Raw genomic sequence first — 56,199 nt, forward strand, 5'->3', positions numbered from 1 at the left:
CCGAGATCACCGAGTTCCTGCACGAGCGGTGGGCCGGGGGCGGCGAGCCGGACGCCTGGGTGGAGACGGCGCAGGGGCCCGCCGCGGGCGGCCGCCCCGGCTATGTCCACCAGCGCGTCGCCGCCCTGCGCCGGCGCGGCCGCGGCAGCTGTGTCGTCGCGCCGATCGTGCTGCACGGGCGCGCGTGGGGTGAGCTCTACGTCGCCCGCCCCGCCGGCGCCCTCGTCTTCGAGCGGGCGGACGCCGACTTCGCCACCGTTCTGGCCGCCGTCGTGGCCGCCGGGATCGCCCAGGCGGAGCGGCTGGAGGAGGTGCGGCGGCTCGCCTACACCGACGCCCTCACCGGCCTCGCCAACCGCCGCGCCGTCGACGGGAAGCTGGACGAGGCCGTGGAGGCGCACCGGGTGGACGGCACGGTTGTCAGCCTCGTCGTCTGCGACCTCAACGGCCTCAAGCGTGTCAACGACACCCGCGGCCATGCCGTCGGCGACCGCCTCCTCGAACGCTTCGGCTCCGTCCTCTCCCTGTGCGGGGCGATGCTGCCGGGGGCGCTGGCCGCGCGGCTCGGCGGTGACGAGTTCTGTCTGCTGGCGGTCGGGCCGTCCGCCGACGAGGCCGTCAAGGCGGCCGACGAACTGTGCCGCCGAGCCGCGGAGTTGGAGCTCGGCGACGGGGTGGCCTGCGGGGTGGCCTCCACGGGGGACCCGATCGGGCCGGTGCGGTCCGCCCGCCGGCTGTTCCGGCTGGCGGACGCCGCCCAGTACCGCGCGAAGGCGCTCCGCGCTGACCGGCCGGTGGTGGCGGGCCGGGAGGGTCCCGACGATCCGGTGATGCGGCTGGTCGACACCCCTTCGCTCCAGGATCCAGGGGAACGGCGGCAGTTCCGGGGCCGGGGCTGACCTTCCCGGCGGGCTCGAACCTGTAAGGGGCGTAACGCCGACCCAGTAGTGACATCTTCGTCTTCACTGCGTACGCTCCTGAATATGGATATGCACACTGTGGTGGTGGGGACGTCCGGGGTGACCGCGTCCGACGTGCTCGCCGTGGCGCGCGACGGGGCCCGGATCGAGCTGTCGGGGGAGGCGGTCGCGGCGCTCGCCGCGGCCCGCGAGATCGTGGACGCGCTGGCGGCCAAGCCCGAGCCGGTCTACGGCGTCAGCACCGGCTTCGGTGCTCTGGCGACCCGGCACATCAGCCCGGAGCTGCGGGCCCAGCTGCAGCGCAACATCGTCCGCTCGCACGCGGCGGGCCTCGGGCCGCGCGTGGAGCGCGAGGTCGTACGGGCCCTGATGTTCCTGCGGCTCAAGACCGTCTGCTCGGGGCACACCGGTGTCCGGCCCGAGGTCGCGCAGACCATGGCCGACGTGCTCAACGCCGGGATCACCCCGGTCGTCTACGAGTTCGGCTCCCTCGGCTGCTCCGGCGACCTCGCGCCCCTGTCGCACTGTGCCCTGACGCTCATGGGGGAGGGGGACGCGGAGGGCCCGGACGGAACGGTCCGTCCCGCGGGCGAGCTGCTCGCCGCGCACGGCATCGCCCCCGTCGAGCTCCGTGAGAAGGAGGGCCTCGCCCTGCTCAACGGCACCGACGGCATGCTCGGCATGCTGATCATGGCCCTCGCCGACCTGGACCGGCTCTACAAGTCGGCCGACATCACCGCCGCCCTCAGCCTGGAGGCGCTGCTGGGCACCGACAAGGTGCTCGCCCCCGAGCTGCACGCCATCCGCCCGCACCCCGGGCAGGGCGCCTCGGCCGCCAACATGCTTGCCGTGCTGAAGGGTTCGGAGCTCACCGGGCACCACCAGGACGACGCGCCGCGCGTCCAGGACGCCTACTCGGTGCGCTGCGCCCCGCAGGTCGCCGGTGCCGGCCGGGACACCATGGCGCACGCCCGCACGGTCGCCGAGCGCGAGCTGGCCTCCGCCGTGGACAACCCGGTCGTGCTGCCGGACGGGCGCGTGGAGTCCAACGGCAACTTCCACGGCGCCCCGGTCGCGTACGTCCTCGACTTCCTCGCCATCGCAGCCGCGGACCTGGCCTCCATCGCCGAGCGCCGCACCGACCGGCTGCTCGACAAGAACCGCAGCCACGGCCTGCCGCCGTTCCTGGCCGACGACGCGGGCGTCGACTCGGGCCTCATGATCGCCCAGTACACGCAGGCCGCGCTGGTGAGCGAGCTGAAGCGGCTGGCCGTACCGGCGTCCGCCGACTCGATCCCCTCCTCCGCCATGCAGGAGGACCACGTCTCCATGGGCTGGTCGGCCGCCCGCAAGCTGCGCACGGCCGTCGACAACCTCGCGCGCGTGGTCGCCGTCGAGATGTACGCCGCCACGCGTGCGATCGAGCTGCGCGAGGGCCTGACCCCGGCCCCCGCCTCGCAGGCGGCCATCACGGCCGCGCGGGCGGCGGGCGTCCAGGGTCCCGGCCCCGACCGTTTCCTCGCCCCCGACCTCGCCGCCGCGGACGCGTTCGTGCGGGACGGGCGGCTGGTCGCCGCGGTGGAGGGCGTCACCGGCCCGCTGCAGTAGCCGTACGGGAGAGGGGCCCTGCCGGGTGTGCGGCAGGGCCCCTCGACGTCGTGCCCGCTCAGAAGCCGAGGCGTTCGCGGCGTACCGAATACACCACGAAGCCGGCGCCGACCCCGAGGAAGAGGGTGCCGCCGACGACGTAGGGCGTGGTGTCGAAGCTTCCGGTGTCGGCGAGTTGGGTGTCCGCGACGGAGCTGTCCGCGGTCGTCGACGCCACCCGTGCCTGGGTGGTGACCTCGGAGGCCGGGGTCGTCGAGGGTGTTGTTCTCGCCGGCTGGTCCCCGCTCGCGTTGGCGGAGGGAACGAACCACAGGGCGCACAGGAGGGTCCCCGCGGCGGTGGCGGTCAGCAGCGGACGGCGAACGGATGACACGGAATATCGATCCCCTTGTGGCGCTGGCGAATTGGCCGTGTGGAGCGATGTTAGTGAAAGGCGCGGGTCACAGGAAAGTCACGGGAGGCATGGGCCTTACGCTCCGGGCATGAGCACTGAAGAGACATCACGTTTTGTCCGCCTCCGGGTGGAACTCGTCATCGAGGTCGACGACCCCGACGCGGTGACCAAGGCGGCGCTGCGGCGTCTCGCCGAGGAGAACGACGTGCCGGCCGACGAGCGGGCGCACGCCGAAGACGCTGTGACGGAAGACACCGCGGAAGCCCTCGCGTTTCTGGTGGACCCGTTCGACCTGGTCAGCGCTGTGCCCGGGGTCGAGCTCGCACAGGCCTCGTGGTCGAGCGAGGCCGTCGACTACGACCCCGATTCGCCGGATTGGGACCTGGACGAGGATGATGCTGACGACGACGAGGACGAGGGGGCCGCAATCGGCTCCTAGCGGCTCGGGGCATGCGAAACCCCGGGCGGCAACCACCGCCCGGGGTTTCGTCGTCCTCAGCGGCGCACTGACCGATTTCCGCACCACCCGCCCCGTCCGACGTGGCGTGCCCCACATCTTTGGGCCAGGTGGAACGGGACGAACCGGTCGTAGCGTTGAAGTTCTTCAACGGGGACTGGTCGGGTTTTCCGGGGAATCGGCAACGATGGAGAAGCGTGTGATGACGAACAGTAAGCGGCGCAACGGCCTGACGGTCGCGTCCGCACTGCTCGGCGGGGTTCTGGCCCTTACGGCATGTTCCGGTGGCGGTGGCGGCGGTGACGCCTCGGGCACCAAGGGCAAGGACACCTCGCAGGCCAAGGCCGACGAGGCGGCGGCCAAGAAGTCCTCCGAGGCCGATATCAAGATCACCCCCAAGGACGGCTCGGACAACGCCTCCATCAACAACTCCGCCGCCGTCACCGTCAGCAAGGGAACGCTCACAGGCGTGACGATGACGACCGCCGACGGCACCGCGGTGGCCGGCCAGCTGTCCGCGGACAAGCTCAGCTGGAAGCCCAGCACCCAGCTGCAGCGCTCGACCACCTACAAGGTCGCCGCCGAGGCCAAGGACTCCGCCGGCCTCGTCGCGCACGAGAATGCCTCGTTCACCACGGTCTCCCCGAACAACAGCTTCATAGGCAACTTCACGCCGGAGCAGGGCTCGACCGTCGGCGTGGGCATGCCGGTGTCGATCAACTTCGACAAGGCCATCACCAACAAGGCCGCGGTCCAGAAGGGCATCACGGTCTCCTCCAGCAGCGGCCAGGAGGTCGTCGGGCACTGGTTCGGCGCCAACCGCCTCGACTTCCGCCCCGAGGACTACTGGAAGGAGAACTCCACCGTCACGCTGAAGCTCGCGCTCGACGGCGTCGAGGGCGCCTCCGGTGTCACGGGCGTGCAGCAGAAGACGGTCACCTTCCACATCGGCCGCAACCAGGTCTCCTACGTCGACGCCAAGACCAAGCAGATGAAGGTCACGCAGGACGGCAAGACGATCAAGACGATCCCGATCTCGGCCGGTTCGCCGGAAAACAAGACCTACAACGGCACCATGGTCATGTCCGAGAAGTTCAAGGAGACGCGCATGAACGGCGCGACCGTGGGCTTCACCGACGACGACGGCAAGGGCGAGTACGACATCAAGGACGTGCCGCACGCCATCCGGCTGACCAACTCCGGCACGTTCCTGCACGGCAACTACTGGGGCGCGAAGTCCATCTTCGGCTCCGTGAACACCAGCCACGGCTGCGTGGGCCTGTCGGACACCAAGGGCGCCGACGACAAGGGCACACCGGCCTACTGGATGTACAACAACTCGATCGTCGGCGACGTCGTGGTGATCTCCAACACCGGCGACAAGACGGTCCAGCCGGACAACGGCCTCAACGGCTGGAACCTCAGCTGGGCTGCGTGGAAGGCCGGTTCGGCCGTCTGACCCACCGTCGGCTCACAGCTCTCCGATGCCGCCCTCAGGGGCGGCATCGGTGTTTCCGGGGCTTTTCAGGGGGCGGCCACAGCCTTCTCATGCATCTCTTATGCCGGCCTTATCCAAGCATCACGCGCCGTCCCTACCTTGCGGCCATGTTCTTCACCTACCTGAGGCGCGAACTGCGCCGCCGCAGAAAGGCGGCCCTCGTCGTCGCCTCCGGCCTCGCGTTGGGCATCGCGCTGGTCATCGTGGTCAACTCCGTGTCCAACGGCATGGGGAAGGCGCAGGACAAGGTCCTCCAGTCGCTCTACGGACTGGGCACGGACATGACGGTCACCAAGGCCGCGACGCCGTCCGCCTCCAGCTCGCAGCGGCCGCGCTTCCAGTTCGACGCGCGGGGCAACGACGACGACTCGAAGCAGAGCAGCGACCGGGTCATGGTGCAGGGCTTCACCACCCTGTCGTCCACCACCGTCTCCAAGGTCGGTGGCCAGAAGGGGGTCTCGACCGCCGTCGGCGGGCTGAGCCTCAACGTGGTCAAGATCGACGGCCAGTTCACCCGCGGCCAGTTCCAGCAGAACCAGAACGGCGCCGGCGGCGCGCGCGGCGGCGGCCGGCCGCAGGGCGAGGTGAAGGGCGGCGGCGCCAACTTCGACGTCAACTCCTACTCGGTCTACGGCACCGACGTCACGCAGACCGGACTCGGCCCGCTGACCTCGTCGAAGATCACCAGCGGCCGTACCTTCAAGGCGACCGAGACCGACGCCAAGGTGCTGGTCGCCGACTCGGCGTACGCCAAGGAGAAGAAGTACAAGGTCGGTTCGAGCGTCACCGTCAACAAGGTCAAGTACAAGATCATCGGCATCGCGACGGCCGACAGCGGTGACTCCGCGGCCAATCTGTACATGCCGCTGAAGCAGGCCCAGACGCTGGCCGGCCAGAAGAACAAGGTCACCACGATCTACGTCAAGGCGACCGACTCCCAGCAGATCTCCGCGGTCAAGTCGACCATCCAGAAGAACGTCTCGGGTACGACGGTCACCACCTCCGCCGACCTCGCCGACACCGTCTCCGGCTCCCTGTCGACGGCGTCCTCCCTCGCCACCAACGTCGGCAAGTGGCTGTCCATCGCGGTGCTGGTGGCCGCCTTCCTGGTCGCCGGACTGCTCACCTCCTCCGCCGTCTCGCGCCGGGTGCGCGAGTTCGGCACGCTCAAGGCGCTGGGCTGGAAGTCGGGCCGGGTGACCCGGCAGGTCGTCGGTGAAGCCATGGTCAACGGTCTGGTGGGCGGCGCCCTCGGCATCGCGCTCGGCCTCGCCGGCGCCTACGTCGTCACCGCCATCAGCCCCACGCTCCAGGCCCAGTTGGGCGGCAGCGGCGGGGGCACCGGTGGTCCCGGCGGTGGGGGCGGCTTCGGCGGGGGCGGCTTCGGCGGGGGCGGCCGCGGGGCCGCCAAGACCCTGGAGGTCGCGCTCACCGCGCCGGTGAGCCTCACGACCATCGCCCTGGCGGTCGCCCTCGCGGTGGCCGGCGGTCTGATCGCGGGGGCCTTCGGCGGCTGGCGGGCATCGCGGCTGCGCCCCGCGGACGCGCTGAGGCGCGTCGAGTAGCAACCCGCCCGGCCCCACCCACGAACCCTCCCAGGAGCCACCATGTACGAACTAAGAGGCGTCACCAAGCGCTACACCCGGGGCAAGGACACCGTCACCGCCCTGGACGCCGTAGACCTGGCCATCGCGGACGGGGACCGTCTCGTCATCCAGGGCCCCACCGGCGGCGGCAAGTCCACCCTGCTCCAGATGCTCGGCGGCCTGGACCGGCCCACGGCCGGTGAAGTCGTCCTGGACGGGACCGACTTGGCGAAGCTGTCCGAGGCCCGCCTCACCAAGGTCCGCAGCGAGAACATCGGCTTCGTCTTCCAGAGCTTCAACCTCATTCCCACCCTCACCGCCCAGGAGAACGTGGAGACCGCCCTCGTACCCCTGGGCGTGAAGACGAAGGACCGCCGCGAACGGGCGGCCGAGGCGCTCAGGTCGGTCGGCCTCGGCGAACGCCTCGGCCATCTGCCCGGCGAGATGTCGGGAGGCCAGCAGCAGCGCGTCGCCATCGCCCGCGCGCTGGTGAAGGAGCCGAAGGTACTGCTCGCCGACGAACCCACCGGCAATCTCGACGAGTCGATGCGCGACGAGATCATGGAAGTGCTGGAGCGCATGTGGAAGGAGCTCGGGCTGACCTTCATCATGGTCACCCACGACTCCGCCATCGCGAAGAAGGCCCCGCGTCTGGCGACGATCCGCAAGGGCAGGATCACCGTCAAGGAGAACGCGGGAGCGTAGCTCTTACCTTCCTCTCATCTCTTGAGGTGCCTGATCACCCCCCGGCATACTGCGTGATCCGGGGGGTGTACGCGCAAGCGTGCGAGACCACCCCCGGCCGGGTGACAGGGGAATGCGCCCGGTACTTCATCTCCAGGGGGAGACTTGCGCAGACAACTGAAAAGAGCATGCGCGTCCGCCGTCGCCGCGGCGGCCGCGGTGGCCCTCGCGGCGGGAACGACCAGCCCGGCGCAGGCCAAGTCCCGTCAGGCGGCCGTCCCTTCGAGGGCCGCCTCGCTCACCGCGAAGCACCGCATCACGCTGATCACGGGTGACCGCGTCGCCGTCGACGCCAAGGGCCGCGTGGTCGGCCTGGAGCCCGCGAAGGGCCGCGAGCACATACCAGTCCAGATACGCAGGGCCGACGGCCACACCCTGGTCGTCCCCTCCGACGTCGCCCGCCTGATCGCGACCGGCAAGGTCGACCAGCGGCTGTTCGACGTCACCGAGCTGAACCGGGCCACCACCCGCACCTCCCAGAAGCACGGCCTGAAGGTCATCGTCGGCTACCAGGGCGCCGCTTCCGCCGCCAAGACCGGCGTCCGGGACGCGGGCAGGCTCCGTGAGCGCCTCACGTCCCTCAACGCCGACGCCGTGCAGACGCCGAAGCAGGACACCGCCGAGCTGTGGCACGCGGTCACCGACGGCGACAGGACGGCCTCCGGCATCGCGCACGTCTGGCTGGACGGGGTCCGCAGGGCCAGCCTCGACAAGTCCGTACCCCAGATCGGCGCACCGAAGGCGTGGGCCGCCGGCTACACCGGCAAGGGCGTCAGGATCGCGGTCCTGGACACCGGCATCGACGCGACCCACCCGGACCTCAAGGGCCAGGTCGTCGCCGAGAAGAACTTCTCCACCGCCGCCGACGCCACCGACCACTACGGGCACGGCACGCACGTCGCGTCCATCGCGGCGGGCACGGGCGCCAAGTCCCACGGCAAGTACAAGGGCGTGGCCCCGGACGCCAAGCTGCTCAACGGCAAGGTGCTCGACGACAGCGGCTCCGGCGACGACTCCCAGATCCTGGCCGGCATGGAGTGGGCGGCCGAGCAGGGCGCCGACGTCGTCAACCTCAGCCTCGGCGGCGGCGACACCCCCGGCATCGACCCGCTCGAGGCCGAGGTGAACAAGCTCTCCGAGCAGAAGGGCATCCTGTTCGCCATCGCCGCGGGCAACGACGGCGACTTCGGCGAGCAGACCATCGGCTCCCCGGGCAGCGCGGCCGACGCACTCACCGTCGGCGCGGTCGACGACCACGACAAGCTGGCGTCGTTCTCCAGCCGCGGCCCCGGCCTCGACGGCCAGATCAAGCCCGACGTGACCGCGCCCGGCGTGGACATCACCGCGGCCGCCGCCCCCGGCAGCGTCATCGACAAGGAGGTCGGCGAGAACCCGCCCGGCTACCTCACCATCTCCGGTACGTCGATGGCGACCCCGCACGTGGCGGGCGCCGCGGCCCTGCTCAAGCAGCAGCACCCGGACTGGAGGTCCGCCGAGCTCAAGGGCGCGCTGACCGGATCGGCGAAGGGTGGCAAGTACACGCCGTTCCAGCAGGGTTCGGGCCGTATCGCCGTCGACCGGGCCATCAAGCAGTCGGTGATCGCCGACCCGGTGTCGGTGAGCTTCGGCACCGCCCAGTGGCCGCACACCGACGACAAGCCGGTCACCAGGCAGCTGACGTACCGCAACCTCGGCACCAAGGACGTCACGCTGAACCTGGCCGCGAGCGCCACCGACCCCAAGGGGCATGCGGCCCCGGCGGGCTTCTTCAAGCTCGGTGCGGCCAAGGTGACGGTCCCGGCCGGGGGCAAGGCCTCGGTCGGCCTGACCGTGAACACCAAGCTGGGCGGCACGCTGGAGGGCGCGTACGCCGCGTACGTGACGGCGACGGGCGGCGGCCAGAGCGTGCGGACGGCCGCGGCCGTGCAGCGCGAGGTCGAGTCCTACGACGTCAAGCTGAAGTTCGTGGGCCGTGACGGCAGTCCGGCGAAGTACTACTCGGCGACCCTGGCCGGCGTCTCTGGCCTCGGCCAGGGCAAGTCCTACGCGCCCTACGACGCCTCCGGAACCGTCACCGCGCGGGTGCCCAAGGGTGGTTACGTCCTCGACACCAGCGTCTTCGTGGACCCGGAGGACGCCACCAAGGGCATCGACTGGCTGGCGCAGCCCAAGCTGAGCGTCACCAGGAACACGACGATCACGCTGGACGCCCGTACCGCGAAGCCGGTCGACATCACCGTGCCCAACACGGCCGCCAAGTCGGCCTTCGCGTCACCGGGTTACGACGTGACCACCGCCGACTCCGGCTACGGCTTCGGCTGGCTCCTGGACTCCTACGCCAACTTCCGCTCCAGGGGCCTCGGCCCGCAGGTCACCGACGGTTCGCTGACCCAGCAGTGGGACGGCCACTGGACCAGCGGCGCGCACGAGCAGTACGACGTCACCAGCGGCTCCGCCGTCAAGCAGCTCGCCACCGGCTACACCAAGCACTGGAAGGCCTCGGAGCTGGCCACCGTGAACGTCGGCCTCGGCGCCTCGGCGAGCGGCAAGAAGGGCGCGATCGACGCCGTCGGCTGGCTGCCCTTCAGCAGCAGCGCCTCCTCGATCGGCATGGCGGAGACGCTGCCCGGCACCCGCAAGCTGCATCTGTCGACCGTGAACGGCGTGCGGTGGGAGATGGAGTTCGAGCAGTACGGCGGCACCGACGCGGACGGCTTCCCGGTCACCGAGGCGGCGTACACGATCGGCGCGGCGCAGACCTTCAAGGGCGGCAGGACCTACGCCAAGAGGTTCAACACGGCCGTCTTCGGACCGCACTTGAACTCCGGCTTCGGTCTGTACCGCGACGGGAACAGCATCTACGGCGTGATCCCGCTGTACTCCGACGGCAGCACCCACGCGGGCTCCTCGGTCTTCACCGGGGTGCACACAACGCTGTACCGGGGCGGTGCCAAGGTCGGCTCCAACGACGACCCGCTGTTCGGCGAGAAGGCCTTCAAGGTCCCCGCCGGCGAGGCGGACTACCGGCTCACCACCTCGGTCGCGCGCAGCGCCAAGGTCGCGGCGGCCACCACCCGCATCGACGCGAGCTGGACGTTCCGCTCCAAGAAGCCGTCCGGCGTGGCCAAGCTCGCGGCCTCCACGGTCCGCTTCGGGGCGGCCACGGACCTCGGCAGCAAGGTCGAGGCCGGCAAGACGATGAGCATCCCGGTGATCGTCGAGGGATCGGCCAAGGGCGGCAACCTCAGGTCGCTGTCGGTGACCGTGTCCTACGACCACGGCAAGACCTGGAAGAAGGCCGACGTCGTGCACGGCACGATCAAGGTGAAGAACCCGGCGAAGGGGAAGGCCATCTCCTTCCACGCCAAGATCACCGACAAGAAGGGCAACAGGTCGACGCTCTCGATCTACGACGCGTACTTCGGCAAGTGAGCCGTCCGTACGCCGAGTGAGCCCACAGCGAACCGCCCGCCGGAAGCGCAGCCTCCGGCGGGCGGTCCGTGTTTCTGTGAACGCATGACTCAAGAGACCGTCGAATACATCCGGTACCGCATCCCGGAAGACCGCTCGGCGGAGTTCCTCGCCGCCTACACCCGTGCCGCGACCCAACTGGCGGCGGCACCCCAGTGCGTCGACTACGAACTGGCGCGCTGCGAGGAGGACTTCGGGCACTACATCCTGCGCATCACCTGGACCTCGACCGAGGACCACCTCGAGGGGTTCCGCAACTCGGACCTTTTCCCCGGCTTCCTCGCCGAGATCCGGCCGTACGTCGAGAACATCGAGGAGATGCGCCACTACAAGCCGACGAGCGTGCGCGGCGGGGGATCGTCCCTGCCGAGCCTGTACGACTGGGCGGGCGGCGAGGAGGCCTTCACCCGGCTGACCTCGGTCTTCTACGACAAGGTCCTCAAGGACGACCTCCTGGCGCCGCTCTTCGCCGACATGGGCCCCGACCACCCCGAGCACGTGGCGCTCTGGCTCGCCGAGGTCTTCGGCGGCCCGGCCGCCTACTCCCTCACCCAGGGCGGCCACGGCCACATGGTCGCCAAGCACTTCGGCAGGCACATCACCGAGCCCCAGCGCCGCCGCTGGGTCAACCTCGTCCAGGACGCGGCGGACGAGGCGGGCCTCCCGACCGACGCGGAGTTCCGCTCGGCGTTCGTGGCCTACATCGAGTGGGGGACGCGGCTCGCCGTGTACTTCTCGGGCCCCGACGCGAAGCCGCCGGCGGAGCAGCCGGTGCCGAGGTGGGGATGGGGGTCGATGCCGCCGTACCAGGGGTGAGTCGTCGGCCGGCTAGGCGGACCGTCCCGCCCGCGTCGCGTCCGCTCCCCAGCTCGCGAGCAGGCGCAGCGCCTCGGCCGACGGGGTCCCGGGCTCGGCGTGGTACGTGGTCAGCGCCAGCCCGTCGTCGTCCGCCAGCCGGAACGACTCGAAGCTCAAGGTCAGCTCGCCCACCAGCGGATGCCGCAGCCGCTTGACGCCGTAGCTCTTCTCCTTGACGTCGTGCGTGGCCCACAGCCGCCTGAACTCCTCGCTCTTCACCGAGAGTTCGCCGACCAGCGCGGACAGCCGCGGATCGTCCGGGTAGCAGCCCGCCTCCATCCGCAGGAAGCTGACGATGTCGTACGCCTTCTGCTCCCACTCCACGTAGAGATCGCGGTACTCAGGCCTCAGGAACACCAGCCGGGCCCAGTTCCGCTCCTGCGCCGGCAGCTCCGACCAGTCGCCGAAGACGGCCGCCGCCATTCCGTTCCAGGCCAGGATGTCGGAGCGCCGGCCGGAGATGTACGCAGGCACCGAGCCGTCCATCGTGTCCAGCAGCTGCCGCAGCGCACCGCGCACCTGCTGGGCGCGGGCGGCCGGCTTCTTCTTGTGCTGCTTCGGCTTCGCGAGGTGCGTGAGGTGGCTGTGCTCGGCGTCGGTCAGCCGGAGCGCCCGCGCGATGGAGTCGAGCACCTCCGCCGAGACGTTCCGCCCGTTGCCCTGCTCCAGGCGCGTGTAGTACGCCACCGAGACGCCCGCCAGCTGCGCCAGCTCCTCGCGCCTCAGCCCCGGCACCCGCCGGTGCCGCCCGAAGTCCGGCAGCCCCACGTCCTCCGGCTTCAGCCGGGCACGCCGGGTGCGCAGGAACTCACTGAGCTCGGCACGCCGGTCCAGAGCCCTGGAGGGCTCCTGTACGGGTTCGGGCTGTTCGTCCATACGTCGAGTATTCACCGTCGTACGCACACCATCCTGTCCCCGTCAGTGGTAGGCACGGCGGACGTACGCAAAGCCGTGGTCTGGGTGAACCCTCCGTGATCCGGCAGTCTCGACGGCATGACCACTGTTGCTGCGTACGCCGCACCCGCCGCGAAGGCTCCCCTGGAGCGCACCACCATCGAGCGACGGCCGGTCGGCGAGTTCGACGTCCTGATCGACATCAAGTTCGCCGGTATCTGCCACTCGGACATCCACCAGGCCCGCGAGGGCTGGGGCGAGGCGATCTTCCCGATGGTCCCCGGCCACGAGATCGCGGGCATCGTCTCCGAGGTCGGCCCCGGTGTGACCAAGTTCGCCGTCGGCGACCGCGTGGGCGTCGGCTGCATGGTCGACTCCTGCCGCGAGTGCGAGAACTGCCTGGCCGGCCTGGAGCAGTACTGCCTCAACGGCAACGTCGGCACGTACAACGCCGTCGGCAAGGACGGTGAGACCACCTACGGCGGCTACTCGCAGAAGGTCGTCGTCGACGAGAACTTCGTCGTCCGCGTCCCCGACGGCCTCTCCCTCGACGTGGCCGCGCCCCTGCTGTGCGCCGGCATCACCACGTACTCCCCGCTGCGCCACTGGAACGCCGGCCCCGGCAAGAAGGTCGCGATCCTCGGCATGGGCGGCCTCGGGCACATGGGCGTCAAGATCGCGCACGCGCTGGGTGCCGAGGTCACGGTGCTCTCGCAGTCCCTGCGCAAGAAGGACGAGGGCCTGCGGCTGGGCGCCGACCACTACTACGCGACCAGCGACGAGCAGACCTTCAAGGACCTCAGGGGCAGTTTCGACCTGATCCTCTCCACGGTCTCGGCCCCGCTGGACCTGGGCGCCTTCCTGTCGCTGCTGAAGACGGACGGCGCCTTCGTGAACGTCGGCGCCCCCGAGGAGCCCGTCAAGCTCAACCTCTTCTCGGTGATCAGCGGCCGCAAGACCCTCGCCGGCTCCGGCATCGGCGGTATCCGGGAGACCCAGGAGATGCTGGACTTCTGCGCCGAGCACGGCTTCGGCGCAGAGATCGAGCTGATCCGCGCCGACCAGATCAACGAGGCGTACGAGCGGGTGCTCGCCAGCGACGTCCGCTTCCGGTTCGTGATCGACACGGCGACGATCTGACCGGCGCGGCGGATCGACGCAGGTGACCGAGGGCCCCGGCACGAGCTGCCGGGGCCCTCGGCGTGCCGCAGTATGTTGGGGCCGAGGAGGCCCACGAGATGACCGTGCAGCTGAACCACACGATCGTTGCCGCGCACGACAAGCAGACGTCGGCCAGGTTCCTCGCCGACATCCTCGGGCTGGAGGTGAGCCCGCAGTACGGCCCCTTCGTCCCCGTTCAGATACCGAACGGCGTGACCCTCGACTACCTGGACGCCGACGGCGAGATCACCCCCCAGCACTACGCGTTCCTGGTGTCCGAGGACGAATTCGACACGATCTTCGCCCGCATCCAGGACACCGGCCTGACCTTCTGGGCAGACCCCTTCCACCACCGCCCCGGCGAGATCAACCGCAACGACGGCGGGCGGGGCGCGTACTTCCAGGACCCCGGTGGCCACAGCCTGGAGATCATCACCAGGCCGTACGGAAGCGGGAGTTGATCTTCGCACTCGACCGCCCGGCACGCTCCGAAGATTCTTTCCCCGTCCTGTCACACGCCTTGGCCGCCAGGGGTCATAGCAGCGAAGGCACACGACGGCGAAAGATCTTTGGAGCTGTGCATCATGACGTCACCCATCACGTCCCCCATCCTGGTCACCGGCGGCACGGGCACCCTGGGCCGCCACGTGGTCCCACTCCTTCGGGCGGCCGGCCGCGAGGTGCGTGTGCTGAGCCGGTCCGGGCGCGCTGCGGCGGACGGCCGCGAACACGTCACCGGTGATCTGCTGACGGGCGAGGGCATCGACGCCGCCGTCGCCGGCGCGGAGACCGTCCTGCATCTCGCGGGCGGCCAGAAGGGCGACGACGAGGCGACCCGCACCCTGCTGCGGGCGGCCGGGCCGGCCGGCGTACGGCACGTGGTCTACATCTCGGTCATCGGCGCCGACCGCGTCCCGCTGGCCTGGATGCGCACCAAGCTCGACGCGGAGCGGGCCGTCGCCGGCTCGGGCATCCCCTGGACCACCCTGCGCGCGGCCCAGTTCCACGACCTCACGCTGACGATGGTGGAGAAGATGACGAAACTCCCCGTCCTGCCGTCCCCGGGCGGCCTGCGCCTCCAGCCCGTCGACGCGCGCGAAGTCGCCGCCAGGCTCGTGGAGTTGACCCTCGGCGAGCCGGCAGGGCCGGTCCCGGACCTGGCGGGCCCCCGGCTCTACGACATCCCCGCCCTGGCCCGCCCGTACCTCGAACTGCGCGGCAGGCGTCCGCGACCGAAGCTGCCGGTCCGAATCCCGGGCAAGGCGGGGCGGGCGTACCGGGCGGGGGACAACCTGACCCTGAAGGGCGCCGAGACCGGGAAGCGGACCTGGGAGGAGTTCCTGGCGGAGCGGCTGGGCTGACCGCCCGGGCCCGGAGTTCGGCCCCGGGCGGTCAGCCGCGCAGTCCCAGGAGACCGTCGTATGCGGCCATGAAGATCTCCAACCCCCGGTTGTCCGCGCCCGGTTCGCGCATCTGCTGGGTCACGTACGCGACGACGGTCCGCGACTCGGGCTCGATCATCACCAGCGAGCCGCCCCAGCCGCCCCACCCGTAGGTGGTGCCGAACAGTCCGTATCCCAGGCCGTAGCGCACCGGCATGCCCAGGATGCGGTCCTCGCCGCTGAACTGCTCCTCCCAGGCGCGGTCGGAGCCCTTCCCGGACAGCAGGCGCACGCCGTTCACCGTCCCTCCGCACGCCATGACCGACTGCACGAGCGCGACCGACCGGGCGTTCCCGAACCCGCTCGCCGCAGGAATCTGCGCCCGCCGCCACGCCACGCTGTTGCCGTCGCGAAGCCGGATGGCGGTACCGGCGGGGGTGCTCGTGCCGGGTGCGCTGCCCCCGCCCGCCCCGCTTCCGGCCGCCCCCGCCGTGTAGTCCTCGTCGTGGCCCGGTGGAGGGACGGCGAGGGCCACCCGGCGGTCGTGCTCGGCGGTCAGCCCGATGTGGAAGTCCGCGCCCAGCGGCCCGGCCACCTCGTCGGCGAAGAACTCGCCCACGCTCCGGCCGGTGATCCGCCGCAGGACCTCGCCCACCAGGAAGCCCTGGGTGAGCGAGTGGTACCCGGCCGCGCTGCCGGGCTCCCAGCGCGGGGCCCGGGCGGCGAGCCGCGCGGTCGCGGACGTCCAGTCGTAGAGCTCCTCGACCGGTCCGTCCCAGTCGGGCAGTCCGGCGGTGTGCGAGAGCAGATGCCGTACGAGCACCCCGTCCTTGCCCGCCGCGGCGAACTCCGGCCAGTAGCGCGCCACCGGGGCGTCCGGATCGAGCTCGCCGCGGTCGGCGAGGACGAGCGCGGTGAGGGCCGTCATCGTCTTGGTCACGGACCAGACGTTGACGATCGTGTCCCGCTCCCACGGCTTCGTCCGCCCGGCGTCGGCGAACCCGCCCCACACGTCCACGACCGGCTCCCCGTCCACGAACACCGCCACCGAGCCGCCCGCGTCCCCGCCGTCCAGCAGCTCGGCGAGCGCACGGGGCACCGCGAGGAACAAGTCGTCGTAGAAGCCCTGAATGTCTGCCATGCGAGGCATTAGCTCCCATCGGCCCGCGGGGAGCAACCGAATTCCCGCCGTTCCCCTCGCCCTTGCCCGGACTTCATGTTCCGGAGCGCCGGGAGTCGGCGGGGCCGTCTGGGATGGTGGGCGCAAAGGGGCCGAAGAACCTTGACCCAACCGGCCGTCACCGCGTCCGAGCCGTGAGGAAGCCCATGAATCACCGTGCCTTCGGCAGATCTTCCCGCACCGTCGCCCGCACCACCGCCCGCACCCGCGCCGGCCTCGGTGCCGCCGCCCTGATCGCCGTCGTCGTCCCCGCCGGTGCCCCGGCCCCGGCGCAGGCCGCCCCCGCGTCGGTCACGGCCCTCGCGCAGTGGTCGACCGAGACGCTCGCGCCCGGCGTGGAGCTGCGCACGGGCACCGTCCGGCACCCGGACGTCACCCACACCTGGACGGTCACCGTCCAGTCGCCGGCCACCAGCCGGCTCACCGGCGCCGCCACCTGGGCCGAGGTGAGCACCCGCAATTGGGCCGACACCACGGCCCGGAAACTGCGCGAGGCGGGATACGACCCTCGTGTCGAGAGCGTCCGCCGGCCGGACTACGCCGACACCCCCCATGGCGTGATGGGCTTCCGGGTGCGGATCGGCGCCTACGCCGCCCAGGCCGACGCGCAGGCCACCGCGAAGGCGGTCACCTCCGCCGGCTTCCACACCGCCGTCGCCTGGACCGGCTACGACGTCCAGGAGCCCGCCGACCGCGAGAACATCCACGTCGCGGTGATCGACCCCCGACGGTTCAAGGGCACCGTCGAGGGCACGCACGACGGCAACGTCGCCCAGCGCGAGACCACGTCGTCGGTCGCCGCCGGGCTGCGCTCGCTGATCGCCGTCAACGGCGGCTTCTTCGTGACCTCGAACGCCGACGGAGTCCAGGGCACCATCTCCGGACTCGGCGCCTACGGCGGCCGGTTGGGCTCGATGGCGGCCGGCTCCCGGGCCGCCCTGATCCTCGGTGACGGCGGCCGCCACGTCCACGTCGCCGACCTGACGACCACCGTCACCGCCCGCGCCGGCACGTCCTCGTACGCGATCCAGGGCATCAACCGCGTCCCGGCCCTGGTGCGCGACTGCGGCCGCCCCGGCGCCACCCCGAGCGAGCACCCCTGGCAGGACGTCACCTGCCGGCTCACCGACGATCTGGTCCGGTTCACGCCCGAGTTCGGCGCGGACCTGCCCACCGGTGCGGGCGTGCAGGCCGTGCTGGACCCGTCCGGCCGGGTCGTCTCGGTCGGCGCGCGGGGCGGACGGGTGCCGGCGGGCGGGAGCGTGCTGCAGGGCGTCGGCGCCGCCGCGACCTGGCTGACCGATCAGGCCGGCCCCGGACGGCGCGTCCTCGTGCGTGAGGACGTCCGCGACACGAGCGGCCGTCGTGTCGAACTCGACGGCGACGACTCCGTCGTGAGCGCGGCGCCCACCCTGGTGAGGAACGGCCGTATCGACATCGACGCCGCACGCGAGGGCGTGGTGGACCCGCAGGACCTCTCCTTCGGCTACGCCTGGGCCAACACCCGCCAGCCGCGCACCATGGCGGGGATCGACAGCAGGGGCCGGCTGATCCTGGCCACGGTCGACGGCCGCCGGACCGACGGCAGCGAGGGCTTCACCCTCTACGAGGAAGCCCGGTTCATGCGCTCGCTCGGCGCCGTACAGGCCCTGAACCTGGACGGCGGCGGCTCCACCACGATGGCCGTACGCGGCATCCTCGCCAACCACCCCTCGGACGCGACGGGCGAACGGCCGGTCGGGGACACGGTGCAGGTGCTGCAGACTCCCGCAGGCTGACGGCCACTTCCGCCGCCGGTGGAGCCCCCCGCTCCGGTGCCACCGGCACCGGCTGGGACACTGCGGTCATGGACACCACAGCCGAGCAGATAAGCGCCCGGACAGCGGCCGCGTGGACCGTCGCGCTGGCGATCCTCGGAGGATTCACCGGCTATGCGTGGGACGGGCCGTTCCTCGCCGTCACCTGCGCCCTCTCCCTGGGCGGCGGCGGGGCTGTGGGCACGATCCTGTCCCGGCGCCGGATGATCGCGACCATCCGGGAGGGCCAGGGCAAGGCCGCCGCGCTCGGATACGCCGACGGCATCGCGGACATGATGGTGCTCGGTATCTCGGCCTACCGGGCCGCCGTCTTCCCGCTGTCCGGGCCCGACGCGGTGGACGCCGCCGAACGCGTCGCGCGCCGTAAGGCCGCCTACCACCTCACGGCCGCCGACGGCCTTCCCCACCAGATCCGTGAAGCCGCGGCCGCCGCCCTCGCCGCGATCGACGACCGGCGTGACGAGGAGACCCGGTCCGCCATGGAGGACCTCATGAAGGCCGTCCAGGAGCAGCGCCGCACGGCGTGAGCGTCACGGGACGCCGACTGTCGCTGTGACAGATCTGACGCGCCATCCGATGTGTGTTCCGTGAGGTTTCAGAGTGCGCCCGTTCACCCTCGACTACGCCTCGCAGCAAGGGCTTCTGCCGGTGGTGACGCCATACCGCTTCGACGAGGCGCGTCAGTGGCCGAACTGCACGCGACGGGAACCCCGTTCGTGCGGCCCTTCGACTTCGCCGAGGACGAGGAGGGCATCTGGTGGTTCCTGGAGTGCCATCGGAGCGGCCAGTTCGGCTTCGTCGAACTGGAGACCGGTCTGCCGATCGCCGCGGCGGTCGCCTCGTGGGCGGAGGAACCGTGCGCGCGGACCTGTCCCCCGTGCGAGCTACACGCAGGTGTCCACCGCACGGTGACGATCTCGGGCCGCCGGATCCCTAGCGTTCGGGGCAGCCGCGGCGCTCCGGCCGCGGATCCGGCGGAGGGGATTTCCATGAGGCTGATCTGGCAGCTCGCGGCCGTGGCGGCGGTCGCGTTCATCGGCGGGCAGTGCGTCGCCGCGGCGCACAACGCGCTGCTCACCTTGATCCTGGGCACTTTGACCGCCGTGCTCGCGGTCCTCGTCTACCGGTGGGTGGTACGGCGGACCGAGCACCGCCCGGTCACCGAGCTCGCGCGGGAGGGCGCCCGGGCCGCGGCCGTCCGTGGCGCGCTGCTCGGCGTGGCGCTGTTCGGGGCCGTCATCCTGAACCTCGCCCTGCTCGGGGACTACGACGTCCACGGTGTGGGCTCGGTGAGCGGCGCGGCGGGACTGGTCGGCTTCATGGCCGCGGCCGCCGTGACCGAGGAACTGCTGTTCCGCGGCGTCCTGTTGCGGATCGTGGAGGAACGCGTCGGCACCTGGATCGCGCTGACGCTGACCGGCGGGCTGTTCGGCCTGATGCACCTGTTCAACCCGGACGCCACGCTGTGGGGCGCCGTCGCCATCGCGATCGAGGCGGGCGGCATGCTCGGGGCGGCGTACGTGGCCACCCGCAGTCTGTGGCTGCCGATCGGCCTGCACTTCGGCTGGAACTTCGCCGAGTCGGGCATCTTCAGCACCGAGGTCTCCGGCAACGGCACCAAGCAGGGACTGCTGGACGCCACCGTCTCGGGCTCGGAGGTGCTCACCGGCGGCGACTTCGGCCCGGAGGGCAGCGTGTACGCGGTGCTGTTCGGACTGCTGGCGACGACCGTGTTCATGCGGCTGGCCCGCCGGCGCGGCCATCTGGTGCCAAGTCGCCGCAAGGGCAACGGGGTTGACGCCGCCGCTACAGTTTCCCGGTGATCGCTCTTCGGCGGTTCCCGGACCTCTGGCGCCGGCTCGACGTCACGGTCCGGGACCTCCCGCTCGGGGTGCTGCTCCTCGCCGTGTCCCTCCTGCCGGTGCTCCAGCGGCACGGGACCCGGCTCGGCGGTGTCGCGGACCGCCCCTTCGACGCGTGGGCCGCCGCGGTCCTCGCCCTGGAGTGCCTGCCGCTCGCCGTGCGCCGGCGGTGGCCGGTCCTCTGTCTCGCCCTGGTCTCGCTCGGCTTCGCCGCCGACCAGCTGCGCGGCTACCACCTGGTCGCGGGCACCGCGCTGTTGTTCGCGCTGGTGAGCACGGGGCTGCATCTTCAACGGCACCGGCGCGTGGTCGCGCTGCTGTTCTCCGCGGCGTACGTGGTGCTGGCCGTGTCGCTCTACCGGATCGGCTCCGGGGAGCCGGTGAGCGAGTTCGTGACTTTCTACCTGCTGGTGGTCCTCGGCTGGGGCGCCGGGGCCTGGCTGCGCGCCGGCAGAGCCGCGGAGTCGGAGCGCCGCCTCCGGGTCGCCGAGGACAGCCGCGCCGCCGAACGCGCCCGTATCGCCCGCGAGTTGCACGACGTGGTGACCCACCACGTGACGGCGATGGTCGTACAGGCGGAGGCGGCGCGCTATCTGACCGCCGCCCCCGACCGCCTGGACCAGGCACTGACCGCCGTCACGGACACCGGCCGCCGGGCCATCACCGACCTGCGGCACCTGCTGGACCTGCTCGACCCCGACCACGGCACCGAAGCGCGGACACCGCCCGTCGGCCGCCTGCTCACGCTCGTCGAGCAGACCCGCCGGGCCGGACAGCCGGTGGAGTTCACGGAGGAGGGCACCCCGGCCGCGTCGACCGGCAGCGCCGACCTCGTGGCCTACCGGGTCGTCCAGGAAGCCCTGACGAACGCCCTCAAGCACGCCCGCGGCAGCCGCACTTCGGTCCAGGTCACCCACGGCACGAAGGAGATCACGGTGCATGTCACCACGGCCGGCACCGGCTCCGGCTCCGGCGCGGCATCCCCCCGCGGAAGCGGACGGGGCCTGGCGGGTCTGCGCGAACGGGTCGACGTCCTGGGCGGCGACTTCAGCGCGTGCCCGGGAACGGACGGAGGATTTCTCGTACGGGCGCGGATCCCTGCGGGGGGTTCTTCGTGAGGAGGGCGGGTGGGCCTGTCGTGACGTCCGCGGTGACCTCCGCGAGGAGCCGGCCGTGAACTCTGCAGGAGAGCCGGGCGTGACCGCGCCGATCCGCGTCCTGGTCTGCGACGACCAGATACTGATCCGTACCGGACTGGTGACGATCATCGACGCCCAGCCGGACCTCGAGGTGGCGGGCGAGTGCGGGGACGGGCGGAGCGCCGTCGACCTCGCCGGCCGGCTCCTCCCGGACGTCGTGGTGATGGACGTACGCATGCCGGTGCTCGACGGCATCGAGGCCACCCGCCTGCTGGCCGGAGCCGGGGTCCCGAACCCGGTGAAGGTCCTCGTGGTGACGACGTTCAACCTGGACGAGTACGTCTACGAGGCGCTCCGCGCAGGCGCCAGCGGCTTCCTCCTCAAGGACGCGCCCCCGGCCCAGCTCCTGCACGGCATCCGCACCGTGGCCACGGGCGCGGCGCTGCTGGCCCCCGAGGTGACGCGCCGACTCGTCGGCCGGTACGCCGCCCGGATCCGCCCCGCGGAAGGCACCCCGCACGACATCCCGCTGACCCCCCGCGAGCTGGAGGTCCTCCGCCTCATCGCGGACGGCCTCTCCAACAGCGAGATCGCCGGCGCCCTCGTCATCAGCCAGGAAACCGTCAAGACCTTCGTCTCCCGCATCCTCGCCAAACTGAACCTGCGCGACCGCGTCCAGGCGGTCGTCTACGCGTATCGGCACGGCCTGGTGACGTGAGGAGGCGTGACGTGAAGTGACGGGGCCGAGGCGGGCGGCTCAGGAATCGCCAGGAACCCGCGCGTGTTGAGTGCAGTGTCAGCTGGCTGAGAAGTATGGAGGGTCCCAATGGCTGCGCAGACGCAGAGAGCCGTTCTCGCGGGCGGGTGTTTCTGGGGGATGCAGGATCTGATCCGCCGGCTCCCGGGCGTGACGGCGACCCGGGTCGGATACACCGGGGGTGACGTTCCGAACGCGACGTACCGTAACCACGGCACGCACGCGGAGGCCATCGAGATCCTTTACGACCCCGCGGGGACCGACTACCGCGCGCTCCTGGAGTTCTTCTTCCAGATCCACGACCCGAGCACCAAGAACCGCCAGGGCAACGACATCGGCCTCAGCTACCGCTCGGCGATCTACTACGTGGACGACGAGCAGAAGCGGATCGCCGAGGACACGATCGCGGACGTGGACGCCTCCGGCCTGTGGCCGGGCAAGGTCGTCACCGAGGTGGAGCCGGTCGGCCCCTTCTGGGAGGCCGAGCCCGAGCACCAGGACTACCTGCAGCGCTACCCCGACGGCTACACCTGCCACTTCCCCCGCCCGGGCTGGCGCCTGCCCGCCCGCACGGAGGACTGAGCGGGAGACGGCCCGGCGCAAGGGGCGGAAGCCGGCCGGCGGACGCCCCGCGGCCGGGCCGCGCCTTTGACCGGCCCGGACGCTCCGCAGCAGGGCCGGCCGGCGCGTCTTCGCGTCAGTGCGGCAGCGTCGCCGGGCTGCCGCCGTTCGCCTCGTAGCCCGCCACCGCCAGCGCGCGGTAGACCGCGAACTCCGCCGCGGGGTCCGGGGACAGGGTCCAGGGCAGGGCGCCGACATGGCCGTCGATGTGTATGAGCTGGTTCATCGCCTCGCCCCAGCGCTCGGCGCGGACCAGGAAGAAGACCAGGAGATGGCGTACGTGCGCCAGCATGGGGTCGTCCGGCCGGGCCGCGTGGACCGCGTGCAGCGCACCGTGCATCGCCTTCGTCACGACCTCGCTCTGGTAGAAGCCGCTGACCAGGTTCACCTCGGGGAGGTGCTCGAAGACCGAGAAGAGCGGCATCGCGGCGAGCAGTGAGCCGTGCGGAGCCCGCGCGGCCGCCGCCTCCGCGAAGGACGTCGCCAGCTCCCTCGAGCCGTGCCACTTCTCGCACCAGTAGTGCAGCGCCGCCAGGTGCGCGCCCATGTGCGCCGGGTCGCGGTCCAGGATCTTCAGCCAGAGCTGCTCGAACTCCGCCTGGGAGTACGCCAGTCCCCGGGCCACCGACAGCTCGACGATGTACGGGATCGGGTCACCGGGACCGAGCAGCGCCGCGTCGGCGCACGCCGACCTCGCCTCCTCCATGATGATCCGGAACTCGTCCGTGCCCGGCGTCGACGTCCGCCACGCCTGCTGCACCAGGAACTCCGCGTGCACCGCCGCGCCGCCCGCGTCCTTGGGCTGCTCGGCCCGCCACACCCGCAGCCACTGCCCGCCCGGGGTCTCGCTGACCCCGCCGGGCCGCTGCTGCAGCTCCAGCGAGGCGGCACCCGCGAAGGCCTGCACGCGCTGCCAGCGCAGCTCGCCCTCGGCCTCCGTGCCCGCCAGCAGCTGAGAGGCCGCGCGGTAGTCCTGCGTGCGCTGCACCAGGTCCAGGACGTCCAGCAGATCGTGGTCGGGGCCGGGCATGCGGACGTCCAGCTCCTCCTCGCGCACGAATCCGTAGGTCGCGGGGTCGGCGGCGTCCGGGTGGCCGGCCGGGACCTGCTCGATCATGCCCCGACGGCGCCGCATGACCGGGAGCAGCACGAAGCCGAGCATGACCAGCGCGATCAGGACCCAGAGAAATTCCATGGCTCAAGCGTTCCAGACGCCACCGACAAATGGCCAACCCGGTCCCCGGCCTGTGGAGAACCCGGGATCTCCCGTGCCCCTCCGCCCGACACCCGCCCCGTCGGCGCACTACGCTCGGGCACATGAGCGACAGGCACATCAGTCAGCACTTCGAGACCCTCGCGATCCACGCGGGCAACACCGCCGATCCCCTCACCGGCGCGGTCGTCCCGCCGATCTACCAGGTCTCGACCTACAAGCAGGACGGCGTCGGCGGACTGCGCGGTGGCTATGAGTACAGCCGTAGCGCCAACCCGACCAGGACCGCCCTGGAGGAGAACCTCGCAGCCCTCGAGGGAGGCCGCCGAGGTCTCGCGTTCGCGTCCGGACTGGCGGCCGAGGACTGCCTGTTGCGTACGCTGCTCAGCCCCGGCGACCACGTGGTCATCCCCAACGACGCGTACGGCGGCACCTTCCGTCTCTTCGCGAAGGTCGTCGCCCGGTGGGGGGTGGAGTGGTCGGTCGCCGACACCAGCGATCCGTCCGCCGTACGGGCCGCCATCACCCCGAAGACCAAGGCGGTGTGGGTGGAGACCCCCTCCAACCCGCTGCTCGGCATCACCGACATCGCCGCGCTCGCCCAGGTCGCGCGGGACGCGGGCGCGAAGCTCGTCGTCGACAACACCTTCGCCACGCCGTACCTCCAGCAGCCGCTGGCGCTCGGCGCGGACGTCGTCGTGCACTCGCTGACCAAGTACATGGGCGGCCACTCCGACGTCGTCGGCGGTGCGCTGATCGTCGCCGACGAGGCGCTCGGCGAGGAGCTCGCGTTCCACCAGAACGCGATGGGCGCGATCGCCGGCCCCTTCGACTCCTGGCTGGTGCTGCGCGGCACCAAGACCCTGTCGGTGCGCATGGACCGCCACAGCGAGAACGCCACCAAGGTCGCGGACATGCTCACGCGGCACGCGCGCGTCACGAGCGTCCTGTACCCGGGTCTGCCCGAGCACCCCGGTCACGAGGTCGCCGCCAAGCAGATGCGGGCCTTCGGCGGCATGGTGTCGTTCCGGGTCGAGGGCGGCGAGGAGGCGGCCGTCGAGGTCTGCAACCGAGCCAAGGTGTTCACGCTCGGCGAGTCCCTGGGCGGCGTCGAGTCGCTGATCGAGCACCCCGGGCGCATGACGCACGCCTCCGCGGCCGGTTCGGCCCTCGAGGTGCCCGCCGATCTCGTACGGCTCTCCGTGGGCATCGAGAACGTCGACGACCTGCTGGAGGACCTGCAGCAGGCGCTCGGCTAGGCAGACGCCGCGCTCACCAGCCCGTGTACGGGGGAGTCGTCTGCGAGGGCGGCTCCACCCACGGGCGGGCCATCAAGGCCCAGACGAGGAACGCCACGGCCGCGGCGCACAGCAGCAGCCACAGCAGCCGCCGGGCCGCCCTTCTGCGGCGCAGGCTGCGGGTGCCGCGGCGCACGACGTCCCCGTACAGCTCCGGCGGCACCCGCGGCGGAACCCGCTCCATGATGTGCCGTGCCGCTGCCTCGCGCTCGGCCCGGTTCATGCGCCCCTCCCCACGCCCGCGCGCCTCATGACGGCGCCACCTTCGGGCCCGCGACCGTCCGTGCGGGGCCGCGCGGCGGATGCAGCAGCGACGCCGTGGCCCGGTCGCAGATGGTGCGGACGCGTTCGGTCGGCAGGCCGAGCAGCGCCGCCGTCTGCTCCTCGGCGACACCCTCGTAGAGCCTGAGGACCAGGATCAGGCGCTCCTGCGGCACGAGCCCGGCCAGCGGGCTGTCCGGATGCGGGCGGGACCGGCCGAAACCGCCGTACTGGTGCCAGGCCGCACGCGCGAAGCGGGTGGCCAGGTACTGGCGGGTGCGGTCGTAGGGGTCCTCGCCGCGCAACCGGTCCCAGGTGCTGTACGTGTGCGCGAGGGCCAGCGTCAGCAGGCGCCGCGCGCGCGGGTTGTCGTCCGGCGCCTCCGCGGTGAGCAGCGTGGCGGCATGCAAAAGCCGCCCTGCCGCGCCCGCGACGAATGCCTCGAACTCCCGGGCCCGGCGGGCGGATTGGAACGCCTGCCGTTGCCGCACCGCGCCTCCCGCCCTCACGGCGAAACGAAACGGAACCTCTGCCGCGCACGGGATGCTGAACCGCGTACGAGGAGGACCCGATCTCATATGAGGCCAGGGGTGCCCCGTCGGTCAAGAGCCGGGCGGCACGCGCGGGTAAGAGCCGGCGGGGCGAAGGCGCGGACGGGGACCTAGGAGGCGTCCGGTGCGTCGGGTCCGGGCATGCCCTGGGGCGACATCCGGGAGGAGAGCGCGACGTTGAAGCGCGTCAGGAGCGCGCAGAACGCCTCGCGCTCCTCCGGCTCCCAGTCCTGTGTCAGCTCGGCCATGAGCTGGCGCCTGGACGAGCGCACCTCCTCGAGGCGGGACAGTCCGCGCGGGGACAGCTGAAGGACCACGGCGCGTCCGTCCTCGGGGTGCGAGGTGCGCTTGACGAGGCCGGTGTCCACGAGCGGCGCCACCTGCCGGGTGACCGTCGAGGAGTCGATGCCCATGCTCGCCGCGAGCGCCTTGACGCCCATGGGTCCTTCTTTGTCGAGGCGGTTGAGCAGCAGGTAGGCGGCGCGGTCCATGGAGTTGCGCACCTGCCCGACCCCCCCGAGCCGGGTCTGTTCGGCACGGCGGGCGAAGACCGCCACCTCGTGCTGCAGCGTGTCGAGAAGACCGGTGTCACCGACGGTCGTCATGTCCATCGACATTTCTGGTGTTGTGGGCATGGCCGGAGGCTCGCTTCATGAAGAGGCTGCTGGAATGGGGGACAGAGTACGCGGCCCGGGGGCAGGCCGTACCGGCGCTGCGCAAACCAGTCTCGGAGGTTGGTCACACAGGTGCCGTGCGCCTGTGAACTGCGATGCTTGAGTCATGAGCTACAGCACGGCTGACTCCTTGCGGCCCGTGACCCTCGACGACGTGCGGGGCGCGCAGAAGATGCTCTCGGGCGTGGCGCGGGCGACGGCGATGGAGGGCAGCAGGCACCTGTCCCAGCTGGTGGGCGCGCCGGTGCACTTCAAGTGCGAGAACCTCCAGCGGACGGGATCGTTCAAGCTGCGGGGCGCGTATGTGCGGATCGCCGGGCTGCTGCCCGAGGAGCGTGCCGCCGGAGTCGTGGCGGCGAGCGCGGGCAACCACGCGCAGGGCGTAGCCCTCGCGTCCTCGCTGCTCGGCGTGCGGGCGACGGTGTTCATGCCGATGGGCGCCCCGCTGCCGAAGATCAGCGCCACGCGGGAGTACGGCGCCGAGGTGCGCCTGCACGGACAGGTGGTCGACGAGACGCTGGCCGCGGCGCAGGCGTACGCGGCCGAGACGGGCGCGGTGTTCATCCACCCCTTCGACCACCCCGACGTCATCGCGGGCCAGGGCACGGTCGGGCTGGAGATCCTGGAGCAGTGCCCGGAGGTGCGCACGATCGTGGTCGGCGTCGGCGGCGGAGGCCTCGCGGCCGGCATCGCGGTGGCGGTGAAGGCGCTCAGGCCGGACGTGCGCATCGTGGGCGTTCAGGCGGAGGGCTCGGCGGCGTATCCGCCCTCGATCGCGGCCGGGCGCCCGGTGTCGATCCAGAACCCGGTGACCATGGCCGACGGCATCAAGGTCGGGCGGCCCGGCGACGTGCCGTTCGCCATCGTCCGCGACCTGATGGACGAGGTCCGCACGGTCTCCGAGGACGCGCTGTCCGCCGCGCTGCTGCTGTGCCTGGAGCGGGCCAAGCTGGTCGTCGAGCCGGCCGGGGCGAGCCCGGTGGCGGCGCTGCAGAGCGAGCCGGGGGCCTTCGAGGGCCCGGTGGTCGCGGTGCTGTCCGGCGGCAACGTCGACCCGCTGCTGATGCAGCGCGTCCTGCGGCACGGCATGGCGGCGCAGGGCCGCTACCTGGCCGTACGGCTGCGGCTGACGGACCGGCCGGGGGCCCTCGCCACTCTTCTCGGGGTGTTGTCAGTGCTGGACGCTAACGTCCTCGATGTGAGTCACGTACGGACCGATCCACGGCTCGGGCTCACGGAGGCGGAGGTCGAGCTGCACCTGGAGACGAAGGGGCCGGAGCACTGCCTCGAAGTCGGCCGGGCCCTGCGCGAGGCGGGCCACACGGTCGTCGACTGAGGCGCCGGGCGCCCGGCGATCGTGGGGCGCTCAAGCGGAACGACCAGCTCAGGGCTCTTCGTCACTCGATCGGGAAAATCCGTTGAGAGACGCGATACATCGCGTTACGGTGTGTCTCGCACCCGCCCGCCCCGCCACCCATCAGGCGGAGCGAAACGTACGAATCTAGGCTTTTCGAAGAATCCCCGACGACGTGGAGACTCACATGCCAGGCGCCATCTATGCCGAAGGCCTGGTCAAGACCTTCGGTGACGTAAGGGCTCTGGACGGCGTCGACCTCGATGTCCCCGAGGGCACCGTCCTGGGCCTGCTCGGGCCGAACGGCGCGGGCAAGACGACGGCGGTCCGCTGCCTGACCACCCTGCTGCGGCCCGACAGCGGCAAGGCGATCGTGGCCGGCCTCGACGTGCTCAAGCAGCCCAACGAGGTGCGCCGATCCATCGGCCTGTCCGGCCAGTTCGCCGCGGTCGACGAATACCTGACCGGCCGCGAGAACCTGCAAATGGTCGGCCAGCTCTACCAGATGAGGGCCAGGGCCGCGAAGGCCAGGGCCGCGGAGCTGCTGGAGCAGTTCGACCTCGCGGACGCCGCCGACCGTCCCGCGAAGACCTACTCCGGAGGCATGCGCCGCCGGCTCGACCTGGCCGCGGCGCTGGTGGTCTCGCCGCCGGTGATGTTCATGGACGAGCCGACGACCGGCCTCGACCCGCGCAACCGCCAGCTGCTGTGGGACGTCATCAAGCGGCTCGTCTCCGGTGGTACGACCCTGCTGCTGACCACGCAGTACCTGGAAGAGGCCGACCATCTCGCGCACGACATCGTGGTCGTCGACCACGGCCATGTCATCGCCCGCGGCACCTCCGACCAGCTCAAGGCCCGCACCGGCGGCGAGCGCGTCGAGGTCGTGGTGCACGAGCGCGAGCACATCGCCACCGCCGGTGAGGTCCTGACCGGCTTCGGCAAGGGGGAGCTCACCGTCGAGGAGCACACCCGCAAGCTCACGGTGCCCGTCAGCGGCGGAGCCAAGCTGCTTGCCGAGGTCATCCGGGAGCTGGACGCCCGCGGCATCGAGATAGACGACATCGGGCTGCGCCGCCCGACCCTCGACGACGTGTTCCTCTCCCTGACCGGACATATGGCCGAGGCAGAGGAAGAGAACGGCGCATCCGGGAAGGCGGCGGCCAAGGACCGCCGGCACAAGAAGGAGGCAGCCAAGTGAGCGCCGTCACGGACGCCGTGCGGGTCGCACCGACCGGGAACCCCGTCAGTCAGTCGTTCCGCGACTCGATGGTCGTCGCGAAGCGCAATCTGATCCGCATGTCCCGCATCCCGGAGATGATCATCTACGGCCTGATCCAGCCGATCATGTTCGTGGTGCTCTTCACCTACGTCTTCGGCGGCTCCATGCAGATCGGCGGCAGCACCAGCGCCACCGACTACAAGAACTTCCTGATGGCGGGCATCTTCGCGCAGACCGTCACCTTCGCCACCGCCAGCTCCGGCGCGGGTATCGCCGACGACATGCACAAGGGCCTCATCGACCGCTTCCGCTCCCTGCCCATGGCGCGCGGTGCGGTCCTCACCGGGCGCACGCTCGCCGACTCGGTGCAGACGGCGCTGACCCTGGTCGTCCTCGCCCTGGTGGCCCTGCTGGTCGGCTGGCGCGTGGGGACGAACGGCGAGACGAACGCGGGCAAGGTGCTGGGCGCGTTCGGCCTGCTGCTCCTGCTCGGCTATGCCTTCACCTGGATCGGCGCCCTGATCGGCATGTCGGTGCGCACCCCCGAGGCGGCCACGTCCAGCGGGCTGATCTGGCTGTTCCCGGTGACGTTCATCTCGAACGCCTTCGTGGACACCAGCCACATGACCCCGTGGCTGCGCCACATCGCCGAATGGAACCCCTTCAGCGCCACGGTCCAGGCCTGCCGTGTCCTGTTCGCGAACCCGGGCCAGTCGCCGTCGGACGCCTGGCCCATGGTGCACCCCGTGTGGGCCTCGCTGATCTACTCGGCCCTGATCATCGTCGTATTCAGGACGCTGGCGGTGCGGAAGTACCGCTCGGCGACCGCCTGACCCGGGACACGACGACGCCCCCGGCGTCAGCAGGACACCGGGGGCTCGTCGAGGACGTGCGGTCTTGCCTGGCGGCCGGGATCAGCCGTTGTAGGGCTCGGCCTTGAGGATCGTCACGGAAGCCTTCTTGCCGTTGGGCAGCTCGTACTCCGCGTCCTCGCCGACCTTGTGGCCGATCACGCCGGACCCCAGCGGGGACTGCGGCGAGTACGTCTCGATGTCGGAGCTCGCGTACTCGCGCGAGGCCAGCAGGAAGGTCGTCGTGTCGTCCTTGTCGCCGTCGAAGGCGATCGTGACGACCATGCCGGGCGCCACGGCGCCGTCAGCGGACGCCGGAGCCTCGCCGACCTTGGCGTTCTCCAGGAGCTGGGTCAGCTGGCGCACACGGAGCTCCTGCTTGCCCTGCTCCTCCTTGGCCGCGTGGTACCCGCCGTTCTCCCGCAGGTCGCCCTCCTCGCGCGCGGCCGCGATCTTGGCGGCGATCTCCGTGCGCGCGGGACCAGACAGGTGCTCCAGCTCGGCCTTGAGCTGGTTGTACGCCTCCTGGGTCAGCCAGGTGACGTTCTCGCTGGTCTGGGTCACAGGTGCTCCTCGTAGGTACTGGGAATACAAAGCATCGCCCTACCCAGAAGAATGTTCCTTCACGGAAGGGCGAAACCACGAGCCTAACAATTCCGCGGCGCAAGGGGGAGGACATAAGCCATCAGAAATACGTCAGCGCAGGTCAGCGTCTACGCATTCCGGCCAGGGAGGGTAGGCGTCAGTCGGCGTGACAGCCGAGCAGCTCCGCCGTGGTGCCCTTGGCCGTCGTACGGAGCGTGACGACCTTGTCGATGCGGGTGGCGTCCCCGCCGAAGCGGAAGTCGGCCCGGCCCACCTCGGCGCCGTCCGCCGCCTGGGAGCGCAGGGTGCAGTAGCCGCTGGTGCCGGCGTCCTTGTGGACCTCCAGATGCACGTTCACCGCGTTCTTCTGCGCATCGAAGGTGATCACTTCGGCGCTGATCTTGCTCTGGGCGACGTAGTGATAGGCGAAGTAGCCGACCAGGGCGAGGAGTACCGCAGCGAGGACGGCGCCGGCGACCTTGAGCTTGCGGTCGGCGCGCTCGTCCGAGGAGCGGCCGTAGCGGCCCTCGGGCAGCTGTGTGCTCGCCGTGCTCATGATCGTCCCCTCGGAAACCGGGTCCCGGAATTTTTCGCCCCCCGGTTCGGTCACTATAGAAGCCGCCGATCGCACCCGAAGACACCGGGGGCGCCGACTTACGAGGATTGAGTCTTGACTGACCAGCTGCGACTGATGGCCGTCCACGCCCACCCCGACGACGAGTCGAGCAAGGGCGCGGCGACCATGGCGAAGTACGTGTCCGAGGGGGTGGACGTGCTGGTCGTGACCTGCACCGGCGGGGAGCGCGGTTCCATCCTCAATCCGAAGCTGCAGGGCGACAAGTACATCGAGGAGCACATCCACGAGGTACGCAAGAAGGAGATGGACGAGGCCCGGGAGATTCTCGGCGTCCATCAGGAGTGGCTCGGTTTCGTCGACTCGGGCCTGCCCGAGGGCGACCCGCTGCCTCCGCTGCCCGACGGCTGCTTCGCCCTGGAGGACGTCGACAAGGCGGCCGGTGAGCTGGTGAAGCAGATCCGTTCGTTCCGCCCGCAGGTGATCACCACCTACGACGAGAACGGCGGCTACCCGCACCCCGACCACATCATGACCCACAAGATCTCGATGGTGGCGTTCGAGGGCGCGGCGGACGCCGAGAAGTACCCGGAGGCCGAGTACGGCCCCGCCTACCAGCCGCTGAAGCTCTACTACAACCAGGGCTTCAACCGCCCGCGCACCGAGGCCCTGCACCACGCGCTGCTCGACCGTGGCATGGAGTCGCCGTACGGGGACTGGCTCAAGCGCTGGCAGGAGTTCGAGCGCGTCGAGCGCACGCTGACCACGCACGTTCCGTGTGCAGACTTCTTCGAGATCCGCGACAAGGCGCTGATCGCGCACGCCACGCAGATCGACCCCGACGGCGGCTGGTTCAAGGTGCCGATGGAGATCCAGAAGGAGGTCTGGCCGACGGAGGAGTACGAGCTCGCGAAGTCGCTCGTCGACAGCTCCCTCCCCGAGGACGACCTCTTCGCGGGCATCCGCGACAATGCCTGACATGAGCGCAAGCGTGAGCCTGGCAATGACGCACCTCGTCCCCCTCGCCAAGGAGGTGGACGAGAACAAGGTCACCCCCGGCGTCCTCGGCTTCATCGTGTTCGCGGCGATGGCCCTGGCGGTGTGGGTACTGATGAAGTCCATGAACCGGCACATGGGCAAGGTCAAGTTCAAGGAAGCGGCCGACCGGGACGGCGAGCCGGCGGAGACCTCCGCCGACTCCGAGGCCCGCCAGGGCTGACGCGGACGGGTGAGGGGCGGCCCCCGGTCAGTGACTGGCCGGTACCGCCACCCCCATCACCTCCCGTGCGTGCCGGCTGGGCACCATGCCGAGGCGCCAGCCCTGCCAGCCGTCGTCGAGGTTCACCCCGCGCTCCAGCAGCAGCTGGTACGCCTCCACGTAGTCGTCGAGCTTCTCGTCCCGCAGGGGGTGAGCCGTGCGGGAGAGCTGGGTCAGCTCCTCCTGGGCGACCGCCGTGCCGATCTCCACGCCACCGGGGGCCGCGTAGGGGAGCAGGGTGCAGCGCAGGAAGCGGGCCCAGTCCTCGCCGCGACGGTCGCCGTAGGACGTGAACAGGGCCACGGCCTCGTCGCACAGCGTCAGCGCCTGCTGTGTGCGGGCGTTGCCCCCGTCCACCACCGCGAGTTCCAGGCAGGTCCATGCCTCGCCGTGGGCGACGCCGATGCGCTGGAAGTCCGCCCGGGCGTCGACCAGGAGCTGGCGGGCAAAGCCGGAGTTCCTGAGCGAGCCCGTCTGGGCCGCCCGCTGGTCGCGGGTGACCCGGGCCGAGTGGTGGCGGGCGCAGGCCAGGCCGTACACGTCGCGCATCCGGGAGAACATCGTGCGCGAGCGCTCCAGTTCGCGCACCGCGTGGTCGAGGTCGCCCGTCTCCTCCAGGGCCTGGCCGAGGTAGTAGACCGTCCAGGCCTCGCCGCGCGCGTCCTCGTTGTCGCGGTGTCTGGACGCCGCCTGGCGCAGGCCGTCGACCGCCGGGGACGCGTCGCCGGCGACGAGCCGGGCGCGGGCCAGCTGGGTGAAGGCCCAGGCCTCGCCGCGGGCGTCACGGGTACGGCCGTAGCGGTCGAGGGCGGCGCTCAGCTCCGTCTCCGCGCGCGGTACGTCGCCCATGCGCAGGGAGAGCTGGCCGAGCTGGAAGTGGGCCCAGGCCTCGCCGTGCACGGACTCACCGTCGTGGTGCAGCACCAGGGACTCGGAGAGCAGGTGCAGCGCCTCGGAGACATGGCCGCGGTCGCGCTCGACGGCGGCCAGGGCGTGCATCGTCCAGGCGCGGTCCGTCGCCAGCTCGGGGGCCGCCTGGAGGTCCAGCGCCTCGCGCAGCTTGCTCGCCGCCTCCGTGAGATTGCCCTGGTGGTGCAGGGTGATGCCCAGGGAGCACAGGGCGCGGGCGGCGCCCGCGTCGTGGTGGGCCTCCATGTAGAGATCGACCACCGAGGTCAGCGTCGTCCGCGCCTTGTCGAGCTCGCCGAGCTGACGGGCCGCGATGCCCGTGCGCCACTGCACCGAGCGGACCAGCAGGCCCTGGTCGACGGCCTGCGCCAGCTCGCTGATCTCGCCCAGGCGGTAGAGGTCGCCGCGCAGCAGGCAGTAGTCGCACAGCGCGCCGAGCAGATTCAGCACCGCCGCCTGGTTCACGCCCTCCGCGTGCCGCAGCGTGGAGGTGATGAAGCTCGACTCGTCGTCCAGCCAGCGCAGCGCCTCGTCCAGCGAGGTGAAGCCGTGCGGGCTGAAGCGGTCTGAGCGGGTCGACATGTTGCCGTCGACCAGGCGCAGGACCGAGTCGGCCAGATCGGCGTAGTTCACGATCAGGCGCTCCTGCGCGGCCGTGCGCTCCGTGGGCTCCTCCTCGTCCAGGAGGCGGGCGTGGGCGAAGGCGCGGACCAGGTCGTGGAGGCGGTAGCGGTTGCCGGGCACATGGTCGATCAGGCCCGCCCGGGACAGGGCCGTCAGATGACGCGTCGCCTCCGACTCGTCCGTCGCCAGCAGGGAGGCGGCCGCCGCGGCGCCGAGGGAGGCGCGGCCGGCGAGGGCCAGCCGGCGCAGCAGCCGGCGGGCCGTCTGCGGCTGGTCGGTGTAACGCAGCCACAGCGCGCGCTCGATCGGCTCCACGGGGCCGTACACCCCGAGATCGGTGGCGAGCTGGCGCGGTGAACGCGGGCCCAGCGACGAGCCGGCGACGGACAGCGCCAGCGGCAGCCCGCCGCACAACTCCCGGATCCGGTCGGCCGAGTCGGCGTCGTAGGGGCCGGTGCTGTCCTGGGCCGCCGCCTCCAGCAGCTCCTCCGCGCCCGCCTGGTCCAGTGCCTCGATCGGGAGTTCGTGGAGGTGGGCCTGGAGGTCGGAGGGCAGTTCGAGTGGCTCGCGCGCGGTGACCAGGACCAGGCTGTCGGACCGCTCGGGGACGAGCGTGCGGACCTGCTCGGGGTCGGAGGCGTCGTCCAGGACGATCGTCACGGCCAGGCCCGTCAGATGCTGGTGGTACAGCTCGCTCAGTCGCTTGACCTGCTGGTCGGGGGAGGAGCGCTCACGGAACAGCAGCTGTTCGCGCGGCGCGCCGAGCCGGTTCAGCAGGTGCAGCAGGGCGTCGCGGGTGGACAGCGGCGGCTCCTCCGGGTTGCCGCCGCGCAGGTCCACGACACAGGCGCCGCGGAAGTAGTCCTTGAGGTCGTGCGTGGCGCGCACGGCCAGAGTCGTACGGCCGCTGCCGGGCGGTCCGTGCAGCACCACCACCGTCGGGCGGGTCTCCGTGCTCGCGCGGGCCGCCTGCACCCACTGCCTGATCCGCGCCATCTCCTGCCGCCTGCCCGCGAACTCGCCCGCGGGTTCGGGGAGTTGACCGAACGACTGGGCCAGCACGCTGCGCCCGCGGGCCGCCGCGCTCTTGTCCGTACCGCGCAGCTTCGGCCCCGTCTTCTTCGGGCCGGTGGACGCGGCGAGCACGCGCTGCTGGTCGAGGAACGGGCGGATGCCACGCACCTCCAGAGCCGTCAGCCACTGAAGCCGCAGCTGCTCCGGCCCGCCCGGCTGGCTCGCGGCGCCCGCCCGGTGGTGCGCCGCGGGCAGATGCGAGCCGGCCACCTTGATCACGGTCGCCGCCGCGCCCGCCACGCCCACGGTGACGCCCGCGCCGAGCGCCGTGCCCGTGTCGGTGCCGAGGGCCAGGTCGGCCACCGCGGCGGTGAGGGCGGCAACGGCCGCCACCAGCAAGGGAGTTCCGGCCCCCTCCTGGGCGTACCTCTGGGCGAAGGTGAGCCGGCCGGCCTCCGTCTCGTCGAGTGCGCGCGTGTAGGCCTCGTACTCCTCGCCGGCCGTCTGCGCCATCGCGTCCAGCGCGCCGCGCGACCGCGAGAGCAGTACCGTCCCGTCGGTGCGTCCTCCGGAGCGTCGTACTTCTTCCTCGACGGCCCGGGCCAACAGCCGTTCGGCGTCCGCCCGATGGCTGTCCCGCATGTCACGTCCCCCTCCGGCGGCAACTCCTCTGGCTACGAGTGTCCTTCGAGTCGAGCCCGAGCGCGAGAGGGCGACGATCAACGGCGCCTGAAGTCCGCCGGGTTCCGGGACCCGTGGCCGCCCACCGCCAGGAGCACACAGACGCAGGCCAGCGCACCCTCGCCCACCGCGCACGCCAGCGCCTGGGCGAGATCGGATCCCGGTTGTGCCGTCGTTATGTCGAACCACGCGTCCAGCACGGCGACGGCCGCCGTGGCCGAGGCGGTCAGGCGGACCCTTGGGTCGTTGCGCAGGCCCAGCAAGGCCGTTGCCCCGCAGCCCGCCGCCATCAGGACGTCCAGGCCGGTCCACGCCAGCGACCAGTTCCGCACCTCGGTGCCGGCCGGGAGGGTCAGATCCAGCACCACCATCCACGGCACCAGCAGCACGGCCGCCGCGCCCAGGACGGTCAGCGTCCACCTCTTCAGCAGCGCGGCCACCACGCCCAGCAGGAGCAGCGTCCACAGGAGCAGCAGCTTCGCTTGGGGCTGCTTGCGCGGCGACCATGCCGGCCTCGTCGAACTCATCAGATTCCCCCTTCTGTTCCCATGCCTCCACGCTAGACCGCAGAGAAAATTCTGCAAAGAAAATTCGGCAGACATCAGGGACGTCTCAGGGTTCTCAGGGTTACGGTGACCGCATGACCGACGGCCCGCCCGATCTGACCAGCCTCGAACGCACCGCCCTCTACAAATCCCTCGGCAACCCGCTGCGCCGCCGGATCCTCGAATACCTGGGCCGGCACGACGAGGCGAACTCCACCGTGCTGGCCAGGGAGCTGGGCGAGAGTTCCGGCACCACCAGCTACCACCTGCGCAAACTCGCCGAGCAGCGGCTGGTCGAGGAGATCCCGGAGAAGTCGGGCGGCAGGGAGCGCTGGTGGCGGGCGCTGCCGTTCCGTCACACCACGCCCGACCCGGCCTCCATGACGCCGGAGGAGTACGCGGCGGCCGAGCACCTCGCCCTGCTGAAGATCGACGTGGACACCGAGCTGTTCCGCCGCGCCCACCAGGAGTACCGCGGCCCGGACGGCTGGGCGCAGGTGCAGCGGCACGGCACCTGGATGACCCGGGCCGAACTCCTGGCGTTCATGCGGGAGTACCACGCCCTCCTCGACCGCCACGGCCACTCCCGCGAGGGAGCACCCGAAGGGGCGCGCCCGGTCAACATGCGTTTCTACGCGGTGCCCGAGCCCGTGGGAGAGTGGAAAGGTGAACCGACTGGCCCATGAGACGTCCCCGTACCTCCTCCAGCACGCCGACAACCCCGTCGACTGGTGGCCCTGGTCGACCGAGGCCTTCGACGAGGCTCGCGCGGCGAACAAGCCCGTCCTGCTCAGCGTCGGATATTCGAGCTGTCACTGGTGTCACGTCATGGCTCACGAGTCCTTCGAGGACCGGGCCACCGCCGACTTCCTGAACGAACACTTCGTCAGCATCAAGGTCGACCGCGAAGAGCGCCCCGACGTCGACGCCGTCTACATGGAGGCCGTCCAGGCGGCCACCGGACACGGCGGCTGGCCCATGACCGTGTTCCTCACCCCGGACGCCGAACCCTTCTACTTCGGCACGTACTTCCCGCCCGCCCCCCGCCAGGGCATGCCGTCCTTCCGGCAGGTGCTGGAGGGCGTGCGGTCGGCGTGGACGGACCGGCGGGGCGAGGTCACCGAGGTCGCCGAGAAGATCGTCAAGGACCTCGCCGGCCGGGAGATCTCCTACGGCGACGCGCAGGTCCCGGGCGAGGAGGAGCTCGCGCAGGCGCTGCTCGGCCTCACCCGCGAGTACGACCCGCAGCGCGGCGGGTTCGGCGGCGCGCCCAAGTTCCCGCCGTCCATGTTGATCGAGTTCCTGCTGCGCCACCATGCCAGGACCGGTTCCGAAGGCGCCCTGCAGATGGCCGCCGACACCTGCGAGCGCATGGCCCGCGGCGGCATCTACGACCAGCTCGGGGGCGGCTTCGCCCGCTACTCCGTCGACCGCGACTGGGTCGTGCCGCACTTCGAGAAGATGCTCTACGACAACGCCCTGCTCTGCCGCGTCTACGCCCACCTGTGGCGCACCACCGCCCGCGGCGGAGCCGCTGACGAGCTCAGCGAGCTCGCCCGCCGCGTCGCGCTGGAGACCGCCGACTTCATGGTCCGCGAACTGCGCACGAACGAGGGCGGCTTCGCCTCCGCGCTCGACGCCGACAGCGACGACGGGACGGGCAGGCACGTCGAGGGCGCGTACTACGTGTGGACCCCGCAGCAGCTCACCGAGGTCCTCGGCGACCAGGACGCCGCGCTCGCCGCCCACTACTTCGAGGTCACCGAGGAGGGCACCTTCGAGAACGGCTCCTCCGTGCTGCAACTCCCGCAACACGAGGGCGTGTTCGACGCGGAGAAGGCCCGGAGCATCAAGGACCGGCTGCTGAGGGCCCGCGCCGACCGCCCCGCCCCCGGCCGCGACGACAAGGTGGTCGCCGCCTGGAACGGCCTCGCGATCGCCGCGCTCGCCGAGACCGGCGCCTACTTCGACCGCCCCGACCTGGTCGAGGCCGCGGTCGGCGCCGCCGATCTCCTCGTCCGGCTGCATCTCGACGAGCAGGCGCGCCTCGCCCGCACCAGCAAGGACGGTCAGGTGGGCGCCAACGCGGGAGTGCTGGAGGACTACGCCGATGTCGCCGAGGGCTTCCTCGCCCTCGCGTCCGTCACCGGCGAGGGCGTCTGGCTGGAGTTCGCGGGCTTCCTGCTCGACCACGTCCTGATCCGCTTCGTCGACCAGGAGAGCGGCACCCTCTACGACACCGCCGCCGATGCCGAGAAGCTGATCCGCCGGCCGCAGGACCCCACCGACAACGCCACGCCGTCCGGCTGGTCCGCCGCCGCGGGCGCCCTGCTGAGCTATGCCGCGCACACCGGTTCGGAGCCCCATCGCACCGCCGCGGAGAAGGCGCTGGGCGTCGTCAAGGCGCTCGGCCCGCGCGTGCCCCGCTTCGTCGGCTGGGGACTCACGGTCGCCGAGGCGCTGCTCGACGGCCCGAAGGAGGTGGCGGTCGTCGGCCCGGCCCAGGACGACGAGGCGACGAGGGCCCTGCACCGCACGGCACTTCTGGGCACGGCACCCGGAGCGGTGGTCGCCGCGGGGGTCGCGGACGGCGACGAGTTCCCGCTGCTCGCGGGCCGCCCCCTGGTCGACGGCGCACCCGCCGCGTACGTCTGCCGCAACTTCACCTGCGACGCCCCGACCACCGATCCGGACCACCTGCGGAGCGTGCTGGGTCGCTGAACCGGCGGGAGGGCTGGAGGAGTTGACGCGGCGCTAGCCCGCGAACTCCTCCAGAGCCCGTTCCACGATGGCCTCCAGCTGTTCGTGGTGGGCGCCCTTCCAGTAGGCGCGGCCGCAGTCCTGGCACTGTGCGAAGACGTCGTAGGAGCGGTGCGTCCCGCCGTGCAGCTGGTCCGCCACCTCCTCCTTGGTGGCCGCCTTCAGCAGGCCGTTGCAGGCGGTGCACCGGGTCCAGGGGCGCAGTTCGGGCCGGAAGCGTTCGAGGATGTCGCGGAGCTGGTCCTCGGGGCTGGTGCTGTAGACGTAGGCGCCGGACCACAGTTCGCGGCGGCGCAGCAGGCCCCGGTCGCGGCTGAGCATGACGCGCCGCTCGGCGGCCGAGCGGGCGGCGAGGGCCGGGTCGCCGATGTCCGTCGACTCGTACGCCGTGTCCACGCCGAGCAGACGCAGCCGGCGGGCGAGGGTGCCGAGATGGACGTCGAGGAGGAACCGGAGGGGGGCGCCCGGGACCCGCTGGGGCCGCTCGACGGGCCGGACCTCGACGGCGTCGCCGGCCCGGGGGACGTACGACGTCGGTACCTCGTCGCCGTTCACCCGCAGCGTGCCGACCTCGGTCAGCGGGACGCCGGTGGACTCGACGACGTGGCCGAGCGTCGAGACGCCGTCGGTGGTGACGGAACTGGCGCCGCCGCGGCGCCCGCTCGCGACGAACAGGGCCAGGCCGGGGGCGAACTCGACACTGATCTCGGGACCGTTCACCCGGTCAGGATGTCACGGGTGGGGGCGGCGGGCTCAGGGGTTTTCGGTGGGCAGGCCGCGCTCCAGGACGTCCAGGGCGCGGTCCACGAGGTCGTTCAGTTCGCCCTCGAAGCCGTTCTCCGCCCAGTACATGGAGGCCTCCATGAGGCCGCCGATGAAGGACATCGCGTAGACGCGGACCTCGAGGCTGTCCGCGTCCAGGCCGTGGCGCTCGGCGATGGCGTCGCGCAGCAGGCGTCCGGTCGCCGACATGCTCTCGACCATCCGGGAGCGGACGGCGGGGACCTGGACGGCGAGGTGGGCCCGCATCCGGGCCACCTCGGGGTCCTCCCGGTCGTTCGCCTCGATGGCCAGGTGCATCACGTGCCGCACCGAGTCCATCCATGACTCCCCGGCGGGCCGGGCGCGCAACTCGTCGGCCATCAGCTGGTCGTACTCGTCCGTGAGGACGATGTCCTCCTTGGCCGGGAAGTAGCGGAAGACGGTCGACGGCGACACCTCCGCCCGCTCGGCGATCTGCTCGATCGTCGTGGCGTCGTATCCCTGCTCCTTGATCAGCGCGTACGTCGCCGCACGGATCGACTCGCGGGTCTTGATCTTCTTTCGTTCGCGCAGGCCCAGTTGGGGGCGGTCGGCGGGGGAGAGGGGGGAACGTGCGGCCGTCATGGGGTTCATTGTCGGGCATCCGCCGCCGGCGCCACCATGTCGGGTCCGGCCTCCTGCGTGGTGCGCGCGGGTGCCGTCCGCGGCAGGAAGGCGGCCGCCAGCAGCGCGGCGACCAGGGCGGCGACGCCGCACACCAGCAGGACGACGCTCATGCCGTGGACGTACGCGCCGTTCGCGGAGGCGGCGAGGTGCCCTGCGATGTCAGGGTGTGCCTGGGCGACCAGGTGCGCGGCGACCACGGAGTCGCCGGCGGTGTCGGCGGCCCGCGCGGGCAGACCCGTCACATCGAGCCGGTCGCGGAAGATCCCGGCGAGCAGGCTGCCGAGCAGGGCGATGCCGATCGCCGCGCCGACCTGGCGCAACGTCATGAGCAGGCCCGAGCCGCTGCCCGCCCGGTCGCGGGGCAGGGTGCCGAGGGCGCCGTCCATCGCGGGCACGACGGAGAAGCCGAAGCCGATGCCGGTGATCGACAGCCACAGCGCGACGAACCCGTAGCCCGAGCCGGCCGTCGTGCGGCTGCCGAGCAGGGCGGCGAAGGCCAGCACCACCAGACCGGCGCTCACCACGGCCCGCGCGCCGAACCGGGCGACCACCGGCTGCGCGCCTCGCGCGGCGATCATGAGGCCGCCCATCATCGGCAGCAGACGCAGACCGGTGCCGAGGGCGTCATGGCCGAGGACGGCCTGGAGGTACGGGGGCAGCACGAACATCAGGCCCGACAGCACGAACATCACCAGGGTCGCGGCGAGCGTGTTGAACAGGAAGCCGCGGTGGCTCAGCAGTGTCATGTCGAGCATGGGGCGTGCCACCCGCCGCTCGCGCAGCACCAGCGCGGTGAGCAGCAGTGCGGCGGCGGCGAACATCGTCAGCACGAGGCCGTCGCCCCAGCCGCGGTCGGGCGCCTCGATGATCGCGTAGATGAGGGCGCCGAGGCCGGTCGCGGTGAGCGCGGTGGACAGGGCGTCGACTGTCGGGGAGGCGGGGTCGCGGGTCTCGGGGAGCAGGAAGACGCAGGCGGCGATGCCGATCGCGGCCATCGGGACGTTGACCAGGAAGACCGAGCCCCACCAGAAGTGGTTCAGCAGCCAGCCGCCGATGATCGGCCCGAGCGGCAGGCCGAGCGCGGAGGCGGCGGAGATGACGCCGACGGCCTTGGTGCGCTCGTCGGCGCCGAACAGCGAGGGCAGCGCCGACAGGGCGAGCGGGGTGACCAGGGCGCCGCCGATGCCCATGAACGCGCGGGCCGCGACGACCCAGTTCACGTCCCCGGCCAGGGCCCCGACGAGTGAGCCGGCCAGGAAGACCCCGAGCCCGGCGATCAGCATCCTCCGGCGCCCGAACCGGTCGCCGAGCAGGCCGGCCGGGAGCATCAAAGCGGCGAAGACGACGACGTAGGCGTCCGCCATCCACTGCTGCCGGCCGGTCGTGGCGCCGAGTTCGGCGGCCATGGTCGGCAGCGCCACGTTGAGGATCGTCATGTCGAAGCCGAGCGTGAGCATGCTCGCGACCAGGGCGCCGAGGGCCCACCAGCGGCGGGGGTCCCGCCGTGTCTCGTCCAAGGGAGTGACAGTAGCCATGAAATGAGAGTAGCTCTCAAAATATAGTTACTATCAATTGGTTTCGGCATGCAAAAAGGGCCACGGCTCTCAAGCCGTGGCCCTGGGGTGCTGCGCGGGTGCCGCGCGGGGGCTATCCGTGCTGGTACGCCACCAGTGAGATCCCCACGTAGTGGACGACGAACGCGGCGAGCGTGAACGAGTGGAAGACCTCGTGGAAGCCGAACCAGCGCGGGGAGGGGTTCGGCCGCTTGATGCCGTAGATCACGCCGCCCGCGCTGTAGAGGAGGCCGCCGACGATCACCAGAACCAGCACCGCGACGCCGCCGGTGCGCATGAAGTCGGGCAGGAAGAAGACGGCCGCCCAGCCCATCGCGATGTAGCAGGGGGTGTAGAGCCAGCGCGGGGCGCCGACCCAGAAGACGCGGAAGATGATCCCCGCGAGCGCCGCGCCCCAGATCCCCCACAGCAGCCACTGACCCTTCGCCCCCGGCAGGAGCAGCATGGTCAGGGGGGTGTAGGTGCCCGCGATGATCAGGAAGATGTTGGCGTGATCGAGGCGGCGCAGGATGCCGTCCATGCGCGGGCTCCAGTTGCCCCGGTGGTACAGCGCGCTCACGCCGAACAGCAGGCATGCCGTCAGGGCGAAGATCCCGCAGGCGATGCGGCCCCGAGGGGAGTCCGCGAGGGCGGTGAGTACCAGGCCCGAGACGAGGGCGGCCGGGAACATGCCGAGGTGCAGCCAGCCGCGCAGCTTGGGCTTGATCGGCTCGGTGAGCTGCTGGGCGTGCTGCTTTATCTGGTGCGGCAGTGAGGGCCCGTCGGAACCGCGGCCGGCGGCCGGCGTGTCCGAGGGCGCGTCGGGGACGGGCGCTGTCATGTCCGGCATCGTACCTACGGAACCGTAAGTTGCGGATGAGTGCGGTCTGAGAACAGGCCAGGAGTGGCCATCGTCTCACGGGAGTTGGGTATCCCGGTACTGCGCAAAGAAACGGTCACTTGAACGCTAGGTGCACGCAAATAAACGCGCCGTGCACGAATGGCACGTGACGATCCCCACTCCGCTCACCTGTGAGGCCCTCTGGACATATGGGCACTCGCGTCGGATGATCAAATGAGTGCGGTCGGCACCGGATGAGCGCTGAAGATCCAGCCGTGAAGCGTCCGGGTCGCAGCCCCCACGGGGCCTCCAAATCAACAAATCCCTCATTTAGGAGCAATCGTGGCGCGCGACAACGCGGCTCCCACCGTCGTTCCCACCAACCACAAGGAACTGATCTCGTGGGTCAACGAGATCGCAGAACTGACCCAGCCGGACAACGTGGTCTGGTGTGACGGATCCGAGGCCGAGTACGAGCGGCTGTGCGAAGAGCTCGTCGCGAAGGGCACCTTCAAGAAGCTCGACCCGATCAAGCGCCCCAACTCGTACTACGCGGCCTCCGACCCCTCCGACGTCGCGCGCGTCGAGGACCGGACCTTCATCTGCTCCGAGAAGGAGGAGGACGCGGGCCCGACCAACCACTGGAAGGCCCCGGCCGAGATGCGGGAGATCTTCCAGGGGGAGAAGGGCGTCTTCCGCGGCTCGATGAAGGGCCGGACGATGTACGTCGTCCCGTTCTGCATGGGCCCCCTCGGCTCCGACCTCTCCGCGATCGGCGTCGAGATCACCGACTCCGCCTATGTCGCGGTGTCCATGCGCACGATGACGCGCATGGGGCAGCCGGTCCTCGAGGAGCTCGGCTCCGACGGCTTCTTCGTCAAGGCCGTCCACACCCTCGGCGCTCCCCTGGCGCAGGGCGAGCAGGACGTCCCGTGGCCGTGCAACTCCACCAAGTACATCTCGCACTTCCCCGAGGACCGCGAGATCTGGTCCTACGGCTCCGGCTACGGCGGCAACGCCCTGCTCGGCAAGAAGTGCTACGCCCTGCGCATCGCCTCCGTCATGGCCCGTGACGAGGGCTGGCTCGCCGAGCACATGCTGATCCTCAAGCTCACCCCGCCGCAGGGCGGTTCGAAGTACGTGGCCGCGGCCTTCCCGTCCGCGTGCGGCAAGACCAACCTCGCCATGCTGGAGCCCACGATCTCCGGCTGGACGGTCGAGACGATCGGCGACGACATCGCCTGGATGCGCTTCGGCGAGGACGGCCGCCTCTACGCCATCAACCCCGAGGCCGGCTTCTTCGGCGTCGCGCCCGGCACCGGTGAGCACACCAACGCCAACGCGATGAAGACGCTGTGGGGCAACTCGGTCTTCACCAACGTCGCGCTCACCGACGACAACGACGTGTGGTGGGAGGGCATGACGGAGGAGACTCCGGCCCACCTGACGGACTGGAAGGGCAACGACTGGACGCCGGCCTCCGAGGTCCCGGCCGCCCACCCCAACGCCCGCTTCACCACCCCCGCCGCGCAGTGCCCGATCATCGCGCCCGAGTGGGAGGACCCGAAGGGCGTGCCGATCTCGGCGATCCTCTTCGGCGGCCGCCGTGCCACCGCGGTCCCGCTGGTGACGGAGTCCTTCGACTGGAACCACGGCGTCTTCCTCGGTGCCAACGTCGCGTCCGAGAAGACCGCCGCGGCCGAGGGCAAGGTCGGCGAGCTGCGCCGCGACCCCTTCGCCATGCTGCCGTTCTGCGGCTACAACATGGGCGACTACATGGGCCACTGGGTCGATGTCGCCAAGGGCAAGGACCAGGCGAAGCTCCCGAAGATCTACTACGTCAACTGGTTCCGCAAGAACGACGAGGGCAAGTTCGTCTGGCCCGGCTTCGGCGAGAACAGCCGTGTCCTGAAGTGGATCGTCGACCGCCTCGACGGCAAGGCCGAGGGCGTCGAGAGCCCGATCGGCATCCTGCCGACGCGGGAGGCCCTCGACACGAACGGTCTCGAACTCTCCGACTCCGACCTGGACTTCCTGCTCACGGTCGACAAGGAGGTCTGGCGCGAGGAGGCCGCCCTGGTCCCCGAGCACCTCAACACCTTCGGCGACCACACCCCGAAGGAGCTGTGGGACCAGTACCGCGCGCTGGTGCAGCGCCTGGGCTGAGCCCCGCTCCTCGCAACAAGACTCCGCGGCCGGCACCGGGGGTACCTCCCACGCCCTTGAGGCAGTGGGGGAGCCTGACCAGTGATCGTCACGGCCGGCCGCGGTGACAGCCGGCGAGGCTCCGCACAACGGCGTGCGGAGCTGTGGGTCCGCTGTCGCTCTTCCGTCCGCCCCGACGGAAGAGCGGCAGCGGGCCCTCGCCCGTTTGCGCCCCCTATCGGCCGACCAGCGCGGAGAGCGTGTCGGTGAAGGAGGCCGCCGACCGGTCGGCGTGCGCGCGCAGCCGGGTGGCGACGGCCTCGGCTCCGCCGCCCTCCACGAGCCGGACGATCCGGTCGGCGCGGCGCTCGTGGCCCTCAGGGGTGTCGGGCAGCGTGGAGAGGTAGAAGTCCTCGGCGTCGTAGGCGAGATGGAACACGTGCTTCTTCACGTCGCTCAGCGTCCAGTAATCGTCGTGGGTCCGCGGCACGGGTTCGGGAGCGCCCACGCACACCACCGGGGTGCCGGCGCCCCACGCGTTGACGCACAGGTGGTAGGTGTCGGTGATGACCAGCCGGTAGCGGGGAAGGACCCGCAGCAGGTCGCCCACGGTGTGGTCGCCGGGGCGGGGCGTGAGGTGCGCGACCTGGGACGGGATGTCCCGGTCGAACCACGGCAGCCATTCCAGCGGGGCGCCGAAGCGTTCGGACAGGCCCTCGCAGAAGGCGGGCAGCCAGTCGGGGATCTTCGTACGGGCGCCGAGGAAGACCCCGATCGCACCGCCGTCCGGGACCTGTTCGGACCACGGCGTCGCCGGGAGGTGGTCCAGGTCGCCCGGGCGCGAGAGCAGCGCCGCGTCCGAGGCGAAGTACTCGTTCGTACGGTCCCCGCGCAGCAGCGCGATCTTGGCGGCCGACAGCGGGTCGCGCATCCAGACGCGGTGGCTGCGGGTCATCAGGCGGGAGAAGAGCGGGCCGAACTCCTTGTCCTCGTAGTCCGACTGGGAGTTGTGCAGGATCGTGCCGCCGTAGCTGAGGGTCCGGGCGAGGACCTCGTCCGGCTGGTCCGCCAGCAGCAGGGTCCGGTTCAGCAGGGCGCGGGCGGCGTCGCGGTCCTCGGCGATGCCGAAGTCCAGCAGGCGGTTGGTGGCGTCCTGCGCCATGTAGTGCCGTGTGTGCAGGAAGTCGCCCCAGAAGACGACCGCGTCGTGGTCGCGGAGTTCGCCGAGGTGCTCGGGCAGGGAGCGGAAGCGGAACGGGAAGTCGGTGCCCCCGGCGGACGCGCGCAGTGGCACGGTCTCCGGCACGTGCAGGGTGTACCAGGTCGGATCGATCCCGGGGCCCATGCGCCGCAGCAGGGATTCGAGGGCCAGGTCGACGGTCAGCATTCCGGTGTTGCGGTACCCGATGTTGGGCGCGGTGATGACGGCGACGCGTGCCATGTGTTCGTTTCCCTCAGCCGTGGCCGGCGCCACGAGCCGTGACGCGGATCTCCGGCCAACGTACACATCGCCGCCGGTCGGGAGGCGGTCCGCCCCTGGACGACCCGGTGGAACGCGCCAGGTACATGGCACCCGGTCCGCGCGTCTCTGCGGGTGCACGCGGACCGGGGCCGTTTCGGGGAGCCCCGTGGGGCTCAGTGCGACGCGAGTTCGCGGGGCTCCAGGGCCGCCGCGTGCACGTCCATCTGCTCGGCGGCGAGGATCGCCGCCGCGGTGTCGGCGCGGGACGCGGCGACGAGGAGGGCGCGCCCGGCGAGGGCGTGCGCCCGGCGGTGCAGGGTGGCGCGTTCGCCCTCGGCGACCTGGCCGGTGACCGCACGGACCGGCGGGTGTCCTCCCCGCAGCCGGGCCACCTGAGCGGTGAGCCGGTCGGCTGCGCCGTCCAGGTCCGCGGACCCGGCGGCGCCGCGCAGCTCGTCCGTGACGGCGAGCAGCGCCGCGAGATGGCCCGCGAGCTGGATGTCCAGCTCCTCCTCACGGGACCGGTGGGGGAAGTCGGAGGTGGTGCCGGCCATCGTGCTGTGGACCGACTTGGTGCGGATCGGTTCGTACATGGATGGCCTCCTGTGCTGTCAGGAAACCATCCTAGCTTAGATTCCGTCTAAAGTTGAGCGAAGTGAAAAGATCTACGGCTGGCCGTAGCCGTCCAGGAAGGTCCCGATCCGGGTGATCGCGTCGCGCAGATCCCCGACCGTCGGCAGGGTCACGACCCGGAAGTGGTCGGGCTCGGTCCAGTTGAAGCCGGTGCCCTGCACGACCATGATCTTCTCGCGGCGCAGCAGGTCCAGGACCATCTGCCGGTCGTCCCTGATCTTGAAGACCTTGGGGTCGAGGCGCGGGAAGAGGTACAGCGCGCCCTTCGGCTTCACGCAGCTCACGCCCGGGATCTGGGTGAGCAGCTCGTAGGCGACGTCCCGCTGCTCCTTCAGCCGCCCGCCCGGCAGCACCAGGTCGTTGATCGTCTGGCGGCCGCTCAGTGCGGCGACCACGCCGTGCTGTCCCGGCATGTTGGCGCACAGGCGCATGTTGGCGAGGATCGTCAGGCCCTCGATGTAGGAGTCCGCGTGCGCGCGCGGCCCGGAGACGGCCATCCAGCCGACCCGGTAGCCCGCCACCCGGTACGCCTTCGACATGCCGTTGAAGGTGAGGGTCAGCAGGTCCGGGGCCACCTTGGCGGTCGGCGTGTGCGTGGCGCCGTCGTAGAGGATCTTGTCGTAGATCTCGTCCGAGCAGACCAGCAGGTTGTGGCGGCGGGCGATGTCGGTGAGCCCCTTGAGCATCGCCTCGTCGTAGACGGCCCCCGTCGGGTTGTTGGGGTTGATGATGACGATGGCCTTGGTGCGGTCGGTGACCTTGCGCTCGACGTCCGCGAGGTCGGGCATCCAGTCGGACTGCTCGTCGCAGCGGTAGTGCACGGCCGTGCCGCCGGACAGCGAGACGGCGGCGGTCCACAGCGGGTAGTCGGGCGACGGTACGAGGACTTCGTCCCCGTCGTCGAGCAGGCCCTGCATGGCCATCACGATCAGCTCGGAGACGCCGTTGCCGACGAAGACGTGCTCGACGTCCGTCTCGATGCCGAGGGTCTGGTTGTGCATGACGACCGCCCGGCGTGCGGCCAGCAGGCCCTTCGCGTCGCCGTAGCCGTGCGCCGACGACACGTTGCGGAGGATGTCCTCAAGGATCTCGGGCGGGCACTCGAAGCCGAACGCCGCCGGGTTGCCGGTGTTCAGCTTGAGGATGCGGTGACCGGCCGCCTCCAGCCGCATCGCCTCCTCGAGCACCGGGCCTCGGATCTCGTAACAGACGTTGGCGAGCTTGGTCGACTGGATCACCTGCATGTCTGGGAGCTTACGGCCCGGTTACGCATCCTGGTCCGTGTTTTCCGCCACGTGAGACGCGGCGTTTGGGCTGTTATCGCCGGTAGCTGTCACAGGAAACCCATGCGTCTCTACAATTCCCTCCCATGTCAGGACCGGATGAGCGCGAGAAGGGGACGTACGGGGCGAAGTCCGCGTACCTCCCGGATGGTGGCCCCCAGGGTCCGCCGAACGTGTTCCATCCGCGGCCCGAACCGTCCCCCGGCTACGACGGCTACGCCGACCCGGCGGCGGCGCACGGCTGGGAGGACAACGCGTACGACGAGACGGCCCAGCTGCCCCGCGTGCCGGACCGGGCGCCGCGGATCGAGGCGCCTCCCGGCGGCCGGCGCCGGCGCTCCCGGCACGGACGCGACCCCCGGCGCTCGCCGCGTGCAGCGTTCCTCGCCGCGGCACTGGGGGCGGTGGCCCTGGTGGCCGTGATCGCCGGCTTCGCCTTCTTGGGATCGTCGTCCGGTGGGTCCGACGACAAGCGCACGGGGCCGACGGCCCCGGATTCCGTGCCGACGGGTGCGAAGTCGTCCCAGGGGGCGTCCGCAGGCGCCGGTGCCCCGTCCGGGGCGCCGTCCGGTTCGACGACGGCGAGCGCGTCGACGCCCGGTTCGGCGGCGGCGGACGCGACCCGCTCGCCGTCGACCCGCCCCACGTCCTCCACGAGCGCGGCGCCGACGCCGAGCCCCAGCGCGACGAGCACAGCCCCGGGCCGGGGCAACCCCGGCGCCGGCCCGGGCCGTGGACACGGGGGCGGCAAGAAGTCCTGAGGCCCGGGCACCGCCCGGCCCCCGGCCCGTCCTCCGCGAGCAACAAGCCCCGACGCCCACGCAACCCGCCCGGTCCTCAACCCGTCCTCCCGGACGCGGGGTTCGGCCCAGCCGGCGCGGCCCCGTGCTTCCCGTGCCCCCGCGGGTCCGAAAGAACTCCTTGCCCCACCATGGCTTCACCCTCACAATGCACATGTCAAATTTATGGGCGACCGGAAGATCTCCGGTCGCCCAAGTCGCAGGAGAGGACCCCCACATGAAGAAGCCTCTCGGCGCCGCGCTCTTCGCCCTGGTGATAGCCGGGGCGGGCGCGGCACCAGCGGTCGCGGCCCCGGTGCCCACCGAAGGCGCCTCCGCGCCCGCCGTCAAGGCCGTCAACTTCGCCGGCACCGTCTCGCTCAGCAACTGCTCCGGCTCCGTCGTCCGCTTCCCCAACTCCGCGGACAGTGACCCGGCGCTCGTCATGACCAACGGCCACTGCCTGGAGACCGGGTTCCCGGAGCCCGGCGAGGTCATCACCGGACAGTCCTCCAGCCGTACCTTCGGACTGCTCAACTCCTCCGGCAGCAAGGTCGCCACGCTCCGGGCCAACCAGGTCGTCTACTCGACCATGACCGACACCGATGTCACGATCTACCGCCTGACCACCACCTACGCGGCGATCAAGAGCTCCTACGGCATCAGCCCGCTCACCGTTCAGAACACGCATCCGACCGCCGGCACCGCCATCACGGTCGTCTCCGGCTACTGGAAGCGGACGTACGCCTGCAACGTCGACGGCTTCGTCTACCGCCTCAAGGAGGGCGACTGGACCTGGAAGGACTCGGTCCGCTACACCTCCGCCTGCCAGACCATCGGCGGCACCTCGGGCTCGCCCGTGATCGACAACGCAACCGGCAAGGTCGTCGCCGTCAACAACACCGGCAACGAGGACGGCCAGCGCTGCACCGAGAACAACCCCTGCGAGGTCGACGAGAGCGGCAAGGTGACCGTCCGCAAGGGCATCAACTACGCCGAGGAGACCTACCAGATCCCCGCCTGCTTCGGCACCGGCAACAAGCTCGACCTGAACGCCTCCGGCTGCGTCCTGCCCAAGCCGTAGCCGTCACGCCCCAAGGGCGGGCCGTCACACGGGACTGCGACGGACCGCCCGCCCCGCCAGCACGTCCGTACGCCGCCCGTCCTCGATCACGAACTGCCCGTCGACGAGGACGTGCGGGATGCCCGTCGGCAGCGCCCGCGGATTCTCGTACGTCGAACCGGCCGCCACCGTCCGCGGGTCGAACAGGACCAGGTCGGCACGGTGGCCCTCGCGGACCAGGCCCCGGTCCGGCAGCCGCAGCCGTGCGGCGGGCCGGGACGTCAGACGGGCGACGCACTCCTCCAGCGACAGCACGCCCAACTCCCGTACGTAGTGGCCGAGATACTGCGGGAAGGTGCCGTACGCCCGCGGGTGCGGCTTGGCGCCCTGGAGGATGCCGTCCGAGCCGCCGGTGTGGACGCGGTGACGCATGATCGCCCGCACGTTCTCCTCGTGGCCCACGTGCTGCAGGATCGTCGGGCCCAGCCGGTCCTCGATCAGCAGGCGGTGGGCCGTGGCCCACGGGGTCTCGCCGCGCAGGTCCGCCGAGTCCTGGACGGTCCGGCCGACGAAGTCGCCGAGCCGCTGGTCGCTCACGCCCGAGATCTCGATCGTGTCCCACTCGATGGGCACTCCGTGGCAGCCGTCCGAGCCGACGACCTCCAGGTCGTGCCGGATCCGCGCGGACGTCTCCTCGTCCGCGAGCCGCTTCAGGATCGCCTCCGGGCCGCCCTCGCTCGCCCAGCTCGGCAGCATCGCCGCGAGCGTCGTGCAGCCCGGCGTGTAGGGGTAGGTGTCGAGGGTGATGTCGGCCCCGGCCGCCAGTGCCTCGTCCAGCAGGGTCAGCAGCTCCGGCGCCCGGCCCTTGTTCACGCCGAAGTTCATGGTGGCGTGGGCCAGATGGAGCGGGCAGCCCGCCTCCCGGGTCAGCTCGACCATCTCCTCGTACGCCTGAAGGGCCCCGGCGCCGTAGGAGCGGTGGTGCGGGCAGTAGTAGCCGCCGTACGACGCCACCACCCGGCACAGCTCGGTCAGTTCGGCGTCCTTGGCGTACATGCCGGGCGTGTACGTCAGCCCCGACGACATGCCGACCGCACCCTGTTCCAGGCCCTCGGCGACCAACTGCCGCATCCGGTCGAGCTCCTGGGGCGTCGCCTCGCGGTCGTCCCAGCCGACGGCGAGCATGCGGACCGTGCCCTGGGGGATCAGGTACGCGGCGTTGACGGCGATCCCGCGGTCCAGCCGGTCCAGATACTCGCCCACCGAGCGCCAGTCGAAGTCGATGTCGTCGCCGTAGCCGTTCCAGCCGGTGATCGCGCGGCGCACCTCGGCGAGCGTGCGGTCGTCGACGGGGGCGTACGACAGCCCGTCCTGGCCCAGCACCTCCAGGGTGACGCCCTGCGCGGCCTTGGCGCTGTGGTCAGGGTCGCGCAGGACGGCGAGGTCGCTGTGCGCGTGCATGTCGATGAAGCCGGGGGAGAGGACCAGCCCCTCCGCGTCCAGCTCCCGCATGGCCTTCGGGCGCTGGCAGCCGGCCGCCGCGGCCTCCTTGACGATGGACACGATCCGGCCGCGGTCGACCACCACGTCCGCGCGGTAGGACGGCGCGCCGCTGCCGTCCACCACGTCCGCGTCCCGGATGACGAGCTGCTCCACGACTCCTCCTCCTGCTCCTGCCGTGCTTCCGGCCGTGCTTCTAGAAGAACGTGCGGATGTAGTCGACGACCGTGCCGTCCGCCTCGACCAGCGGGATCAGCTGCCACTTGTCGAACGACGTGCACGGATGCGACAGGCCCATCCCCACCCAGTCTCCGACCTCCAGGTCCGCCTCGTCACCGGTGCGCAGCCAGGCGTGCTGGTCGGACAGGCCGGTCACCGTGATGCCTGTCGCCGGGCGCTCGGCGCCGCCCGCGCGCACCACCTGGGCGAAGGGGAGGTCCAGGTCGTAGGCCGCGTCGCGCTTGCCCGCGTTGGCGAAGGCCTGCTCGGCCGAGGGCCGCGAGACCACCTGCGCCCACAGGCGGAACGCCGGCTCCAGGGCGCCCTCCCCGGGGACCCGGTTGAAGGGCGTCACCTCGCGGTAGTGCCCGTCGTCGTGCGAGACGTAGGCGCCCGAGCGCAGCAACTTCAGTACAGGGGAGGAGAGTTCGGGGATCTCGGCGAACACGTCTGCCACCGCGTCGAACCAGGCGCTGCCGCCCGCGCTGACGACGATCTCGTCCAGTCCCGCGAACCGTCCCGCCTTGTCGAAGTCGGCGGCGAGCGCGGTCAGCCGCCGCAGCCACGCGTGCACCCGCTCCGGGTCGGCCCGCGGGACCTCGCCCTCGTAGCCCGCGACGCCCACCAGCCGCAGCGTCCGGGTGCCGGCCACCGCGTCCGCGACGGCCGCGCACTCCGCCTCCGTGCGGACGCCGGTACGGGCGCCCTCGCCGGCGCCCAGCTCCACGACGACGTCCAGCGGGCGCGAGGCGCCGTGCAGCGCCGCGTCCATCAGCTCCACGCCGCGCACGGAGTCGACGTAGCAGACGAAGCGGAAACCGGGGTCGGCGTCGAGCTCGGCGGAGATCCACTTCAGGGCCGCGGCGTCGACGAGCTCGTTGGCGAGGAAGACCCGCTCCACACCGAACCGCCGTGCCACGCGCACCTGGTGGGGGACGGCGAGGGTGATGCCCCAGGCGCCGCGCTCGATCTGCTGCCGGAACAGCTGCGGCGCCATGGAGGTCTTGCCGTGCGGGGCGAAGGCGAGGCCGTGACGGGTCGCGTATGTCTCCATGAGCGCCAGGTTGTGCTCCAGGCGCTCCGCCGACAGGGCGAGGACCGGGGTGGCGAAGCCGCCGGTGAAGAGGTTGCGGCGCTGGGCGGCCAGCTCACCCACGGTCAGCCCGTCCGCGTCCGGCGGGAGGCCCTTGAAGCGGTGGTCGACGCGTTCCTCGGCGAGGCGGGCGAGGGCTTCGATGCCCATGGGACCTCCCTGATCAGGTGTATTGCATTGCTTGCAACAGTCATTGCGTATATCGCTTACCGCTGTCTAACATCTCGGCCAATGTGGGGTCAACGGAGCCTCCCTCCAGCCTTCGCCCGCCGTCACACCGAGGAGCTACGACGATCGTGACCACGCCCGGACCTTGCAACACCTTCGACGCCGGCGATCCCGTCGACGTCGTCACCCTCGGCGAGTCCATGGTCACGTTCCGGCCCGCCACGCCCGGCCGCCTCGCCGACGTTCCCTCCTTCGACCGCGGGATCGGCGGTGCCGAGTCCAACGTCGCCTGCACCCTGGCCGCCGCCGGGCACTCCGCGCGCTGGGTGAGCAGGGTCGGCTGCGACGGGTTCGGCGACCACCTGGTCGAGGCGATCGGGGCCTACGGCGTCGACGTCGGCGCCGTGCACCGCGATCCCAACCGTCCCACCGGCATCTACTTCCGCACGGCCGGCGACCGCGCGACGGACGCCCACGAGGTCGCGTACTACCGTGCCGGGTCCGCCGCGTCGGCGATGTCGGCCGGGAACACGGATCTGGCGGCGGTGCGGGCGGGCCGGGTGCTGCACCTTTCCGGGATCACGGCGGCGCTGTCCGCCGACTGCCTGGGCCTGATGCGTGAGCTGACCGCTCCGCGGCCCGGTCGGCCGCTGGTGTCCTTCGACGTGAACTACCGGCCGGGACTCTGGGCCGATGCCGAGGGGCTGGGCGTGCTGCTGGAGCTGGCGCGAGGGAGCGACGTCGTGTTCGTGGGGGAGGACGAGGCGGAGGAGGCCTGGGGCATCACCGGTGGGCCGAAGGCGATCCGGGACGCCCTGCCGGAGCCGGCGGTCCTGGTGGTGAAGCAGGGGGCACAGGGGGCGACCGCGCTGACCGGCCCGCGGGCATGCGTGCCGCCCGGGGCGGCCCCCGGCCCGGAGAAGGGCGTCGCCCCGTCGGAACCGGGCCCCGCGACCGGGCTCCGCGCCGCGACCCCGGGAACGGCACCGGCGGCCGTCACCTTCGTCCCGGCCCTCGATGTCGATGTCGTGGCGACGGTCGGCGCGGGCGACGCCTTCGCCGCCGGTTTCCTCTCCGCCACCCTGCGCGGGCTCCCGGTCCGCGACCGGCTGCGGCACGGGCATCTCATGGCCGCCGCCGCCCTCACCGTCCCCGGGGACCTGGCCCCGCCCCCCGCCCGCGATCACGCAGACACTCTCGCCGCCCTCGACGACGCGGCGTGGGGGACACTTCGACTCGGCCCCGGCTGGACGAAGGCCGTCGACGGGGGCGACGAGGAGGTACGTACGTCATGAGCCAGACCGTCGACCGCGCGCTGAGCATCCTGCCGCTGCTCGCCGAGGGGCCCGCCGACCTCGGCCAGGTGGCCGACCGGCTGGGCGTGCACAAGTCCACGGCCCTGCGGCTGCTGCGGACACTGCACGAGCACGGTCTCGTCTACCGCCAGTCCGACCAGCGCTACCGCCTCGGCGCCCGCCTCATCGCGCTCGCCCAGGAGGCCATGGAGAACCTCGACATCCGCGAGATCGCCCACCCCCACCTCGTACGCCTCAACGAGCAGTGCGGGCACACCGTCCATCTCGCGGTGTACGAGGAGTCCGAGGTCCTCTACATGGACAAGGTGGAGAGCCGCTACCCGGTCCGGATGTACTCGCGGATCGGCAAACCGGTGGCGATCACCGTCGCCGCGGTCGCGAAGCTGCTGCTCGCAGACCTCCCCGAGAGCGAGCGCCGGGGGCTCGCCGACAAGCTCGAATACCCCATGTACACGGCCCGGTCCACCCCCAACGCCCCCGCGTTCCTGCGGGAGTTGGAGAAGGTGCGCGACCAGGGCTGGGCCACCGACCTCGGCGGCCACGAGGAGTCCATCAACTGCGTCGGCGCGCCCATCCGAGGCGCCGACGGCCGGGTCGTCGCCGCGATGTCGGTCTCCGCTCCGAACGTCGTCGTCACCGCCGACGAACTCCTCACCCTGCTCCCCCTGGTGCGCCGCACGGCGGACGCGATCAGCGGGGAGTACTCCGGAAGAACCCCCGTCAAGGAAGTCGCCCCATGACCGAGAAGACCGCGCTCACCCCCAAGACCCACACCACCCCGCCCGCGAAGTTCTCCCACGGCGTGAGGAAGGGCAACATCCTCCAGGTCGCCGGCCAGGTCGGCTTCCTGCCCGCCGAGGAGGGCAAGCCCCCCACGCCCGCCGGCCCCGCCCTGCGCGAGCAGACCCTGCAGACCCTCGCCAACGTCAAGGCGATCCTGGAGGAGGGCGGCGCGAGCTGGGACGACGTGATGATGATCCGCGTCTACCTCACGGACGTGGACCACTTCGCCGAGATGAACGCCATCTACAACACCTACTTCGAGGAGCAGGGCCTCACCCAGCCGCCCGCCGCGCGCACGACGGTCTACGTCGGTCTGCCCGCGGGGCTCCTCATCGAGATCGACGCACTGGCCGTACTGGGCTGACGCCGCCTCGGACCGCGCACCTCTTTCTTCCTCACGGCGCGGCGCCCCTCACCCCCGGGGCGCCGTGCCGCGATCCCCCCTGCCCGAAAGCACCATGCCCTTAAGTAGAGGACCCCCGAATGTCCCTCCCGCTCGCCGCGGACGCGCCCGCCGCCCCACCCCACACCGGCGGCCTGCTCCTGCTGATCGACGGCACGACCGGTCTGCTCACGGTCGCCGCCATCGGCATCGCGCTCCTCCTCTTCCTGATCATCAAGGTCAGACTCCAGCCGTTCGTCGCCCTGCTCGCCGTCTCCATAGCCGTCGGCCTGATGGCCGGGCTGTCGGTCACCGAACTCTTCGGCACCGTCCAGCGGTCGGACGCCGTCTCGACCATCGAGACCGGCATGGGTGGCATCCTCGGCCATGTCGCGATCATCATCGGCCTGGGCACGATGCTCGGCGCGATCCTCGAAGTCAGCGGCGGCGCCGAGGTGTTGGCCTCCCGCCTGCTGAACCTCTTCGGCGAACGGCGGGCCCCGCTCGCCATGGGCCTCACCGGCCTGATCTTCGGCATACCGGTCTTCTTCGACGTCGGCATCTTCGTGCTCGCGCCGATCGTCTACGCCGCCGCCAAGCGCTCCGGCAAGTCGATCCTGCTGTACTGCCTGCCGCTGCTCGCGGGCCTGTCGATGACCCACGCGTTCCTGCCCCCGCACCCGGGGCCGGTGGCCGCCGCCGGACTGCTCCACGTGCAGCTCGGCTGGATCATCCTGATGGGCGTCGTCTGCGGCATCCCCGCGGTGCTGGCCGCCTGGGTGTTCTCCGCGTGGATCGGCCGACGCATCTTCGTGCCCGTGCCGCAGG

At 71.2% G+C, this 56,199-nt stretch carries 52 protein-coding genes (2 of these 52 running past the window's edge); 32 read left to right on the forward strand and 20 right to left on the reverse strand.

All coding sequences use genetic code 11. The features are described from left to right. Positions 1 to 899: the 3' portion of a diguanylate cyclase domain-containing protein gene (locus ACGFYN_RS04985; protein ID WP_393864345.1), read on the forward strand. 247 nt of this gene lie to the left of the window's left edge; 899 of the gene's 1,146 nt are visible here — the last part of the coding sequence; its start codon lies off the left edge, out of view; the stop codon is at positions 897 to 899. 90 nt (positions 900 to 989) lie between these two features. After that, positions 990 to 2,528 carry a histidine ammonia-lyase gene (gene hutH, locus ACGFYN_RS04990; RefSeq protein WP_393864853.1) on the forward strand — a complete coding sequence of 513 codons (1,539 nt, stop codon included), beginning with the start codon at positions 990 to 992 and terminating at the stop codon, positions 2,526 to 2,528. Between the two features lie 58 nt (positions 2,529 to 2,586). Here the strand turns inward: hutH and ACGFYN_RS04995 are convergent, their stop codons facing one another. After that, the gene (locus tag ACGFYN_RS04995; RefSeq protein ID WP_393864346.1) at positions 2,587 to 2,901 is read right to left on the reverse strand and encodes an LPXTG cell wall anchor domain-containing protein; all 315 of its coding nucleotides are present in this window, start codon (positions 2,899 to 2,901) and stop codon (positions 2,587 to 2,589) included. Positions 2,902 to 3,010: 109 nt separating this feature from the next. Here ACGFYN_RS04995 and ACGFYN_RS05000 point away from each other — a divergent pair, with 109 nt between their 5' ends. From ACGFYN_RS05000 to ACGFYN_RS05025, 6 genes are all read left to right on the forward strand, one after another. Further along, complete coding sequence (locus ACGFYN_RS05000) at positions 3,011 to 3,361, forward strand: hypothetical protein (protein WP_393864347.1); 351 nt, start codon at positions 3,011 to 3,013, stop codon at positions 3,359 to 3,361. A gap of 205 nt (positions 3,362 to 3,566) precedes the next feature. Beyond that, a complete protein-coding gene (locus ACGFYN_RS05005; RefSeq protein WP_393864348.1) occupies positions 3,567 to 4,838 on the forward strand; it encodes an Ig-like domain-containing protein in 1,272 nt (423 codons plus the stop codon). Positions 4,839 to 4,984: 146 nt separating this feature from the next. Further along, positions 4,985 to 6,442, forward strand: coding sequence for an ABC transporter permease (locus ACGFYN_RS05010; RefSeq protein WP_393864349.1), 1,458 nt, complete (start codon positions 4,985 to 4,987; stop codon positions 6,440 to 6,442). Positions 6,443 to 6,484: 42 nt separating this feature from the next. After that, on the forward strand, positions 6,485 to 7,168 hold the full coding sequence (locus ACGFYN_RS05015) for an ABC transporter ATP-binding protein (protein WP_393864350.1): 684 nt from the start codon (positions 6,485 to 6,487) through the stop codon (positions 7,166 to 7,168). Between the two features lie 144 nt (positions 7,169 to 7,312). Further along, positions 7,313 to 10,639, forward strand: a complete 3,327-nt coding sequence (locus ACGFYN_RS05020) for a S8 family peptidase (RefSeq protein WP_393864351.1) — start codon at positions 7,313 to 7,315, stop codon at positions 10,637 to 10,639. A gap of 84 nt (positions 10,640 to 10,723) precedes the next feature. After that, positions 10,724 to 11,494, forward strand: coding sequence for a group II truncated hemoglobin (locus tag ACGFYN_RS05025; protein ID WP_393864352.1), 771 nt, complete (start codon positions 10,724 to 10,726; stop codon positions 11,492 to 11,494). 12 nt (positions 11,495 to 11,506) lie between these two features. Here the strand turns inward: ACGFYN_RS05025 and ACGFYN_RS05030 are convergent, their stop codons facing one another. Beyond that, a complete protein-coding gene (locus ACGFYN_RS05030; protein WP_393864353.1) occupies positions 11,507 to 12,412 on the reverse strand; it encodes a helix-turn-helix domain-containing protein in 906 nt (301 codons plus the stop codon). A gap of 117 nt (positions 12,413 to 12,529) precedes the next feature. Between ACGFYN_RS05030 and ACGFYN_RS05035 the strand changes: the two genes are divergently transcribed. The 3 genes from ACGFYN_RS05035 (at position 12,530) to ACGFYN_RS05045 (ending at position 14,952) form a co-directional block, all read left to right on the forward strand. Then, a complete protein-coding gene (locus ACGFYN_RS05035; RefSeq protein WP_393864354.1) occupies positions 12,530 to 13,570 on the forward strand; it encodes an NAD(P)-dependent alcohol dehydrogenase in 1,041 nt (346 codons plus the stop codon). Between the two features lie 98 nt (positions 13,571 to 13,668). After that, the gene (locus tag ACGFYN_RS05040) at positions 13,669 to 14,052 is read left to right on the forward strand and encodes a VOC family protein (protein WP_393864355.1); all 384 of its coding nucleotides are present in this window, start codon (positions 13,669 to 13,671) and stop codon (positions 14,050 to 14,052) included. Between the two features lie 123 nt (positions 14,053 to 14,175). Further along, the gene (locus ACGFYN_RS05045; protein WP_393864356.1) at positions 14,176 to 14,952 is read left to right on the forward strand and encodes an SDR family oxidoreductase; all 777 of its coding nucleotides are present in this window, start codon (positions 14,176 to 14,178) and stop codon (positions 14,950 to 14,952) included. Between the two features lie 31 nt (positions 14,953 to 14,983). Here the strand turns inward: ACGFYN_RS05045 and ACGFYN_RS05050 are convergent, their stop codons facing one another. Continuing rightward, the gene (locus ACGFYN_RS05050; RefSeq protein ID WP_393864357.1) at positions 14,984 to 16,114 is read right to left on the reverse strand and encodes a serine hydrolase domain-containing protein; all 1,131 of its coding nucleotides are present in this window, start codon (positions 16,112 to 16,114) and stop codon (positions 14,984 to 14,986) included. 185 nt (positions 16,115 to 16,299) lie between these two features. Between ACGFYN_RS05050 and ACGFYN_RS05055 the strand changes: the two genes are divergently transcribed. From ACGFYN_RS05055 to msrA, 6 genes are all read left to right on the forward strand, one after another. Beyond that, on the forward strand, positions 16,300 to 17,931 hold the full coding sequence (locus ACGFYN_RS05055) for a phosphodiester glycosidase family protein (RefSeq protein ID WP_393864358.1): 1,632 nt from the start codon (positions 16,300 to 16,302) through the stop codon (positions 17,929 to 17,931). Between the two features lie 68 nt (positions 17,932 to 17,999). Further along, positions 18,000 to 18,497: a hypothetical protein gene (locus ACGFYN_RS05060; RefSeq protein WP_393864359.1), complete on the forward strand. Its 498-nt coding sequence runs from the start codon at positions 18,000 to 18,002 to the stop codon at positions 18,495 to 18,497. Positions 18,498 to 18,959: 462 nt separating this feature from the next. Further along, the gene (locus tag ACGFYN_RS05065) at positions 18,960 to 19,793 is read left to right on the forward strand and encodes a CPBP family intramembrane glutamic endopeptidase (RefSeq protein WP_393864854.1); all 834 of its coding nucleotides are present in this window, start codon (positions 18,960 to 18,962) and stop codon (positions 19,791 to 19,793) included. Continuing rightward, on the forward strand, positions 19,790 to 20,950 hold the full coding sequence (locus ACGFYN_RS05070; RefSeq protein WP_393864360.1) for a sensor histidine kinase: 1,161 nt from the start codon (positions 19,790 to 19,792) through the stop codon (positions 20,948 to 20,950). The genes ACGFYN_RS05065 and ACGFYN_RS05070 overlap by 4 nt, the downstream gene beginning before the upstream one ends. Before the next feature lie 79 nt (positions 20,951 to 21,029). After that, positions 21,030 to 21,689, forward strand: coding sequence for a response regulator (locus tag ACGFYN_RS05075; protein WP_393864855.1), 660 nt, complete (start codon positions 21,030 to 21,032; stop codon positions 21,687 to 21,689). A 108-nt stretch (positions 21,690 to 21,797) separates the two neighbouring features. Further along, positions 21,798 to 22,310, forward strand: a complete 513-nt coding sequence (gene msrA, locus ACGFYN_RS05080; RefSeq protein WP_393864361.1) for a peptide-methionine (S)-S-oxide reductase MsrA — start codon at positions 21,798 to 21,800, stop codon at positions 22,308 to 22,310. A gap of 115 nt (positions 22,311 to 22,425) precedes the next feature. Here msrA and ACGFYN_RS05085 read toward each other — a convergent pair whose 3' ends face one another. After that, positions 22,426 to 23,544, reverse strand: a complete 1,119-nt coding sequence (locus ACGFYN_RS05085; RefSeq protein ID WP_393864362.1) for a hypothetical protein — start codon at positions 23,542 to 23,544, stop codon at positions 22,426 to 22,428. 122 nt (positions 23,545 to 23,666) lie between these two features. Here ACGFYN_RS05085 and ACGFYN_RS05090 point away from each other — a divergent pair, with 122 nt between their 5' ends. Next, on the forward strand, positions 23,667 to 24,821 hold the full coding sequence (locus tag ACGFYN_RS05090) for a cystathionine gamma-synthase (protein WP_393864363.1): 1,155 nt from the start codon (positions 23,667 to 23,669) through the stop codon (positions 24,819 to 24,821). Between the two features lie 13 nt (positions 24,822 to 24,834). Here the strand turns inward: ACGFYN_RS05090 and ACGFYN_RS05095 are convergent, their stop codons facing one another. The 3 genes from ACGFYN_RS05095 to ACGFYN_RS05105 all read right to left on the reverse strand — a co-directional run bounded on the left by ACGFYN_RS05095 (position 24,835) and on the right by ACGFYN_RS05105 (position 26,289). Next, on the reverse strand, positions 24,835 to 25,083 hold the full coding sequence (locus ACGFYN_RS05095; RefSeq protein WP_393864364.1) for a hypothetical protein: 249 nt from the start codon (positions 25,081 to 25,083) through the stop codon (positions 24,835 to 24,837). A gap of 25 nt (positions 25,084 to 25,108) precedes the next feature. Further along, positions 25,109 to 25,612 (reverse strand): sigma factor-like helix-turn-helix DNA-binding protein, encoded by a 504-nt coding sequence (locus ACGFYN_RS05100; protein ID WP_393864365.1) that lies wholly within the window; start codon positions 25,610 to 25,612, stop codon positions 25,109 to 25,111. A 170-nt stretch (positions 25,613 to 25,782) separates the two neighbouring features. Next, entirely contained in the window at positions 25,783 to 26,289 is a 507-nt protein-coding gene (locus ACGFYN_RS05105) for a MarR family winged helix-turn-helix transcriptional regulator (protein WP_393864856.1), read from the reverse strand. Between the two features lie 163 nt (positions 26,290 to 26,452). On the opposite strand from ACGFYN_RS05105, the gene ilvA reads away from it, so the two are divergent. The 3 genes from ilvA to ACGFYN_RS05120 all read left to right on the forward strand — a co-directional run bounded on the left by ilvA (position 26,453) and on the right by ACGFYN_RS05120 (position 29,755). Next, positions 26,453 to 27,682 (forward strand): threonine ammonia-lyase, encoded by a 1,230-nt coding sequence (ilvA, locus tag ACGFYN_RS05110; protein WP_393864366.1) that lies wholly within the window; start codon positions 26,453 to 26,455, stop codon positions 27,680 to 27,682. A 205-nt stretch (positions 27,683 to 27,887) separates the two neighbouring features. After that, entirely contained in the window at positions 27,888 to 28,901 is a 1,014-nt protein-coding gene (locus tag ACGFYN_RS05115; RefSeq protein WP_393864367.1) for an ATP-binding cassette domain-containing protein, read from the forward strand. Next, positions 28,898 to 29,755 carry an ABC transporter permease gene (locus ACGFYN_RS05120; protein WP_393864368.1) on the forward strand — a complete coding sequence of 286 codons (858 nt, stop codon included), beginning with the start codon at positions 28,898 to 28,900 and terminating at the stop codon, positions 29,753 to 29,755. The genes ACGFYN_RS05115 and ACGFYN_RS05120 overlap by 4 nt, the downstream gene beginning before the upstream one ends. Before the next feature lie 81 nt (positions 29,756 to 29,836). On the opposite strand, the gene greA is transcribed toward ACGFYN_RS05120, so the two are convergent. After that, a complete protein-coding gene (gene greA, locus ACGFYN_RS05125) occupies positions 29,837 to 30,337 on the reverse strand; it encodes a transcription elongation factor GreA (RefSeq protein ID WP_393864369.1) in 501 nt (166 codons plus the stop codon). A 178-nt stretch (positions 30,338 to 30,515) separates the two neighbouring features. Next, positions 30,516 to 30,914, reverse strand: a complete 399-nt coding sequence (locus ACGFYN_RS05130) for a DUF4307 domain-containing protein (protein WP_393864370.1) — start codon at positions 30,912 to 30,914, stop codon at positions 30,516 to 30,518. 135 nt (positions 30,915 to 31,049) lie between these two features. Between ACGFYN_RS05130 and mca the strand changes: the two genes are divergently transcribed. Together mca and ACGFYN_RS05140 are read left to right on the forward strand one after the other, a co-directional pair. Next, a complete protein-coding gene (gene mca, locus ACGFYN_RS05135; RefSeq protein WP_393864857.1) occupies positions 31,050 to 31,910 on the forward strand; it encodes a mycothiol conjugate amidase Mca in 861 nt (286 codons plus the stop codon). Further along, positions 31,903 to 32,151, forward strand: coding sequence for a hypothetical protein (locus tag ACGFYN_RS05140; protein WP_393864371.1), 249 nt, complete (start codon positions 31,903 to 31,905; stop codon positions 32,149 to 32,151). The genes mca and ACGFYN_RS05140 overlap by 8 nt, the downstream gene beginning before the upstream one ends. Positions 32,152 to 32,178: 27 nt before the next feature. On the opposite strand, the gene ACGFYN_RS05145 is transcribed toward ACGFYN_RS05140, so the two are convergent. Continuing rightward, positions 32,179 to 35,379 (reverse strand): tetratricopeptide repeat protein, encoded by a 3,201-nt coding sequence (locus ACGFYN_RS05145; RefSeq protein WP_393864372.1) that lies wholly within the window; start codon positions 35,377 to 35,379, stop codon positions 32,179 to 32,181. Between the two features lie 77 nt (positions 35,380 to 35,456). Continuing rightward, positions 35,457 to 35,945 carry a hypothetical protein gene (locus ACGFYN_RS05150; protein WP_393864373.1) on the reverse strand — a complete coding sequence of 163 codons (489 nt, stop codon included), beginning with the start codon at positions 35,943 to 35,945 and terminating at the stop codon, positions 35,457 to 35,459. 113 nt (positions 35,946 to 36,058) lie between these two features. Here ACGFYN_RS05150 and ACGFYN_RS05155 point away from each other — a divergent pair, with 113 nt between their 5' ends. Further along, on the forward strand, positions 36,059 to 36,649 hold the full coding sequence (locus ACGFYN_RS05155; RefSeq protein WP_393864374.1) for an ArsR/SmtB family transcription factor: 591 nt from the start codon (positions 36,059 to 36,061) through the stop codon (positions 36,647 to 36,649). Further along, positions 36,630 to 38,684 carry a thioredoxin domain-containing protein gene (locus tag ACGFYN_RS05160; RefSeq protein WP_393864375.1) on the forward strand — a complete coding sequence of 685 codons (2,055 nt, stop codon included), beginning with the start codon at positions 36,630 to 36,632 and terminating at the stop codon, positions 38,682 to 38,684. Before ACGFYN_RS05155 ends, ACGFYN_RS05160 begins: the two co-directional genes overlap by 20 nt. Positions 38,685 to 38,717: 33 nt before the next feature. Here ACGFYN_RS05160 and ACGFYN_RS05165 read toward each other — a convergent pair whose 3' ends face one another. The 4 genes from ACGFYN_RS05165 to ACGFYN_RS05180 form a co-directional block, all read right to left on the reverse strand. Then, positions 38,718 to 39,443, reverse strand: a complete 726-nt coding sequence (locus ACGFYN_RS05165) for a Mut7-C RNAse domain-containing protein (RefSeq protein ID WP_393864376.1) — start codon at positions 39,441 to 39,443, stop codon at positions 38,718 to 38,720. Between the two features lie 33 nt (positions 39,444 to 39,476). Further along, positions 39,477 to 40,118: a TetR/AcrR family transcriptional regulator gene (locus tag ACGFYN_RS05170; RefSeq protein ID WP_393864377.1), complete on the reverse strand. Its 642-nt coding sequence runs from the start codon at positions 40,116 to 40,118 to the stop codon at positions 39,477 to 39,479. Then, a complete protein-coding gene (locus tag ACGFYN_RS05175; RefSeq protein ID WP_393864378.1) occupies positions 40,115 to 41,686 on the reverse strand; it encodes an MFS transporter in 1,572 nt (523 codons plus the stop codon). Before ACGFYN_RS05175 ends, ACGFYN_RS05170 begins: the two co-directional genes overlap by 4 nt. 112 nt (positions 41,687 to 41,798) lie before the next feature. Continuing rightward, positions 41,799 to 42,545 carry a hemolysin III family protein gene (locus tag ACGFYN_RS05180; protein ID WP_393864379.1) on the reverse strand — a complete coding sequence of 249 codons (747 nt, stop codon included), beginning with the start codon at positions 42,543 to 42,545 and terminating at the stop codon, positions 41,799 to 41,801. A 342-nt stretch (positions 42,546 to 42,887) separates the two neighbouring features. On the opposite strand from ACGFYN_RS05180, the gene ACGFYN_RS05185 reads away from it, so the two are divergent. Further along, positions 42,888 to 44,711, forward strand: a complete 1,824-nt coding sequence (locus ACGFYN_RS05185) for a phosphoenolpyruvate carboxykinase (GTP) (protein ID WP_393864380.1) — start codon at positions 42,888 to 42,890, stop codon at positions 44,709 to 44,711. Positions 44,712 to 44,925: 214 nt separating this feature from the next. Here ACGFYN_RS05185 and ACGFYN_RS05190 read toward each other — a convergent pair whose 3' ends face one another. The 3 genes from ACGFYN_RS05190 to ACGFYN_RS05200 all read right to left on the reverse strand — a co-directional run bounded on the left by ACGFYN_RS05190 (position 44,926) and on the right by ACGFYN_RS05200 (position 48,029). After that, positions 44,926 to 46,131, reverse strand: a complete 1,206-nt coding sequence (locus ACGFYN_RS05190; protein ID WP_393864381.1) for a polysaccharide pyruvyl transferase family protein — start codon at positions 46,129 to 46,131, stop codon at positions 44,926 to 44,928. A gap of 194 nt (positions 46,132 to 46,325) precedes the next feature. Next, positions 46,326 to 46,745 (reverse strand): hypothetical protein, encoded by a 420-nt coding sequence (locus ACGFYN_RS05195; RefSeq protein WP_393864382.1) that lies wholly within the window; start codon positions 46,743 to 46,745, stop codon positions 46,326 to 46,328. 72 nt (positions 46,746 to 46,817) lie between these two features. Further along, a complete protein-coding gene (locus tag ACGFYN_RS05200) occupies positions 46,818 to 48,029 on the reverse strand; it encodes a pyridoxal phosphate-dependent aminotransferase (RefSeq protein WP_393864383.1) in 1,212 nt (403 codons plus the stop codon). Between the two features lie 125 nt (positions 48,030 to 48,154). Here ACGFYN_RS05200 and ACGFYN_RS05205 point away from each other — a divergent pair, with 125 nt between their 5' ends. Further along, on the forward strand, positions 48,155 to 48,829 hold the full coding sequence (locus tag ACGFYN_RS05205; RefSeq protein WP_393864384.1) for a hypothetical protein: 675 nt from the start codon (positions 48,155 to 48,157) through the stop codon (positions 48,827 to 48,829). 256 nt (positions 48,830 to 49,085) lie between these two features. Further along, entirely contained in the window at positions 49,086 to 49,931 is an 846-nt protein-coding gene (locus ACGFYN_RS05210; RefSeq protein ID WP_393864385.1) for a trypsin-like serine peptidase, read from the forward strand. Between the two features lie 24 nt (positions 49,932 to 49,955). Here ACGFYN_RS05210 and ACGFYN_RS05215 read toward each other — a convergent pair whose 3' ends face one another. Next, on the reverse strand, positions 49,956 to 51,566 hold the full coding sequence (locus ACGFYN_RS05215; RefSeq protein ID WP_393864386.1) for an amidohydrolase family protein: 1,611 nt from the start codon (positions 51,564 to 51,566) through the stop codon (positions 49,956 to 49,958). Between the two features lie 40 nt (positions 51,567 to 51,606). Further along, positions 51,607 to 52,872, reverse strand: coding sequence for an amino acid deaminase (locus tag ACGFYN_RS05220; RefSeq protein ID WP_393864387.1), 1,266 nt, complete (start codon positions 52,870 to 52,872; stop codon positions 51,607 to 51,609). Between the two features lie 146 nt (positions 52,873 to 53,018). Between ACGFYN_RS05220 and ACGFYN_RS05225 the strand changes: the two genes are divergently transcribed. The 4 genes from ACGFYN_RS05225 to ACGFYN_RS05240 all read left to right on the forward strand — a co-directional run. Further along, complete coding sequence (locus ACGFYN_RS05225) at positions 53,019 to 54,185, forward strand: sugar kinase (RefSeq protein ID WP_393864388.1); 1,167 nt, start codon at positions 53,019 to 53,021, stop codon at positions 54,183 to 54,185. Then, positions 54,182 to 54,946: an IclR family transcriptional regulator gene (locus ACGFYN_RS05230; RefSeq protein ID WP_393864389.1), complete on the forward strand. Its 765-nt coding sequence runs from the start codon at positions 54,182 to 54,184 to the stop codon at positions 54,944 to 54,946. The genes ACGFYN_RS05225 and ACGFYN_RS05230 overlap by 4 nt, the downstream gene beginning before the upstream one ends. Beyond that, positions 54,943 to 55,353, forward strand: a complete 411-nt coding sequence (locus ACGFYN_RS05235) for a RidA family protein (protein ID WP_393864390.1) — start codon at positions 54,943 to 54,945, stop codon at positions 55,351 to 55,353. Before ACGFYN_RS05230 ends, ACGFYN_RS05235 begins: the two co-directional genes overlap by 4 nt. 119 nt (positions 55,354 to 55,472) lie before the next feature. Continuing rightward, positions 55,473 to 56,199: the start of a GntP family permease gene (locus ACGFYN_RS05240; RefSeq protein ID WP_393864391.1), read on the forward strand. Its footprint extends 749 nt past the window's final position; only the first 727 of its 1,476 coding nucleotides appear in the window; it begins with the start codon at positions 55,473 to 55,475; its stop codon lies beyond the right edge, outside the window.

This window comes from Streptomyces sp. NPDC048419 (assembly GCF_043200415.1).
Classification (GTDB): domain Bacteria; phylum Actinomycetota; class Actinomycetes; order Streptomycetales; family Streptomycetaceae; genus Streptomyces.

Coding starts and splice junctions, on each gene's coding strand:
- hutH (WP_393864853.1), top strand. CDS start 990: ATGCACACTGTGGTGGTGGGGACGTCCGGGGTGACCGCGTCCGACGTG.
- ACGFYN_RS05000 (WP_393864347.1), top strand. CDS start 3,011: ATGAGCACTGAAGAGACATCACGTTTTGTCCGCCTCCGGGTGGAACTC.
- ACGFYN_RS05005 (WP_393864348.1), top strand. CDS start 3,567: ATGGAGAAGCGTGTGATGACGAACAGTAAGCGGCGCAACGGCCTGACG.
- ACGFYN_RS05010 (WP_393864349.1), top strand. CDS start 4,985: ATGTTCTTCACCTACCTGAGGCGCGAACTGCGCCGCCGCAGAAAGGCG.
- ACGFYN_RS05015 (WP_393864350.1), top strand. CDS start 6,485: ATGTACGAACTAAGAGGCGTCACCAAGCGCTACACCCGGGGCAAGGAC.
- ACGFYN_RS05025 (WP_393864352.1), top strand. CDS start 10,724: ATGACTCAAGAGACCGTCGAATACATCCGGTACCGCATCCCGGAAGAC.
- ACGFYN_RS05030 (WP_393864353.1), bottom strand. CDS start 12,412: ATGGACGAACAGCCCGAACCCGTACAGGAGCCCTCCAGGGCTCTGGAC.
- ACGFYN_RS05035 (WP_393864354.1), top strand. CDS start 12,530: ATGACCACTGTTGCTGCGTACGCCGCACCCGCCGCGAAGGCTCCCCTG.
- ACGFYN_RS05040 (WP_393864355.1), top strand. CDS start 13,669: ATGACCGTGCAGCTGAACCACACGATCGTTGCCGCGCACGACAAGCAG.
- ACGFYN_RS05045 (WP_393864356.1), top strand. CDS start 14,176: ATGACGTCACCCATCACGTCCCCCATCCTGGTCACCGGCGGCACGGGC.
- ACGFYN_RS05050 (WP_393864357.1), bottom strand. CDS start 16,114: ATGGCAGACATTCAGGGCTTCTACGACGACTTGTTCCTCGCGGTGCCC.
- ACGFYN_RS05055 (WP_393864358.1), top strand. CDS start 16,300: ATGAATCACCGTGCCTTCGGCAGATCTTCCCGCACCGTCGCCCGCACC.
- ACGFYN_RS05060 (WP_393864359.1), top strand. CDS start 18,000: ATGGACACCACAGCCGAGCAGATAAGCGCCCGGACAGCGGCCGCGTGG.
- ACGFYN_RS05065 (WP_393864854.1), top strand. CDS start 18,960: ATGAGGCTGATCTGGCAGCTCGCGGCCGTGGCGGCGGTCGCGTTCATC.
- msrA (WP_393864361.1), top strand. CDS start 21,798: ATGGCTGCGCAGACGCAGAGAGCCGTTCTCGCGGGCGGGTGTTTCTGG.
- ACGFYN_RS05085 (WP_393864362.1), bottom strand. CDS start 23,544: ATGGAATTTCTCTGGGTCCTGATCGCGCTGGTCATGCTCGGCTTCGTG.
- ACGFYN_RS05090 (WP_393864363.1), top strand. CDS start 23,667: ATGAGCGACAGGCACATCAGTCAGCACTTCGAGACCCTCGCGATCCAC.
- ACGFYN_RS05095 (WP_393864364.1), bottom strand. CDS start 25,083: ATGAACCGGGCCGAGCGCGAGGCAGCGGCACGGCACATCATGGAGCGG.
- ACGFYN_RS05105 (WP_393864856.1), bottom strand. CDS start 26,289: ATGTCGATGGACATGACGACCGTCGGTGACACCGGTCTTCTCGACACG.
- ilvA (WP_393864366.1), top strand. CDS start 26,453: ATGAGCTACAGCACGGCTGACTCCTTGCGGCCCGTGACCCTCGACGAC.
- ACGFYN_RS05115 (WP_393864367.1), top strand. CDS start 27,888: ATGCCAGGCGCCATCTATGCCGAAGGCCTGGTCAAGACCTTCGGTGAC.
- ACGFYN_RS05130 (WP_393864370.1), bottom strand. CDS start 30,914: ATGAGCACGGCGAGCACACAGCTGCCCGAGGGCCGCTACGGCCGCTCC.
- mca (WP_393864857.1), top strand. CDS start 31,050: ATGGCCGTCCACGCCCACCCCGACGACGAGTCGAGCAAGGGCGCGGCG.
- ACGFYN_RS05140 (WP_393864371.1), top strand. CDS start 31,903: ATGCCTGACATGAGCGCAAGCGTGAGCCTGGCAATGACGCACCTCGTC.
- ACGFYN_RS05145 (WP_393864372.1), bottom strand. CDS start 35,379: ATGCGGGACAGCCATCGGGCGGACGCCGAACGGCTGTTGGCCCGGGCC.
- ACGFYN_RS05150 (WP_393864373.1), bottom strand. CDS start 35,945: ATGAGTTCGACGAGGCCGGCATGGTCGCCGCGCAAGCAGCCCCAAGCG.
- ACGFYN_RS05155 (WP_393864374.1), top strand. CDS start 36,059: ATGACCGACGGCCCGCCCGATCTGACCAGCCTCGAACGCACCGCCCTC.
- ACGFYN_RS05170 (WP_393864377.1), bottom strand. CDS start 40,118: ATGAACCCCATGACGGCCGCACGTTCCCCCCTCTCCCCCGCCGACCGC.
- ACGFYN_RS05175 (WP_393864378.1), bottom strand. CDS start 41,686: ATGGCTACTGTCACTCCCTTGGACGAGACACGGCGGGACCCCCGCCGC.
- ACGFYN_RS05180 (WP_393864379.1), bottom strand. CDS start 42,545: ATGACAGCGCCCGTCCCCGACGCGCCCTCGGACACGCCGGCCGCCGGC.
- ACGFYN_RS05190 (WP_393864381.1), bottom strand. CDS start 46,131: ATGGCACGCGTCGCCGTCATCACCGCGCCCAACATCGGGTACCGCAAC.
- ACGFYN_RS05195 (WP_393864382.1), bottom strand. CDS start 46,745: ATGTACGAACCGATCCGCACCAAGTCGGTCCACAGCACGATGGCCGGC.
- ACGFYN_RS05200 (WP_393864383.1), bottom strand. CDS start 48,029: ATGCAGGTGATCCAGTCGACCAAGCTCGCCAACGTCTGTTACGAGATC.
- ACGFYN_RS05205 (WP_393864384.1), top strand. CDS start 48,155: ATGTCAGGACCGGATGAGCGCGAGAAGGGGACGTACGGGGCGAAGTCC.
- ACGFYN_RS05210 (WP_393864385.1), top strand. CDS start 49,086: ATGAAGAAGCCTCTCGGCGCCGCGCTCTTCGCCCTGGTGATAGCCGGG.
- ACGFYN_RS05220 (WP_393864387.1), bottom strand. CDS start 52,872: ATGGGCATCGAAGCCCTCGCCCGCCTCGCCGAGGAACGCGTCGACCAC.
- ACGFYN_RS05230 (WP_393864389.1), top strand. CDS start 54,182: ATGAGCCAGACCGTCGACCGCGCGCTGAGCATCCTGCCGCTGCTCGCC.
- ACGFYN_RS05235 (WP_393864390.1), top strand. CDS start 54,943: ATGACCGAGAAGACCGCGCTCACCCCCAAGACCCACACCACCCCGCCC.